This window comes from Filobacillus milosensis (assembly GCF_004402015.1).
GTDB classification, from domain to species: Bacteria; Bacillota; Bacilli; order Bacillales; family Alkalibacillaceae; genus Filobacillus; species Filobacillus milosensis.
Genome location: NZ_SOPW01000022.1, coordinates 1 through 44,873, shown reverse-complemented (window position 1 = coordinate 44,873; position 44,873 = coordinate 1). Strand labels below are relative to the sequence as shown.

At 36.6% G+C, this 44,873-nt stretch carries 44 protein-coding genes, 1 pseudogene, 3 riboswitches and 1 other annotated feature; of the genes and pseudogenes, 15 read left to right on the top strand and 30 right to left on the bottom strand.

The window, feature by feature from the left end; genetic code table 11:
* Nucleotides 1-479: 479 nt before the first annotated feature.
* Together E3U55_RS15470 and leuS are read right to left on the bottom strand one after the other, a co-directional pair.
* Nucleotides 480-788, bottom strand: a complete 309-nt coding sequence (locus E3U55_RS15470) for a rhodanese-like domain-containing protein (RefSeq protein ID WP_134341393.1) — start codon at nucleotides 786-788, stop codon at nucleotides 480-482.
* Between the two features lie 125 nt (nucleotides 789-913).
* Nucleotides 914-3,328: a leucine--tRNA ligase gene (leuS, locus tag E3U55_RS15465; protein ID WP_134341392.1), complete on the bottom strand. Its 2,415-nt coding sequence runs from the start codon at nucleotides 3,326-3,328 to the stop codon at nucleotides 914-916.
* A gap of 57 nt (nucleotides 3,329-3,385) precedes the next feature.
* Nucleotides 3,386-3,603, bottom strand: a binding site (T-box leader).
* Between the two features lie 150 nt (nucleotides 3,604-3,753).
* On the opposite strand from leuS, the gene E3U55_RS15460 reads away from it, so the two are divergent.
* Nucleotides 3,754-4,317, top strand: coding sequence for a tRNA (mnm(5)s(2)U34)-methyltransferase (locus tag E3U55_RS15460; protein ID WP_134341391.1), 564 nt, complete (start codon nucleotides 3,754-3,756; stop codon nucleotides 4,315-4,317).
* Nucleotides 4,318-4,339: 22 nt separating this feature from the next.
* On the opposite strand, the gene E3U55_RS15455 is transcribed toward E3U55_RS15460, so the two are convergent.
* Nucleotides 4,340-5,377, bottom strand: coding sequence for a tetraprenyl-beta-curcumene synthase family protein (locus tag E3U55_RS15455; protein WP_134341396.1), 1,038 nt, complete (start codon nucleotides 5,375-5,377; stop codon nucleotides 4,340-4,342).
* A 51-nt stretch (nucleotides 5,378-5,428) separates the two neighbouring features.
* Nucleotides 5,429-6,220 (bottom strand): alpha/beta hydrolase, encoded by a 792-nt coding sequence (locus tag E3U55_RS15450; RefSeq protein ID WP_134341390.1) that lies wholly within the window; start codon nucleotides 6,218-6,220, stop codon nucleotides 5,429-5,431.
* A gap of 74 nt (nucleotides 6,221-6,294) precedes the next feature.
* Here E3U55_RS15450 and E3U55_RS15445 point away from each other — a divergent pair, with 74 nt between their 5' ends.
* Complete coding sequence (locus E3U55_RS15445) at nucleotides 6,295-6,807, top strand: gamma carbonic anhydrase (RefSeq protein WP_134341389.1); 513 nt, start codon at nucleotides 6,295-6,297, stop codon at nucleotides 6,805-6,807.
* Between the two features lie 233 nt (nucleotides 6,808-7,040).
* On the opposite strand, the gene metK is transcribed toward E3U55_RS15445, so the two are convergent.
* On the bottom strand, nucleotides 7,041-8,240 hold the full coding sequence (gene metK / locus E3U55_RS15440) for a methionine adenosyltransferase (protein ID WP_134341388.1): 1,200 nt from the start codon (nucleotides 8,238-8,240) through the stop codon (nucleotides 7,041-7,043).
* Nucleotides 8,241-8,393: 153 nt separating this feature from the next.
* A riboswitch (SAM riboswitch) is annotated at nucleotides 8,394-8,500 on the bottom strand.
* A 246-nt stretch (nucleotides 8,501-8,746) separates the two neighbouring features.
* On the opposite strand from metK, the gene pckA reads away from it, so the two are divergent.
* Nucleotides 8,747-10,330 (top strand): phosphoenolpyruvate carboxykinase (ATP), encoded by a 1,584-nt coding sequence (gene pckA, locus E3U55_RS15435; RefSeq protein ID WP_134341395.1) that lies wholly within the window; start codon nucleotides 8,747-8,749, stop codon nucleotides 10,328-10,330.
* A 234-nt stretch (nucleotides 10,331-10,564) separates the two neighbouring features.
* On the opposite strand, the gene ytkD is transcribed toward pckA, so the two are convergent.
* Together ytkD and E3U55_RS15425 are read right to left on the bottom strand one after the other, a co-directional pair.
* On the bottom strand, nucleotides 10,565-11,041 hold the full coding sequence (gene ytkD, locus E3U55_RS15430; RefSeq protein ID WP_134341387.1) for an RNA deprotection pyrophosphohydrolase: 477 nt from the start codon (nucleotides 11,039-11,041) through the stop codon (nucleotides 10,565-10,567).
* A 27-nt stretch (nucleotides 11,042-11,068) separates the two neighbouring features.
* Nucleotides 11,069-11,626 carry a hypothetical protein gene (locus E3U55_RS15425; protein WP_134341386.1) on the bottom strand — a complete coding sequence of 186 codons (558 nt, stop codon included), beginning with the start codon at nucleotides 11,624-11,626 and terminating at the stop codon, nucleotides 11,069-11,071.
* Nucleotides 11,627-11,767: 141 nt separating this feature from the next.
* On the opposite strand from E3U55_RS15425, the gene E3U55_RS15420 reads away from it, so the two are divergent.
* The 3 genes from E3U55_RS15420 (at nucleotide 11,768) to E3U55_RS15410 (ending at nucleotide 14,933) form a co-directional block, all read left to right on the top strand.
* Complete coding sequence (locus E3U55_RS15420) at nucleotides 11,768-12,538, top strand: DUF6612 family protein (protein WP_134341385.1); 771 nt, start codon at nucleotides 11,768-11,770, stop codon at nucleotides 12,536-12,538.
* A 132-nt stretch (nucleotides 12,539-12,670) separates the two neighbouring features.
* Nucleotides 12,671-12,817, top strand: a riboswitch (cyclic di-AMP (ydaO/yuaA leader).
* Between the two features lie 64 nt (nucleotides 12,818-12,881).
* Nucleotides 12,882-13,535: a potassium channel family protein gene (locus tag E3U55_RS15415; protein WP_134341384.1), complete on the top strand. Its 654-nt coding sequence runs from the start codon at nucleotides 12,882-12,884 to the stop codon at nucleotides 13,533-13,535.
* 30 nt (nucleotides 13,536-13,565) lie between these two features.
* Nucleotides 13,566-14,933, top strand: a complete 1,368-nt coding sequence (locus E3U55_RS15410; protein ID WP_134341383.1) for a TrkH family potassium uptake protein — start codon at nucleotides 13,566-13,568, stop codon at nucleotides 14,931-14,933.
* A gap of 45 nt (nucleotides 14,934-14,978) precedes the next feature.
* Here the strand turns inward: E3U55_RS15410 and E3U55_RS15405 are convergent, their stop codons facing one another.
* The 8 genes from E3U55_RS15405 to E3U55_RS15370 all read right to left on the bottom strand — a co-directional run bounded on the left by E3U55_RS15405 (nucleotide 14,979) and on the right by E3U55_RS15370 (nucleotide 23,990).
* Nucleotides 14,979-15,305: a hydrolase gene (locus E3U55_RS15405; RefSeq protein WP_134341382.1), complete on the bottom strand. Its 327-nt coding sequence runs from the start codon at nucleotides 15,303-15,305 to the stop codon at nucleotides 14,979-14,981.
* An 89-nt stretch (nucleotides 15,306-15,394) separates the two neighbouring features.
* Nucleotides 15,395-16,276, bottom strand: a complete 882-nt coding sequence (locus tag E3U55_RS15400; protein WP_134341381.1) for an ABC transporter ATP-binding protein — start codon at nucleotides 16,274-16,276, stop codon at nucleotides 15,395-15,397.
* Nucleotides 16,277-16,372: 96 nt separating this feature from the next.
* Nucleotides 16,373-17,476 carry an o-succinylbenzoate synthase gene (gene menC / locus E3U55_RS15395; RefSeq protein ID WP_134341380.1) on the bottom strand — a complete coding sequence of 368 codons (1,104 nt, stop codon included), beginning with the start codon at nucleotides 17,474-17,476 and terminating at the stop codon, nucleotides 16,373-16,375.
* A complete protein-coding gene (locus E3U55_RS15390; RefSeq protein WP_134341379.1) occupies nucleotides 17,473-18,948 on the bottom strand; it encodes an o-succinylbenzoate--CoA ligase in 1,476 nt (491 codons plus the stop codon). Before E3U55_RS15390 ends, menC begins: the two co-directional genes overlap by 4 nt.
* A 299-nt stretch (nucleotides 18,949-19,247) precedes the next feature.
* Nucleotides 19,248-20,066 (bottom strand): 1,4-dihydroxy-2-naphthoyl-CoA synthase, encoded by an 819-nt coding sequence (menB, locus tag E3U55_RS15385; RefSeq protein WP_134341378.1) that lies wholly within the window; start codon nucleotides 20,064-20,066, stop codon nucleotides 19,248-19,250.
* 35 nt (nucleotides 20,067-20,101) lie between these two features.
* Complete coding sequence (menH, locus tag E3U55_RS15380; RefSeq protein WP_228547590.1) at nucleotides 20,102-20,887, bottom strand: 2-succinyl-6-hydroxy-2,4-cyclohexadiene-1-carboxylate synthase; 786 nt, start codon at nucleotides 20,885-20,887, stop codon at nucleotides 20,102-20,104.
* Nucleotides 20,884-22,608 (bottom strand): 2-succinyl-5-enolpyruvyl-6-hydroxy-3-cyclohexene-1-carboxylic-acid synthase, encoded by a 1,725-nt coding sequence (menD, locus tag E3U55_RS15375; RefSeq protein WP_134341377.1) that lies wholly within the window; start codon nucleotides 22,606-22,608, stop codon nucleotides 20,884-20,886. The genes menH and menD overlap by 4 nt, the downstream gene beginning before the upstream one ends.
* Nucleotides 22,605-23,990 (bottom strand): isochorismate synthase, encoded by a 1,386-nt coding sequence (locus E3U55_RS15370; protein ID WP_134341376.1) that lies wholly within the window; start codon nucleotides 23,988-23,990, stop codon nucleotides 22,605-22,607. Before E3U55_RS15370 ends, menD begins: the two co-directional genes overlap by 4 nt.
* A 180-nt stretch (nucleotides 23,991-24,170) precedes the next feature.
* On the opposite strand from E3U55_RS15370, the gene E3U55_RS15365 reads away from it, so the two are divergent.
* The 4 genes from E3U55_RS15365 (at nucleotide 24,171) to E3U55_RS15350 (ending at nucleotide 27,046) form a co-directional block, all read left to right on the top strand.
* Entirely contained in the window at nucleotides 24,171-25,148 is a 978-nt protein-coding gene (locus tag E3U55_RS15365) for a 1,4-dihydroxy-2-naphthoate polyprenyltransferase (RefSeq protein WP_194840948.1), read from the top strand.
* 48 nt (nucleotides 25,149-25,196) lie between these two features.
* The gene (locus tag E3U55_RS15360; RefSeq protein ID WP_134341374.1) at nucleotides 25,197-25,583 is read left to right on the top strand and encodes a hotdog fold thioesterase; all 387 of its coding nucleotides are present in this window, start codon (nucleotides 25,197-25,199) and stop codon (nucleotides 25,581-25,583) included.
* 9 nt (nucleotides 25,584-25,592) lie between these two features.
* Nucleotides 25,593-25,940, top strand: a complete 348-nt coding sequence (locus E3U55_RS15355; protein ID WP_134341373.1) for a TraR/DksA C4-type zinc finger protein — start codon at nucleotides 25,593-25,595, stop codon at nucleotides 25,938-25,940.
* Between the two features lie 65 nt (nucleotides 25,941-26,005).
* Nucleotides 26,006-27,046, top strand: coding sequence for a potassium channel family protein (locus E3U55_RS15350; protein ID WP_134341372.1), 1,041 nt, complete (start codon nucleotides 26,006-26,008; stop codon nucleotides 27,044-27,046).
* On the opposite strand, the gene E3U55_RS15345 is transcribed toward E3U55_RS15350, so the two are convergent.
* Nucleotides 27,038-27,445 (bottom strand): YugN family protein, encoded by a 408-nt coding sequence (locus E3U55_RS15345; protein ID WP_134341371.1) that lies wholly within the window; start codon nucleotides 27,443-27,445, stop codon nucleotides 27,038-27,040. The two genes, E3U55_RS15350 and E3U55_RS15345, sit on opposite strands and share 9 nt — an antisense overlap.
* A 140-nt stretch (nucleotides 27,446-27,585) precedes the next feature.
* Here E3U55_RS15345 and E3U55_RS15340 point away from each other — a divergent pair, with 140 nt between their 5' ends.
* Nucleotides 27,586-28,095: a hypothetical protein gene (locus E3U55_RS15340; RefSeq protein ID WP_134341370.1), complete on the top strand. Its 510-nt coding sequence runs from the start codon at nucleotides 27,586-27,588 to the stop codon at nucleotides 28,093-28,095.
* 272 nt (nucleotides 28,096-28,367) lie between these two features.
* On the opposite strand, the gene E3U55_RS15335 is transcribed toward E3U55_RS15340, so the two are convergent.
* From E3U55_RS15335 to E3U55_RS15320, 4 genes are all read right to left on the bottom strand, one after another.
* Nucleotides 28,368-29,531 carry an iron-containing alcohol dehydrogenase gene (locus E3U55_RS15335; RefSeq protein WP_134341369.1) on the bottom strand — a complete coding sequence of 388 codons (1,164 nt, stop codon included), beginning with the start codon at nucleotides 29,529-29,531 and terminating at the stop codon, nucleotides 28,368-28,370.
* A gap of 110 nt (nucleotides 29,532-29,641) precedes the next feature.
* Nucleotides 29,642-30,028 (bottom strand): S1 domain-containing post-transcriptional regulator GSP13, encoded by a 387-nt coding sequence (yugI, locus tag E3U55_RS15330; protein ID WP_134341368.1) that lies wholly within the window; start codon nucleotides 30,026-30,028, stop codon nucleotides 29,642-29,644.
* A gap of 76 nt (nucleotides 30,029-30,104) precedes the next feature.
* On the bottom strand, nucleotides 30,105-30,722 hold the full coding sequence (locus E3U55_RS15325) for an SCO7613 C-terminal domain-containing membrane protein (protein WP_134341367.1): 618 nt from the start codon (nucleotides 30,720-30,722) through the stop codon (nucleotides 30,105-30,107).
* A 35-nt stretch (nucleotides 30,723-30,757) separates the two neighbouring features.
* Nucleotides 30,758-33,526, bottom strand: coding sequence for a hypothetical protein (locus tag E3U55_RS15320; RefSeq protein WP_134341366.1), 2,769 nt, complete (start codon nucleotides 33,524-33,526; stop codon nucleotides 30,758-30,760).
* Nucleotides 33,527-33,826: 300 nt separating this feature from the next.
* Here E3U55_RS15320 and E3U55_RS15315 point away from each other — a divergent pair, with 300 nt between their 5' ends.
* Nucleotides 33,827-34,996, top strand: a complete 1,170-nt coding sequence (locus tag E3U55_RS15315) for a MalY/PatB family protein (RefSeq protein ID WP_228547589.1) — start codon at nucleotides 33,827-33,829, stop codon at nucleotides 34,994-34,996.
* 111 nt (nucleotides 34,997-35,107) lie between these two features.
* On the opposite strand, the gene E3U55_RS15310 is transcribed toward E3U55_RS15315, so the two are convergent.
* From E3U55_RS15310 to E3U55_RS15290, 5 genes and pseudogenes are all read right to left on the bottom strand, one after another.
* Nucleotides 35,108-35,407 carry a hypothetical protein gene (locus tag E3U55_RS15310; protein ID WP_134341364.1) on the bottom strand — a complete coding sequence of 100 codons (300 nt, stop codon included), beginning with the start codon at nucleotides 35,405-35,407 and terminating at the stop codon, nucleotides 35,108-35,110.
* A gap of 3 nt (nucleotides 35,408-35,410) precedes the next feature.
* Nucleotides 35,411-35,674 carry a hypothetical protein gene (locus E3U55_RS15305; protein ID WP_134341363.1) on the bottom strand — a complete coding sequence of 88 codons (264 nt, stop codon included), beginning with the start codon at nucleotides 35,672-35,674 and terminating at the stop codon, nucleotides 35,411-35,413.
* Between the two features lie 84 nt (nucleotides 35,675-35,758).
* Nucleotides 35,759-36,772 (bottom strand): S66 family peptidase, encoded by a 1,014-nt coding sequence (locus tag E3U55_RS15300; protein WP_134341362.1) that lies wholly within the window; start codon nucleotides 36,770-36,772, stop codon nucleotides 35,759-35,761.
* 50 nt (nucleotides 36,773-36,822) lie between these two features.
* Nucleotides 36,823-37,418 (bottom strand): annotated as a pseudogene (locus E3U55_RS15295) (YdcF family protein).
* Between the two features lie 148 nt (nucleotides 37,419-37,566).
* The gene (locus tag E3U55_RS15290) at nucleotides 37,567-38,148 is read right to left on the bottom strand and encodes a superoxide dismutase family protein (RefSeq protein ID WP_194840946.1); all 582 of its coding nucleotides are present in this window, start codon (nucleotides 38,146-38,148) and stop codon (nucleotides 37,567-37,569) included.
* 146 nt (nucleotides 38,149-38,294) lie between these two features.
* Here E3U55_RS15290 and E3U55_RS15285 point away from each other — a divergent pair, with 146 nt between their 5' ends.
* Complete coding sequence (locus tag E3U55_RS15285; protein ID WP_134341360.1) at nucleotides 38,295-38,597, top strand: hypothetical protein; 303 nt, start codon at nucleotides 38,295-38,297, stop codon at nucleotides 38,595-38,597.
* A gap of 58 nt (nucleotides 38,598-38,655) precedes the next feature.
* On the opposite strand, the gene E3U55_RS15280 is transcribed toward E3U55_RS15285, so the two are convergent.
* From E3U55_RS15280 to ribD, 5 genes are all read right to left on the bottom strand, one after another.
* Nucleotides 38,656-38,841: a hypothetical protein gene (locus E3U55_RS15280; protein WP_134341359.1), complete on the bottom strand. Its 186-nt coding sequence runs from the start codon at nucleotides 38,839-38,841 to the stop codon at nucleotides 38,656-38,658.
* 88 nt (nucleotides 38,842-38,929) lie between these two features.
* Complete coding sequence (gene ribH, locus E3U55_RS15275) at nucleotides 38,930-39,397, bottom strand: 6,7-dimethyl-8-ribityllumazine synthase (protein ID WP_134341358.1); 468 nt, start codon at nucleotides 39,395-39,397, stop codon at nucleotides 38,930-38,932.
* A gap of 16 nt (nucleotides 39,398-39,413) precedes the next feature.
* Nucleotides 39,414-40,601, bottom strand: a complete 1,188-nt coding sequence (locus tag E3U55_RS15270; protein ID WP_134341357.1) for a bifunctional 3,4-dihydroxy-2-butanone-4-phosphate synthase/GTP cyclohydrolase II — start codon at nucleotides 40,599-40,601, stop codon at nucleotides 39,414-39,416.
* Nucleotides 40,602-40,642: 41 nt separating this feature from the next.
* A complete protein-coding gene (gene ribE, locus E3U55_RS15265) occupies nucleotides 40,643-41,296 on the bottom strand; it encodes a riboflavin synthase (protein ID WP_134341356.1) in 654 nt (217 codons plus the stop codon).
* Nucleotides 41,297-41,298: 2 nt separating this feature from the next.
* Nucleotides 41,299-42,399, bottom strand: a complete 1,101-nt coding sequence (ribD, locus tag E3U55_RS15260; protein ID WP_134341355.1) for a bifunctional diaminohydroxyphosphoribosylaminopyrimidine deaminase/5-amino-6-(5-phosphoribosylamino)uracil reductase RibD — start codon at nucleotides 42,397-42,399, stop codon at nucleotides 41,299-41,301.
* Between the two features lie 36 nt (nucleotides 42,400-42,435).
* Nucleotides 42,436-42,583, bottom strand: a riboswitch (FMN riboswitch).
* Between the two features lie 135 nt (nucleotides 42,584-42,718).
* On the opposite strand from ribD, the gene E3U55_RS15255 reads away from it, so the two are divergent.
* Together E3U55_RS15255 and E3U55_RS15250 are read left to right on the top strand one after the other, a co-directional pair.
* Nucleotides 42,719-43,522, top strand: coding sequence for a VLRF1 family aeRF1-type release factor (locus E3U55_RS15255; RefSeq protein WP_134341354.1), 804 nt, complete (start codon nucleotides 42,719-42,721; stop codon nucleotides 43,520-43,522).
* A 226-nt stretch (nucleotides 43,523-43,748) separates the two neighbouring features.
* Nucleotides 43,749-44,684: an NADP-dependent oxidoreductase gene (locus E3U55_RS15250; RefSeq protein WP_134341353.1), complete on the top strand. Its 936-nt coding sequence runs from the start codon at nucleotides 43,749-43,751 to the stop codon at nucleotides 44,682-44,684.
* Nucleotides 44,685-44,873 lie beyond the last annotated feature (189 nt).

The following is a 44,873-nucleotide window of genomic DNA, read 5'->3' as shown; positions in this document are numbered from 1 at the left end:
CCATAAAAGTAGTTTGATTGGCTTGTTTGTTTCGTCTTAGTAACTTTCCACCAACCGTTGAAAGTTACCGAATTGACGACAGGCTATTTTGTTTAGTTTTCAAGGTTCGAATGTCGGTCGCCTCAAAAAAGCGACTCAATCATCATAACAACTTCTCTTTTGTGTGTCAACAACATATTAGTTGTTTTTTGAGAGATTGTTTTTGCCGCTCAAAAAAGCGACTTTAACAATATAACACATAACCAATTATCAAGTCAATAACTTTTTTAAGAAGTTTTGAGATGTTTTATAAGGTTATGTCATTCGGTAACAATAAATATATCATAATTTAACGAGAAAAGTCAATATTTTGTTGGCCGAATAAATTGTTCCGCTTCAAAAGCGACAAATAATATAATAATATGCATGCAATCATTCGTCAATAGTTTTTTGAAATTCTTTTTTGAATTATGCATGTCTTATTATTATAGTATAGAAGTTTAAAAAACAACTTCACCTTTCCAGTCTAACATGCCGCCTTTAATGTTGTTTACTTTATATCCTTGCTCAGCTAGATACAAGGATGCGTTATAACTTCTTCGACCTGAACGGCAAACCATCACATACTCTTTATCTTTCGGTAGTTCATCTATTCTTTCTGGAATCGTGTTAAGTGCAATGTGTTTTGCACCAGGGATCATGCCATTAGCTACTTCTTCATCTTCTCTTACATCAATTATTTCATATTTATTTGATTCTAACTTACTTGCTAATTCTTCTGGTGACATTTCGTTAATCTCTTGGCTCATTTCTATCCCCTCCTCAATTCATCATATTAAATAGGAATTATGACTGTCAATTAAACAAACACTTAGAAACGCCCCCAAACGTTTATCGTCTGAGGACGTTGAATAAGTTTCTATTAATTATATTATTAGTTAGCCACAATGTTGACTAATTTTCCTGGAACCACGATGACTTTTCTAATTGTTTTTCCTTCGATCCATTCTTGAACGCGTTCATCATTTAGTGCAAGTTCTTCGAGTTCATCTTTGGAAGCTTCTTTTGGAACCTTGGCACGGCCTCGAACTTTACCCATCACTTGAAGAACAACTTCAACTTGATCTTCTACAAGTTTACATTCATCAAATGTTGGCCATTCTTGATATGCTATTGTACCTTCGTACCCGAGTAGAGTCCAGATTTCTTCTGCGATATGTGGAGCAACTGGTGCTAAAAGTTTGATTAGTCCTTCAGCGTACTCTTTAGGTAGAGTGTCATTTTTATAACATTCATTGACGAAAACCATCATTTGAGAGATTCCCGTATTAAATCGGAGCTCTTCAAAATGTTCTGTTACTTTCTTGACCGTTTCATGATAAACCTTCTCTAGGTTTTCATTCGGACCTTCTGTAATTCGATTTGATAGGTCTCCGTTGTCATCCACATATAGTCGCCATACACGGTCTAGGAATCTGCGGGCACCATCTAAGCCGTTGGTGCTCCAGGCAACGGATGCTTCAAGTGGTCCCATGAACATTTCATATAGACGAAGGGTATCTGCCCCATGCGTATCAACGATATCATCTGGATTGACAACATTCCCTTTTGATTTACTCATCTTTTCGTTACCTTCACCTAGAATCATTCCTTGGTTAAATAGTTTTTGGAATGGTTCTTTTGTTGGTACGACACCTAGGTCATATAGAACTTTGTGCCAGAAACGAGCGTAAAGCAGGTGAAGAACTGCGTGCTCTGCTCCACCAATATAAAGATCAACAGGTAGCCATTTTTTAAGTTTTTCAGGGTCAGCCAGCATCTCATCATTATCTGGATCAATGTATCTTAGGTAGTACCAGCAGCTGCCTGCCCACTGTGGCATTGTGTTTGTTTCTAGGCGACCTTTTTTACCTGTTTTAGGATCTGTGTATTCCAGCCATTCCGGAATGTTAGCGAGTGGTGATTCACCTGTTCCTGATGGTTTGATTTGATCTGTTTCAGGCAGTTCTAATGGTAGTTCACTTTCATCAAGTGCTGACATTGTTCCGTCTTCCCAATGAACAACTGGAATCGGCTCGCCCCAGTAACGCTGACGACTAAATAGCCAATCACGTAGGCGGTAAGTTGTTTTTCTTACACCATTACCTTTTTCTTCAAACCAGGCTATAGCTTTTTCAATGGCTTCATCTTTGTTAAGTCCATTTAGGAAGTCTGAATTAACAAGTTTGCCGTCTTCTGTATAAGCTTCTTTATCGATATCTCCACCAGATACAACTTCAACGATTGGCAGGTCAAAAGTTTTTGCAAATTCATAATCACGTTCATCGTGTGCTGGAACGGCCATAATAGCACCAGTCCCGTATGACATTAGCACGTAGTCTGCAATCCAAATTGGCATTTTCTCACCGTTTGCTGGATTGATTGCAAAAGCGCCAGTGAATACGCCTGTTTTTTCTTTGGCTAGATCTGTACGTTCAAGGTCACTTTTCGTTTGTACGTCTTTAATATATTGTTCTACCGCTTCTTTTTGTTCTGGTGATGTAATACTTTCAACTAATGGATGCTCCGGTGAAAGTACCGCGTATGTTGCGCCAAAGATTGTATCTGGACGTGTAGTGAATGCTTCAAACGTTTCATTTGAACCATCGATTTCAAACGTAATTTGAGCACCTTCTGATTTTCCAATCCAGTTACGTTGCATATCTTTTAGACTTTCTGGCCAATCCAGTTCTTCAAGGTCATCAAGTAGACGATCAGCATATTCCGTGATTTTCAGCATCCATTGACGCATCGGTTTACGAACGACTGGATGGTCGCCTCGTTCACTCTTACCGTCGATAACTTCTTCGTTAGCTAGAACTGTACCAAGTGCCGGGCACCAGTTAACAGCGACTTCATCCATGTAAGCCAGCCCTTTTTCATACATTTTAACGAAGATCCACTGTGTCCATTTATAGTATTTAGGATCAGTTGTATTAATTTCACGGTCCCAATCGTATGAGAATCCAAGTGACTTAATCTGACGTTTAAACGTCGCGATGTTTTGTTCAGTAAACTCAGCAGGACTGTTTCCTGTGTCAATCGCGTACTGTTCAGCAGGTAAGCCGAATGCATCCCACCCCATTGGATGCAAAACTTCGTAACCTTGCATACGCTTCATTCTTGATACGATATCTGTTGCTGTATAACCTTCTGGGTGTCCAACGTGTAACCCTGCACCTGATGGATACGGAAACATGTCTAGTGCATAAAATTTTGGTTTGTCTGTATCCGAATTTGATTTAAATGTTTTGTTGTCTTCCCAATAAGCTTGCCATTTCTTTTCAATGGTTTGATGTTCAAACGCCATAGAAACTCCTCCAATATAAAGTTTTTTTGAAACTAAAAAACTCCCGCCCCAACGAAACGCTGGGACGAGAGTTAACCCGTGGTACCACCCAAATTAGTACACCTATGATGCACTCACTTGAAATCCTTAACGCGGAATATACGGTATGTACTACTTAAACGTTCATACATACGACTGGAAAGGCGAGTTCAAAAGTTTGTAAGGGTAACTTTCACCAACCGTTACCTCTCTGAGTCTTACTTGACTTTTTACTACTCCTTCATAAACGTCATTCAAATTAATTTAATACATATTCTATGCAAACTAATCCTAAATGTCAACTTATTTTTAACTAGGTTGTTTCATTATTTTCTCCGTTCTTTTTATCGTTTAAACTTTTAATGGTAAAATAACTACTTGAAACGTTATGAAATGAGGTCTGTAACTTGAAACAAATCATTCCATTCGCACATGACATTTTAAAAGAATCGATTTCAGAAGGCGATACCGTCGTCGATGCCACATTAGGTAATGGTCATGATAGTCTTTTTCTTAGCCAATTGGTCGGCGAGCGAGGTCGTGTTTTTTCCTTTGACATACAACAAGAAGCTTTAGATCAGTCAGCATTACTTTTTCAAGAACATAACGTGAATAATGTTGATATGGTCTTAAAAGGGCACGAATTCGCCAGTGATGTACTTAGAGAAAAAGACATCTCTTCCATTGAAGGTGTCATTTTCAACCTTGGCTATTTACCTGGCAGCGATAAGCAAATCGCTACATCAAGCAGTACAACAATCAAGGCGATCAATCAACTTTTCCCGTTACTCGAACCACAGCGGTATATCGTCATTGTCGTTTATCCAGGTCACTCTGAAGGGCAAGCAGAAAAAGAAGAACTCATGCAATTTTTAAGCGGAATCCCTGCTAAAGAAGCAGACATCGTTAAATACCAAATGGTTAATCGAAGTTCAGGTGCGCCTTTTGCCGTTGCATTATATAAAAAATAAGTAGGTCCAGTCGCCTGCTTATTTACGCTCCATATCCTTTTCGTTTTTTCCACTTTCGATACATGCGGCCGTTCCAATAAATCCATTTGGCTTTTTGGCCTGCATGTTTTAACAATTCCCGCTTCACCAATTTTCCTTTTGGCAGCTGATCCACTTTTAAATCTGACAAATATAATCCAACTAATCCAGTGACAATAAGTTCATGGAACGTTTGATCAGGTAGTTTTTGAGTAGACTCCTTACAACCATTTATAAAAAACTTCAATCGATCAACCGCTTCATTTTCTTCCTTATAATAATGACAGAAGTTCAGGTCCCCTTCATCTTCATCCTCTGTTTGGTCAATGAAGTAATCCAATAAAATATGTAAGCCTTGCATGTAAGGAAAATAGGATTCCATGACCTGACTGCTATGATCTTTTTCATCTAAGGCGTAGGAAATCATCGTGAAAATTCCAATAGTAGACCCTGTTACAGCCGAGAACTCGTTCCAATGAATAAAATCATGATTGTTTTCTTGGTCATACCAATTCGTAAGCCTCGGCACACGCTCATCCAAGCGTACATGTTTATGTACCTGTAGATCGACATATAAATCTGCCAGTCTTTTCACATGTGGATAAACGTGTTCGTAATTAGGAATGGATTGGACAACTGACTGGCACGTGTCCACCAGCGACCTTAAGTACCCAGCATCATCTTGATCTTCACGTAACTCATAGTAATTTTCCCGCCTGACCGTTCCGTCTTTACATAAAGCATCCAGCATTGAATCGTGTAAAGCTCGAAAATCATCTGGATTCATAGAGGTACTGCGATCACATAAATTATCTAAGTAATCACTGATCGTCTGGTATGCCACGATAAAACGAACCGCATCTTTTCGACGCTGATTAGCCAAACAAGCATAGATTGCTCCACCTTCACAGTGAAACGTCTTAGTATCAATGCTTGCCAGTGCCTGTTGCTTCAGTTCTTCATTTGGAATTTGATGTGCATAATTTTCCCAGTAATATAATTCCTCTCTAACAGAAGGGAAAATGTTTCGATAACAAGTCATTAACAATGTTGGAAGTGAATTTGGAACAGTGAGTGCCAAAATATGAGCCTCCTAAATTGTTTCAATTTGATGGTCAATAAAATGAATTAAATCTTTAACGACATCTTCACGCTCAGGTTCATTGAAGATTTCATGATAAAACTCTTCATAAATTTTTATCATTTTTTCAGATACATCAATTTTATTAAACCATTCCTTAACTGCATCAATATCAACTAAATGGTCATCTCCGCCTTGGAGCAGCAGTGTCGGAATATCAGGATAATCAGCTAATTCTTTAAAAGCAGCAGCAATTGCTTTTTCAAATTCATGATACCAGCGAACCGAAACTTTTCTTAAAAATAGCGGATCAGATACATCATGAGCATTGTATCCTTCATTACGAGTCGCGATTTCAGAACGTACACCAGTCTTAAAGCGCATGCCAGGTGTCGCTACATTTAAAACTTTTGATAAATAATAAACGGGGCGAGCCAGGCCATTTTTCATCCCAAGTGCCGGTGAAGAAAGAATGACTCCATCTATGTCTTTGTATACATCTGTTTTCTGCATCGTTCGAATAGCGATTAAACCGCCCATGCTATGCCCCAACAGAAATATGGGCAAGTCATATTCTTTAGCCTTTTCAAACCATGATAAAACAGTGTCTAAATATTGTTGGAAAGATTGAATATGGCCTCGACGCCCAGGCGTGGTTCCTTGACCTGGTAAATCACCTGCGACCACGTGGTAACCGTGAAAATTTATCCTCGAAAATAACCATTCATAACGGCCTGCATGTTCAAAGGCACCATGGATGGCGACCACTACGCCTTTTGGTTGTTCTGTTTCTTTAACAATCATCAATCTTCCCCCAATCTCGGAATAAAAATCTTTGTTATAATTATATTAGCATAATACATCAAAGGAGGAACAATATGATACTCCCATATGAAGGAAAATATCCAAAAATAGATGAAACAGCATACATTGCAGATGACGCTGTGATCACAGGTGATGTGGCAATCGGCTCTTATAGCAGCATCTGGTTTAAAACAGTGATTCGTGGCGATGTTTCTCCAACAATCATTGGAAAAAACGTAAACATCCAAGACCAAAGCATGCTCCACCAGAGTCCTAACACGCCTTTAATCATAGAAGATGGTGTAACTGCAGGGCATCAGGTCATGCTGCATTCATGTACTATACGAAAAAATGCGCTGATCGGAATGGGTTCAACAGTGTTAGATGGTGCGGAGATTGGTGAGAATGCATTTATTGGTGCAGGCAGCTTAGTCCCACCAGGCAAAACTATTCCACCAAATACATTAGCTTTCGGTCGGCCTGCTAAAGTCGTTCGAGAACTTAATGAGGACGACTACAAAGAATTGGACCGCGTGAGACAGACGTATATTGATAAAGGCCAAGCTTATAAAAAATTACAGGATTAATATCGGATCACTCACGATTTTTCGTGGGTGATTTTTTGTTAGTAACTGAGGTTTAGCGCTTAGAAATCAGGTTGATGGTATAAGTGTCCAATACTGAAAAATTAGTGGCCAATTTTTTCGAAATGTGCCCGATATTGATTAATTAGTGGCCGATAGCATTAGTTGCTGAACTTTTAAACTATCGAATTACCCAAAAAAGGACTGCCTACACCCATAGACAGCCCTCACAATCATTACTTATTCAATAATACTTTTAAATCTTCTACTTTATCAGTCTTCTCCCAAGTGAAATCTTTATCAAAACGACCGAAATGTCCGTAAGCAGCCGTCTTCTTATAAATTGGGCGACGTAAATCCAACATTTTTATAATGCCTGCTGGACGAAGGTCAAAGTTTTCTCGAATCGCTTCAACAAGTACAGCTTCTTTAACTTTACCTGTTCCAAAGGTGTTTACCGAAATGGATACTGGCTGGGCAACACCAATCGCATATGCCAGCTGCACCTCACATGTGTCAGCTAACCCTGCCGCTACAATATTTTTAGCAACATAACGTGCTGCATAAGCAGCTGAACGATCTACTTTCGTTGCATCTTTACCACTGAATGCACCGCCACCATGACGAGCGTAACCACCATACGTATCTACAATAATTTTACGTCCAGTTAATCCAGCATCCCCTTGAGGTCCACCAATCACGAAACGACCCGTTGGATTAATGAAATATTTTGTTTCATTAGTAATTAATTCTTCCGGTACGACCGGGCGGATGACTTTTTCAATTAAATCACGATTAATCTGATCAAGCGTAATCTCAGGATGATGTTGTGTCGAAATGACAATCGTATCCACACGTTCCGGTTTACCATTCTCATCATACTCAACCGTCACCTGAGTTTTACCATCCGGGCGTAAGTAGTCAATTTCCCCAGACTTACGAACGTCACTTAATCTTTTAGATATCTTGTGTGAAAGTGAAATTGGTAGAGGCATAAGCTCTTCAGTTTCATTAGTTGCATAACCAAACATTAACCCCTGGTCTCCTGCACCAATCGCTTCAATTTCTTCATCTGTCATTTGGCCTTCACGCTTTTCAAAAGCTTCATCCACACCTTGTGCGATATCGGCTGATTGTTCATCGATTGAAGTAAGTACAGCGCATGTCTCAGCATCAAAACCATATTTAGCTCGTGTATAACCAATATCTTTAATCGTTTCACGTACGATTAATGGAATGTCGACATAAGTCGATGTAGATATTTCCCCTGTTACAAGTACAAGTCCTGTTGTTACAGTTGTCTCACAAGCGACTCTGGCATTTGGATCATTTTTTAAAATTTCATCCAGAATTGCATCTGAGATTTGATCACAAATCTTATCTGGATGTCCTTCGGTAACTGACTCCGAAGTAAATAGACGGCGTTGCGTTTCCATGAATATATTTCCTCCTCGATTATTTGCTTAACGGTTCTCTTATATCGTGAAAAGCGATCACAGTGTCAATTAATATAATTATTTTTGCCTAAAATAAAGAAAAAAACCTTTCCAAGACTAAGCGAGGAAAGGTTAAAATCTAACTGCCTTTCACTCTTATCGTCCAAGGATCTAACCTTGCATCAGGATAGCACCTGTCACTCTCGTGATGGTTGCCGGGCTTCATAGGTCCTGTTGCCTCCGCCTACTCTGGATAAGAGAAATTCCGTTTCTGCATTATAATAACGCGAATGAGTATACGTGTCAATATTTCGTAATGTTTCAATAAAATGAAACAAATTAGGCGTTTATTTAATAAACTAATGGTAAAATAAAAAAGTTAAAGTTTATTTATAAAAAACACATAAATAGTATGCTTTAATGAATCTAATGTGTTATACTATTAAACAAATAAACTTATAAAATGATAAATTCTGTGATGTAAAGGATGGTCAATATTGAAAACGATGAATATCCAAACAATAGTTTCTCAATTAAATCAACATAAAAATAATCAAGATAATTTACCTATTGCAAGTTTAGTAGAAAGAGTTCTCTCAAGAGAAGAAGGAATTTTAACTTCAACTGGTGCGGTTCGTGCAACTACTGGAAAGTATACAGGACGTTCACCTAAAGATAAATTTATTGTTCAAGATGAAGAAACAAAAGATCAGGTTGAATGGGGCGAAGTCAATCAACCGATTAATGAAGATAAATTCTTGAACTTATTCAATAAAGTAACTGATTACTTATCTGAACAAGATGAATTGTTTACATTCAATGGTTTTGCCGGTGGTGACGAAAAGTATCGTCTACCGATTCAAGTAATCACTCAATTTGCTTGGCATAATTTATTTGCTAATCAGTTATTCATTCGACCAACTGAAGATGAACTAAAGAATCACAAACCAGAATTCACAGTTGTCTCAGCACCTCACTTCAAAGCTGACCCTGAAGTGGATGGGACGAATTCAGAGACGTTTATTATTGTATCTTTCAAACATAAAATTGTGTTAATCGGCGGAACAGAATATGCTGGGGAAATTAAAAAATCTATTTTCTCTGTGATGAATTACCTGTTACCGACGAAACAAGACATACTTCCAATGCACTGCTCAGCTAATGTTGGTTCAGAAGGTGATGTAGCGCTTTTCTTCGGATTATCCGGTACAGGAAAAACAACATTATCTGCTGACCCTAATCGTCGCTTAATTGGTGATGATGAACATGCGTGGTCACAAAATGGGATCTTCAATATAGAAGGCGGTTGCTACGCGAAAACGGTTAATTTATCAGAAGAAAAAGAACCTCAAATATATAACGCCATTCGCTTTGGTGCTGTACTTGAGAATGTAGTCGTTAATGAAGATTCTCGATTACCTGATTATGATGATACGTCATTAACTGAAAATACAAGAGCAGCATACGCAATTGACCATATTGACAATATTATTCAACCAAGCATTGCTGGTCACCCGAATACGATTGTATTTTTAACAGCAGATGCTTTTGGAGTATTACCTCCAATCAGTAAATTAACGAAAGAACAAGCGATGTACCACTTTCTAAGTGGATATACGAGTAAACTTGCTGGTACAGAACGTGGAATCACAGAACCAGAAGCAACATTCTCTGCTTGCTTCGGCTCACCTTTCTTGCCACTACCTGCAGCGACTTACGCTAAGATGTTAGGTGAGAAAATTGATGAGCATGATGCTCAAGTTTTCTTAGTCAACACAGGATGGACTGGTGGACCATACGGCGTTGGTTCACGTATGAAACTAGGTTATACAAGGTCTATGGTGCAAGCTGCACTTGAAGGTGAATTAAATAACGTGGACACGGTAAAAGATGAATTCTTTGGCCTTTCTATTCCACAGCAATGCCCTGGAGTTCCAAGCGATGTATTAAACCCTAAGAAAACTTGGGAAGATCCAGAAGCTTATGATTCAAAAGCTAAAGAACTTGCATCGAAGTTCCATAACAACTTTAAAAAGTTCAACCACATTACAACCGATATTCAGAACGCAGGCCCAACGTTTAAGGCTTAATTATAAAAATGGAGCATCAAATTGCATTTGCAGTTTGATGCTCTTTTAATTTTTCTTATAGAATTAGTAAAAGTTCTTATAGAAACGTTAAAAGTTCTCATAGAAACCACTTTTTTTCTTATAGCAATACTGTTATTTCTTATAGACAGCCTCATATTTCTCATAGAGAGACCAAAATTCCACATAGACTTATATTTATTAAAACCAAAAAACGCGAAGGGAAATCCTTCACGTTTAATCATTTAAAAATCGTTTTCTTATTTCATGCATGGCATGAGTCAACACATCATCTTTCATCATGAAGCTAAACTGAGTGTAATTCTTAGGATCAGATGGGAGCTCATCTAACAATACTGGCCCTTCTGTTTCAAAATAATGGTCTTCCTCTTCTAATACATCTATTTTAGCAAAATAAATGTTCTTTATTATGTCTCCACCTTTACCATCAACATAATATTGCCCGATAAAGTATAATTCTGAAACTAATCCACCTGTCTCTTCCTTTACTTCCCTTATAGCTGCTTCTTCAGCAATTTCACCCTCTTCAACCTTGCCACCAGGAAATTCTGTGCCACGATCGGTGTGCTTCGTCAGTAACCACTGGTTTTTATAACGAGCTATTACCCACACATGCTTGGGTTCTTTAGAGAATGCTTCTTTTCCTAGTACTAATTTAACCGTATTGTGATAATAATCTTTAAATACTTCCACTCGTAGATTACATTCCTTTATTGTCGTTTATTGGTATTGTACATTTATTATATACGGTTGGCCATTCTCATTCAATTTTATATCAAAAATGATTGTGTATTCTCCATACATTTCCATATCATTTGACTGTGTAATACGGTAAGTATTATTGTCTAAAGAAGTTTTTTCATACTCGTTACTAGGTGCAAACCAAGCTGGAGTTTCTGTTGGAATAATGTATAGTGCTTGTCCTTTTTCTTCGTATAAATAGTTAACATACTTATTAACTACTTTTTCTGAAGCAATGTTAGAAAAACTATTTTTATACTCTTTAAGAGATTGATAGTTTTTAACTTTATAGTTTTCGTCAGTTTCTTGCACTAAATGATTTAAAAATTGTTGTGTCACTGCAATGATTTGTGCCTCAGACAACTCGTGATTTTCTTCCATATTTAAATCATTATCAACTTGTTTTTGCGATACGTTATGATTTTTGTGATCTTTTACTGTGATTTGACTAGATTCAGCTTGTACATCTCCTAGTGAATATGGAATAATGACTAACATAAGTGCAACAATCATCGTGAGGTATAATATTTTTCTCATTTTCCTACCCACCCTTTTCTATTTCTATTAACTTTATTAATTTAACTCTCATAAATCCTATTCCTCATTCGAATAATATATAAACGACATTTTTAAAAAATAGTCAAAAATAGAACTTTATATCTATAGGGGGATTTTTCCATGAAGAAGTTTATTGTTTTATTGATTTTATTACCATTTATCCTATTAGTCGCTTGTAAAGATGAAGAGGTTACACAAGATGGAGAAAAATCAACTAGTAATCAAGAAATTCTAACTCAAACAATTGAACAGTCCAATGAAGTTGAAAATGTGATGGTGGATTATTCTATTAATCAGGAAATTGATTTACCTGAAATAGAGAAAAACTTAACCGTTGAACAAACTGATTCGACATATATTGAGTCTGATCCGTTTCGATTTTTAACTGAAATCCAAACACATTTTGGGAAATTAACAGTATTTAATCAAGAGGGTGAATTATATATTTATGATTCAGAACAAGAAACGTACGAATCTATAAACCTCAAACAGTTTGATAATTTTGAAGAAATGTTAAAGAAGCAACGACACATACCTGAAATTCTGAATAGATTAACCTCGCATGTTGAAGACATGGAGTTGAAAGAAGAGAATAACCAATATATTTTAACACTAAAGGGTGAAGGTGAAGCTTATCAATCATTCGTGTATAATCAGATTGTAACTGCTTCTATTGAAGGAGCTAACCTTCCGATTGAAGAAAACAATATCCAGGTTAATTCCGTATCAATGGAATTAGTCATTTCTAAAGATAATTACGAGGTTCAAGAAATTTTCACTGGTTTTGAAATGAGTCGTAAAGATGATCAAAACACCACGATTAATCAGACCATTAAACGTGTTTATTATGATTACAATGCGAGCACTAAAGAAATACCCACAGCTAAATAATGATTAACTTGCAGTTCAGTTTGGTTTAAGTGTTATTTTCCACTTCCAAGCTGAACTTTTTTATATTTATAAAAAAGTATTGACATTGTATGAAAAGAGGAGTAGATTTTCTATATCAAAACAAAAACTGAACACCTTTTATCGCTGAATCTTTTTTAGAGCGGGGGAACCAAATTTTGATAGCAATGTCTATCTTGGGGTGAATCTTACGCAGTAAGAAGGGGTACTCTCTACTCCTAATCCGACAGCTAACCTCGTAAGCGTTATTTGAGAGAAGGGTCTATATACTTTCAGAGACCACTCTTTTTGTAGTGGTCTTTTTTAATGGAAATGAGGGAATGTCATGAAAAAGCATTTTGTTGTTATCGGGCTAGGAAGATTTGGAGGATCTATTTGTCGCGAGTTGCACTCTTTAGGTCATCAAGTTTTAGCGATTGATATCATACCGGAAAAAGTCAATACTATGACAGATTATTCAACATCATCTACTGTAACCGATGCTACTGATAAAGAAGCACTATTGGCTTTAGGAATCAAAAATTTTGATGTGGCAATCGTAGCGATTGGAGAAAATGAACACGCAAGTATACAAAGTACGTTAGTTTTAAAAGAAATTGGCATCAAAGTTTGGGTTAAAGCACAGAACACGAACCATCAAAAAATTCTAGAGAAGATTGGTGCGGACCGCGTGATTCACCCTGAGCTGGATATGGGAATCCGAATCGCTCATCAACTCGACTCAGATAATATTATTGATTTTATTAACCTTTCAAAGAACTACAGTATTGTTGAATTAAAAGCGACTGGAAAACTCAGTAACCGTTCACTCATCGACTTAAATGTTAGGGCCAAATACGGGTGCACGATTCTCGCGATTAAGCGAGGTGAAGACGTTAATGTCTCTCCATCACCTAATGACATCGTACATGAAGAGGATATTTTGGTTGTTATGGGAAGCAATTCTGAATTAAAACATTTTGAGGAAAAAGGGATGTAATGCTCCTTTAAGAAAGAAGGTGAATCGAGTATGAATTTCTTTTCTAAAATGTTTAAAGTGACACAATTATCTACGATTCGAATGATCGTATTATTCTATTTTTGTGCTGTTATTGTCTCAATGGCTCTATTAAGCCTTCCTATTTTTCATAATGAAGGAGTCCAATTAAGCTTTATTGATCTTTTATTTACATCCGTAAGTGCTATTAGTGTAACAGGGTTAACCGTGGTTTCTACCAGCGAAACCTTCAATGCGGCAGGAAGTATAGCTCTTGCTGCTGTATTACAATTTGGCGGAATTGGTATTATGACTCTGGGTACTTTAATATGGTTAATTCTTGGGAGAAGAATAGGTCTGCGTGGTAGAGAGCTAATTAAAATCGATCAAAACCGAACCAGTTTTGGTGGAATAGTAAAATTACTTATTAATATTTTCAAGATTGTATTATTAATAGAATTAATAGGAACCATTATTTTAAGTACTTATTTTTTAAATTATTTTGATACATGGCAGGAAGCGTTATTGCAAGGTTTCTTCGGAGCAGTCAGTGCAACGACTAATGCTGGCTTTGACATTACAGGCTCCTCATTGCAACCTTTTGCTCAGGATTATTTTGTACAATTCGTTAATATGATTCTACTAATATTAGGGGCAATAGGTTTTCCGGTACTAATAGAATTAGAAGAATTAATCAGAAAAAAATCAATTGGCATCAATCCTAAATACAATTTTTCCTTATTCACTAAACTTACGACGATCACCTTCTTTCTCTTAATTTTGGCCGGGACGATTTTAATATTATTTTTAGAGAGAAACGGTTTATTCTTTGCGGATAAATCCTGGCACGAGAAGTTATTCTACAGTTTATTTCAATCTGTCACGACCAGGAATGGTGGTTTATCAACGATGGATATGAATGAATTCAGTTCTCCCACATTGGTTATGATGTGTATTCTAATGTTTATCGGTGCCTCCCCTAGTAGTGTTGGTGGAGGAATTAGAACAACAACTTTTGCGATCATGGTTTTGACCATTTATAATTTCGCAAAAGGTAAAACGAGTGTAAAAGTGTTCGGAAGAGAAATTGAGCAAGAAGATATCATTGGGTCATTTATCGTTATTACAACAGCAGGTATGTTGTGCGTTGTTGGAATAATTACTTTGAACTCCATAGAAACATTTTCTTTGCTTTCAATTACTTTTGAAGTGTTTTCAGCGTTTGGTACAACAGGGCTTTCAATGGGCATTACACCATATTTGAGTACACCTGCAAAATGCGTGATCATTGTTTTAATGTTTGTAGGTCGAATAGGAATATTTTCATTCTTGTTTTTGTTAAGGTCAATAGGAACACGAGAATCTTATCATTATCCTAAAGAAAAGGTTATTATTGGATAACGAAAAAATGAGCTTGGTCAATTCCAGGCTCATTTTTAATTAATTTTATTGAATTTTATTGAATTCTTCATAAAAAGGTAATTGTTCGATATGTTGCTTAGCGTTTTCATCTCCTAATTCATATAACATCTTATACGCTTTTAGGAAGCACTGATCAAAGGCATCATTATCTTCATCGCGATGGTATTCTTTAAAAGGCATATGTGATCGCCAAAATGTTCCCATATCCGCATGCTCCATATCCTCAAAACATTCTCTTAACTCTATAATGTCATTAGGTGTTCCATATATAACAAATTCATCGTTATTGCCTGCTTTTAATTCCGATATTTCACGCGACTCTATATTCACATAAAATTTCCGTTTGTCCATTATATCCACCTCAATATTAATGTGAGCAAAATTTTAATGGATATACATAAGAAAATTCAGCTAACTTTTAATAAAAAAACTCTTAAGGCTTAGTTAGCCTTAAGAGCTGTTGGTGCTGTTGGTGTTGCTGGAGTGGCGCAATTATTTTTTACACCTGTTTTCTCAGCGTGAGCTTCTGCCAAGATACAACGTCCTCTACCGTGAGGAATCGTCATTGGTGTACCAAATAACGGATCGAAAGTCACATCACAATTCATTCCGAATACATTATATACAAGGTCACACGTCACAATATCTTCTGGTTGACCTGACTGGTATACTTTTTTATCTTTAATCGCTACAATATGATCGGCATATCGACAAGCTAGGTTAAGATCGTGTAAAACCATAACAATCGTACGATTATCTTTTTCATTTAATTCAAATAATAAGTCCAACACATCAATTTGGTGTGTCATATCTAAGTAAGTTGTTGGTTCATCAAGTAAGATCAGTTCAGTGTCTTGAGCCAGTGTCATGGCAATCCATGCACGCTGACGCTGTCCACCTGACAACTCATCAACAGACTGATATTTTAAATCCATTAAATTCGTATCTTCTAAGGCTTTATTTACAGCATCTTCGTCTTCTTGTGACCACTTTTTAAATAAGCCTTGGTATGGATAACGACCGAGCTTAACCAGTTGATAAACTGATAAGCCTTCTGGCGTTGCAGGTCCTTGAGGAAGAATCGCCATTTCTTTGGCAACTTCTTTCGTATTCATTTTAGCAATTTCAGTACCGTCTAAAACGACTTGACCTGACTTAGGTTGTAACAGGCGTGCCATAGACCTTAGTAATGTAGACTTCCCACAACCATTACTACCAATCAATACGGTAATTTTACCTTTAGGAACTTCTATATCTAATTCATCTATGATAATTTTTTCGCCGTAACCAAGCGTTAAGCTATCCGCCGTTAGGGTTTCCATAAGACAACGCTCCCTTAAAAACATTCGCGAATCATTTTTTTCACTACTTTAACTGTAAATGAAAATCATTATCATTGCAAGATGTTTATTTGATTATTACTTGAACAAATGTTCAAATTGACGAATGGTTCGTTTGTTCAAAAGCTTCTCATTCACAGTCACACCAATCCCTGGTCCTTCAGGTACATCCACCATACCGTCGTTGACCGTAAAAGGTAGATCGATTAAATCTTCTTCCCAGTAACGAGATGATTCGGATAGATCACCAGGCAAGCTGAAACCTTCGAGTGATGCTAAAGCCACATTATGCGCCCGGCCAATACCTGTTTCTAGCATCCCACCACACCAAAGTGGCATTCCGGCTACTTTTGCAAATCGATGAATATTAAGCGCTTGTTGATAACCACCTACTCGACCAAGCTTCACATTGATATTGTCACACGCTTCTAATTCTATTGCTTGAAAAGCATCATGTTCAGATTTTATCGTTTCATCTAAACAGATGGATGTATTCATTTGTTTCTTCAACTGATTGTGATAATAATAATCGTCCGTTCTAAAAGGCTGTTCAATCATGAGTAAGTTTAAATCATCTAATTGAGTTAGATGGAGCATATCTTCAGGCGAATACATCCCATTCCCATCAAACATAATTGGTTGATCGATTAGTTTACTCACTCGTTCGATCGTTTCTCGTTCCTTATGTTTTTGAACCTTTAGTTTATACCTTTTATAACCTTTTTTATTATATTCTTCGACTTGCTTTTCTATGTCATCCGTTAAAGAAAGGACAACACCGCTCTCCACCTGATTTCTTGTACCACCAATAGTCTTTTTAAGTGATTGGTTCTCTTGCTTGGCATATAAATCCCACATAGCCATTTCAACACTTGCTTTAGCCATTTGATGACCTTGAATAGAACTAAAGATATCGTTAATTTCACTTGGGTGAGATAGTTTCTTTTTATTAAGCATAGGAAGTAAAAAGTTTTTCAATTGATCCCACGCAGTTGTCGTTGTTTCTGGACTATAAAAAGGATCAGAAAAAGCTACACATTCTCCATAACCAACTTGACCGTCAGTATTATATACTTCAATAATTAATGTATCCCGAACGACGACTAATCCGTTGACGGTTTGAAATGGTTTCTTTAATTTCATGGATACATGTCTTACATTTGCGCGATCAAGTTGTATCATTTTTCTTCCTCCCCTATTACTTCAAGCAATTTATGTCTCTGTAATTTCTTTGACGCGTTTCTTGGTAGTTGCTCGATAAAATAAATGTCTTTTGGAACTTTATATTTGGCTAAATTCGCTTCTGCATAATCTGATATTTCTTCTTTTGATAAAGTGGTGTTCTTTCGCACGATGAAAGCTACTGGAACCTGACCCCACTTAACGTCTTCTTTTCCAACGACACCTACTTCTTTGATACCGTCTAAACCGCTTAAAATCGATTCTATTTCAGCAGGATAAATATTTTCACCACCAGAAATGATTAAATCTTTACGTCGGTCGACAACATATAGGAAACCGTCTTGGTCTAAATATCCCATATCCCCAGTTTTAAGCCAGGCATTTTGAAACTTCTCTTTGTTAGCCTCAGGTCTTTTCCAGTAACCTTTAGTGACTGAAGGGCCTGTGACGATAATTTCTCCCACGTCATTAGGACCACATTCCTTCCCATTTTCGACAATTTTTAATTGCCCAGGAAATAAAACCTTACCTGAAGACCCAATTTTCGACATCATACTTTCTTTATCTAATGTACTAAATTGTGAAGCTGTCTCAGTCATGCCATAACTTTGGTAAACAGGCACGTGTTTCGTTTGACATTTTTTAACTAGTGTTTGGGGAGCTGGTCCTCCTCCAAGTAACATACATCTAAATGTATCAGGGTATTGCTGCTTACCTAGTCGTTCCATAAGTTGTTCTAACATAACAGTCACAACTGATACAATCGTTACACTTCGTTCCATAATATCACGGTGAACCGCTTCAACATGAAATTTTTCATGCAGGTGCACAGGCATTCCGTATATGACACTTCGATAGAGTATGGACAATCCACCAACATGAAACATCGGTAAATTTAAAAGCCATCGATCATCCTTATGTAATCCCAGGTTTAAAGCTGATGCAGTCGCACTCCAATAATGGTTTCCGTAAGTTAGTTGAACACCCTTTGGATTGCCTGTCGTACCAGAGGTATATAAAATATGTGAAGTCTGATCTAGGTCAAATTCTTGGTTAAGGTCATAAGAAACTTCGCTGGATGTCTGATTCATGGAAACAAGTTGGATATGTTGATTTTGTTCTAATTTGTCTGCAACTTCTTTATAGTTTTCATGGTGTATAAGGCCTGTAACCTCCCCGTCTTCTATCTGAAACGCCAGCTCATTCACTGTTAGTCGAGTATTTAACAAAAATGCTACTGCCCCTATGTAATGTAAAGCATGAATAACCACAGCAAACTCATAGCAATTACTTGAAAGCAGCGCAATATGGTCACCTTGTTTAAAGCCTTGATTTTTTAAATGAGTAGCATACAGTTTTGCATCGTGCTGAAGCTCTTTAAATGTATAGGACTGGCCATCAGCTAAAACGATGGCTTCTTTATCCGGAGTCAGAAAGGCTCTTTGATCTAACCAGTTTGGAGTTATAGTCATATTTGAAACCTCCATTTTCTTATAGCGGGGCGACTTTTTCTCGTAACGAAATATTTTTTTGCATATGACCTATTATTTTTCTCATAGACCATTACTTTTTTGTCGTAAAATGAATCGATTTTCTTATAGAAACGCGCTTTCTTCTTATAGAAGAGTATTTATTTCTTATAGAAATATTAACTTTTACTCATAAAAGTAGAAATATAACAGAAGCTTTTGCGTAATTCGCAAAAGCAACCTATTCTTACCTTAAACTTAAATAAAGACCGCGCAAGCCTGCGCGATCTTTATGATTAAACTTATGGGAAACGTGGGAACTGTTTGAAGTCTGGTTTACGTTTTTCTTTAAACGCATCGCGACCTTCTTTTGCTTCTTCTGTAGTATAGTAAAGAAGTGTTGCGTCTCCACCCATTTGTTGTAGACCAGCTAGTCCATCTGTATCTGCGTTGAATGAAGCTTTTAAGAAACGTAGAGCTGTTGGTGATTTTTCTAGCATTTCTTCACACCATTGAATTGTTTCTTCTTCTAGCTTTTCAACAGGAACTACTGTATTTACTAAGCCCATTTCTCTAGCTTCTTCTGCACCGTACTGACGACATAAATACCAGATTTCGCGAGCTTTCTTATGACCTACGATACGTGCTAATAATCCAGCGCCATATCCAGCATCAAAGCTACCTACTTTTGGTCCAGTTTGTCCGAAAATAGCGTTGTCTGCTGCAATAGTTAAGTCACAAACAACATGAAGGACGTGACCGCCACCAATAGCATAACCTGAAACCATCGCTACAACTGGTTTTGGAATTGTTCGAATTAGACGTTGTAGATCTAATACGTTAAGACGCGGAATTTCGTCTGTTCCTACATAACCACCATGTCCACGAACCGATTGGTCTCCTCCTGCACAGAATGCTTCGTCACCTTCACCTGCTAACACAATAACACCAATACTAGAGTCATCACGAGCATCAGCGAACGCACTAATCATTTCTTGAACCGTTAAAGGCGTAAATGCGTTACGCTTATGCGGACGATTAATTGTTACTTTCGCAATACCGTTATATTTTTCATAAATAATTTCTTCGTAATCACGAACTTTTTCCCATTGTACTGTCACAATGTATGCCTCCCTTAATATGTATTCTATTTGAATTATAAATTATTCATTATTATTTTACCAAAGATTTCGGGATTTTCTAAATGTACTGCATGACCCACATTCGAAATTACATGATGCTCAGCCTCTGGTAACTTTTTTTTCATGCTTTCATTTAATGACGTAAACTTATTATCTTTCTCACCAGTTATTAATAAAGCTGGAACATTTAACTCTTTCAAGCGGTTCCACATCGACGGTTGTTCGCCTGTTCCCATTGTTCTTAATGATAAGGCTAAACCATTCGGGTCCTGTGATAAGCGTTCTTCACGAATATTATTCTTTGACTGATCAGATAAATTTTCTTGAGTTTTAAATAAAGGCACAATTTCCCAGTAATCTACAAAGGCTTCGATTCCATTATCAACTATAAACTCAGCCAATTTTCGGTCGCGATTTATACGTTCGTCCTTTTCTTGTCCTTCAAGTCCTGGTGATGCACCTTCTAAAATTAATTTTCTGACCATATCAGGAAACATTGATGCAAAAACTAACGCAGTTCGGCCTCCCATCGAATAACCGAGTAAATTAATTTGATCTAACTCCAGCTTTAAGAACACTTGATAGATGTCTTCACAAAACTCTTCCATACTTTGAACGGGTGCTTCAGTTTTCCCGTGCCCTGGTAAATCAACCATGATACAACGAAAATCCTTTGAAAGAATACGTACAACATCTTTCCATGTATTTGTTGAACCCGTGAAGCCATGAAACATCACAAGCGGTTTACCCTCACCTACTGACTCAACGTTATACTGATGATTTCCTACCTGAATGTTCACGATAACCCCTCACGATTCAACGATTCATAAACTTGTTGCCACTTTGAACGATGCCACTGCAAATTTTCATCTCTATTAGTAACGACTTCAATTACTTCAGGCTTATTAAAGTCTCCTCGCAAGAGCTCCCTCAATTCACTCAACGTTTGTGGCTGGTTATATTCAAAATCCAGTGAATCCACTAATGCTTTGATCGGTGGATTAAACGGTGTGCCGAATAATGTTTCGAAATGCTTTTTCTCTTGATACTGTGGTAAAAATGAGAAGATTCCGCCACCGTTATTGTTCAGTACAATCACTCGTATTGGAAGGTCGTACTGCCTTGCAATGAAGAGCCCTGTATAATCATGTAAAAATGACACGTCCCCTATAACTAATGTGACAGGCGTTCCTGTTGCTGCAACACCAATAGCACTGGAAATAACCCCGTCTATACCGTTAACGCCACGATTAGCCATCACGTCGACTTCTTGATTAGAAGTTAGGAAAAATGTATCCATATCACGGATTGGCATACTATTGCCAACGAAGACAACCTGCTCTTGCTTTATTTCTTCAGATAGCGTCAAAACAGCTGTACCTTCCGTCAATTTCTCTTCGTGATGTTTTAAAAGTTCTTGAGCGACCTGATCGTTTGTTAACCAAAAATCTACCCAATCTCGTGATAGATTCGGCATCGATTTACATTCTAGCAGTTGTTTAATTAACACACCTGGCTGACTATAAACCATGGTTGATTCTATACTCGTCGGTTCACGATAGCCTTGATTTTCATCCACTACAATATGCATAGGTTGTTTAGCTGTAATCCATTGCATATAAGGTTTCGACACTGGCATCGAACCCAACCTTATGACGAAATCGACATCTAAAGAGTCTCGAATTCCCTGTTGTTTCAAGATTGCATCATAAGTAGAAATAATATATTGATTAGAGTGAATTGTTTTCCTTAAATTAGACAGTACATCTGCCAGCACTGGGATGTCCCACTTCTCAGCCAGCTTCAATACTAAATCACGTTCTTCATGCGACTGTAGTTCACCACAAACGATTAACCCGCGATTATAGCCTTTAACCATGTCGAAAATTTCTTCTGCTTGCTGCAAATTCACCTGTTCACAACCTGTGATGTGATTCACATAAGTAGACGAGCGTTCTCCCCATAAATTTGGAAGAGATAAGTCAGGCACCAAAGGATCCCTAAACGGGAAATTTAGTTGTACAGGCCCTTTATTTTGATGGTTTGCTATCGCATAAGCCCGACTTGCTTGTCTCCGAGAATAACGTGTCATCGATGGTGCATTTTCAGGTAGGGCCATTTCATGAAAATACTTCACATAATCCCCAAACATTTTAATTTGATCAATGGCTTGTGGTGCGCCATTATCTCTTAATTCATGTGGGCGGTCCGCCGTCAATATGAGCAATGGTACACGACTATAATAGGCTTCAATAATGGCAGGGTAGTAATTCGCTGCTGCCGTACCAGACGTACATACTAAAGCAACTGGTTTCCCTGTCCGTTTCGCCATCCCCAAAGCAAAGAAAGCTGCTGACCTCTCATCGAAATGAATCCACTCTTTAATCGAGGGATGCTCTGAAAATGTCATCGCTAAAGGAGTGGAGCGGGAACCAGGTGAGATAACGACATTCTCTAAACCATTTTGAAATAATTCATCTATAAAATAACTAACATAATACGTGTTTTCTCCCATATTCATCGAGATACGCCTCCTAATGCTTCTAACATTGGCGTAAATTTCAATTTTGTTTCTTCATATTCTGCTTCAGGGTCTGATTCTTCCACAATTCCACACCCCGCAAATAATGTTGCTTCATTTTTACTAATTAAAGCTGATCGAATCGCTACTGCAAATTCACCATTACCTTGATAGTCAACCCAGCCTATTGGGGCTGCGTACCAACCACGTTCAAATGGCTCATGACTTGAAATAAACTCCATGGCCAGTTCTCTTGGTTCTCCACCCAAAGCTGGTGTAGGGTGAAGTTTTTCTATTAAGTCGAAAATAGATATAGTCTCTTTCATCGTCGCTTTAACAGGCGTGTATAAATGCTGTAATGAACGCAATGGATAAATCACTGGTTTGTCAGGTATACTTATTGATTTTGTCAAAGGTTCAATAGCTTCTTTAATCATGTTTACAACATACTGGTGTTCACTTAAGTTTTTCTCATCGTTTAGTAATGACCATGCCAGTACGTCATCCTCTTCTTCGGTTTCACCACGCGAAATAGTCCCTGCAAGACAAGTCGATAAAAGCTCATTTTCTCTTACGCTAACTAAACGTTCAGGAGTAACACTAATAAAGCTGTCTTGGCCTAAGTCAAATATATAGATATAACTATCTGTCTCGTCTTCATCAAGACGCTTTAAGACTTCCTTCAAGTTAATGTCCTGATTAAATTCCGCTTCTAATTCACGCGCTAATACAACTTTCCCTAACTTTCCACTTTTGATCGTTTCAACTGCATCAAGAATTAACTGATTCCAATTACGATAGTCCAGGCTCTTAGTGGATTTAACCGTTTGAGAATCTTGATTATCATTCAAACCACTTATTTGATGCTTCCAACGTTTTAACTCACGAACAGTACGAGATACGTTAGTGGATGAGGTGATGGATAAGTTATAAGTCATATAACATCCTTCCTCATTTACCGTTAACATCATTTCAGGTAAAACCATCATCCCTGGACGGAACTTTTTCCATTTTTCACTCGAGATATTTTGATTAAATGAAAAGCCGCCCAGTAAGATTGGTCCTGTACCTTTTACTGCATCAATGGCAACTTGGACATTTTGGACATACTTGTCCCATTGTTCTTTCATCGATTGAAATCTGTCTTGTGTATTGGTTTGGAATTTTTCATGAGCTCCAATCCCTACAAAGTAAATGTTTTCTGTTACGTCTTTCCAGAATACACGGTGCATGTCAGTCGCTTCAAATGCCGCGAAAAAATCAACTGGATTAATTTCATTAATTTCTTCTATAACAGATACATTCTTTTGTTCCCCATCACTCAACTGATCCTTAACTTTATTTAGTTGTTCATTTATCGTAAGCTGCTTAGTCTTCAGCATGACTGAGTCCTCCGTAAAAAAACAATTGCTTTAATCTATATTCATATCGCATCAATAACTTTATTTCCTAAAAACACTCTTTCATTATTGTATGACTTTTTTCCTTATACGACAAGATAAATGCCAAGTGCCACTTATTGACATGCATAAACCGTTTATCTAAACTATATTTAGATTAGTATGTTTTTAGAGATAGAAAGGGTGACCAAAGTGTCAAACAACCAGTCAACCAAAGATGCCCTTGGGGAAAAATCAGGCTTTCAAATATGGTGGCGTATGCTCAGGCCACATACATTAACTGCCTCTTTTATACCCGTATTTGTCGGAACTGTTATTGCCAGCATCAACACTTCCGTTCATTACGGTTTATTTTTTGCCATGTTAATTGCATCAATATTAATACAAGCAGCAACCAATATGTTCAATGAGTATTATGATTTTGTAAAAGGTTTAGATACCGAAGATTCAGTAGGGATTGGCGGGACCATCGTAAGAGATGGGATTTCCCCTCAGACTGTACGGAATTTAGCATTTATTTTCTATGGTATTGCAATCATACTTGGATTTTATATTTGTCTTGAAACGACGTTCTGGATTGCGGTGATTGGATTAGTGTCCATGTTATTCGGGTATTTATATACTGGTGGTCCTTATCCAATTGCATATTCTCCGTTTGGTGAATTATTTGCTGGATTCTTCATGGGTACAGTAATTATTGGCATCAGTTTTTACATTCAAACAAATGCCATTACGTTAGATTCAATATTATTATCCATTCCAATTGCAATATTAATTGGAGCAATCTTATTAGCAAACAATATTCGCGATTTAGAAGGCGATCAAATCAATGGTAGAAAAACATTAGCCATACTAGTCGGACGTAATAATGCGATACGCGTTTTAGCAGGATTTTTCATTGCAGCGTATGCCTTAACCGTACTATTTATCATTATGGGCATTATGCCAATTTGGGGTTTATTAACATTTTTAAGCATCAAGAAGGCTTACAATGCCGTTCGTGTGTTTAAAGCCAACCATACCCCATTAGAGATGATGCCGGCTATGAAGTACACAGCTCAAACCAATACAATGTTTGGCTTTTTATTCGGCATTGCGTTTTTATTAAATCACCTGTATGCCATACAATCCGTGTTGTAATCGAGTATAAAATTTTCATCCATATACATGATAAAAGGAGAGAAGGAAATGCAGTTGGAAAACACGCTTTTTGAAACACTTAGTATTGAAACAGTAAAAGCTGAAAAGGATCAAGTTATATTAAAAATGCCAGTGACGCCTACTGTTCACCAGCCATTAGGATACTTACATGGTGGCGCGTCAGTTGCTTTAGCAGAGTCTGCCGCCAGCTTAGCAGGATTTTTAAATATTGACCCAGAGCACTACAGTGTGTTTGGTGTCGAGATTAATGCTAATCATGTAAAAAGTAAACGTGAAGGCTACGTCCAAGCTATAGCAAATCCGATTCATATAGGGCGTACGACAATGGTTTGGGAAATCAAAATTGTTGATGAAAGTGAACAGCTCATTTCCATTTCAAGGTGCACATTAGGTGTCGTTGAACGAAAAAAATGAGGTGAAATCATGGATGAAAAGTTACAACAACAATTAAAAGAACAACTTCTCGAAGAACGAAACCGTGCTCAAGAACAGATTGAATCATTTGATAATAAAAGTTCATTCTTAGAAGGTAGTATTGGAGAACTCAACTCTGAAGACCAACAACATCCAGGCGATACCGGCACGGAAATGTATGAACGTGAAAAAGATTTAACTTTCCACCGACGAGCTGAAGAACAAATCAGCGAGATTGACCATGCGTTAGAAAAAATGGAAAAAGGGACATTCGGTATTTGCGAAAAAACCGGTAAGCCTATTCCTGATGAACGTCTTAAAGCCATGCCAACAGCAAGGTATAGAATCGACGCGTAATGTATATCTAAGTCAACTCATTCAAATGAGTTGGCTTTTTTATTTGAGTTTAGGAAATTTTAACTATGGGTAAAATAAACAACGTAGCGTCTGGAGGGAATCACATGTTATATCGAGTCAAGAGATTATATTTTCAAATCCCCCAATTTGTACGACTATTATTTACTGTCATTTTATTCATGTCCTTATTCGGTGCGATCATGCGTTTCATTGAACCAGATGAATTTAAAACGGTATTTGATGGGATTTGGTGGGCATTTATAACTGGCTCAACAATTGGTTATGGGGATTATGTACCTCAAACAACATTAGGGAGATTTGTAGCAATCTTATTAATTTTATTAGGTGGAGGAGTGTTAACTTTTTATATGGTTGCTTTTTCAAGAAGTACCGTTTCACGGGAAAAGTCATATGAACTAGGCAAAGTTCCTTTCAAGGGGAAAGATCATTTCATTATAGTAGGATGGAACGAACGTTCTAGGCAATTAATACAATTACTTCATAAACAGTTTAGTGAAGATGCAGCAATTGTTCTTATTGATGAGAGTATTGAAAAAGATCCAATAAATTTATCATATGTTCATTTTATAAATGGAGACCCAACCTTAGATGAAACATGGGAAAAAGGAAATATTGAACATGCTAGAAAAATAATTATCACTTCTGATCAACATAAGTATGAACGAGACTCGGATACTTATTCGATATTAATTACCATAACTGCCAGAGGTTTAAATCATCAAATTCCAATTTTAGTTGAAATATTAACGAGCTCTCAAAAGCTAAATGCTGAAAGAGCTGGTGCTACGGAAGCGATTTGTACTAACCAATCAACCAGCACACTGTTTTTCCATGAGCTAACAAGTCACCAGCAAATTCAGACATTTGAGTATGTGATGGCATTATTATCCGACCAAGAATTTATTGTCCATAATGTAGCAGAGCAATGGAAAGGACATACTGTTATTGAGCTGACCTATAAAATGAAAAAAGAAGGTCTACTTCTTCTCGGGCTAATTAGAGAAGAAGATATAATCATGAACCCCGAACCGAATAAAGAATTAGTGGAAGGGGATCGCATCATCTTTTCTGAAAAATTAGTGTAACAAAGCGCGCTCAACTTTTTGTAAGACTTGTTCAGCTTCTGTTACAAATTCCGAGTCCACTTCTGCATCGGGTTCTTCAGGGGACTGAAATTGGTTAAAACTTCCTGAAAGATTTCCAATAGATGATTGATGGTCTATTCCCGATTCATAACGATGAGCTAAAACAAAGGGCTTACCAATTTTCACCTGGGCATCAGGCTCATCCAAGTTACCGATTTCGGTATTGACTGGAATACGCAAGAACACATATTGTTCATCATCTTTTTCAATTTGATAATCGAAAAAGGCATGATCATACTCCCAGTTACCACCTATAACAAAGTCTAATCGTTTTAATATATTTTCTAAATCATTGTAGTTGAAAATCTGGTTATCAATTCCTGATTCTAGTTGTTTCATGTTATCACCTCACTTCTAGTATGTACGGTGATAAACATAAAAATGTATTTAGACTTATATTGAAACGATCAAATGAAAAATTTAACATTTTTTGAAACCTCCTTACATATTATTCGTCTAAATAGTTAAGGAGGCGTCTTATGAGTGAATCCATTTATTTCAACGATAATTTTTTTTCAGCAGGCCAAACAGATATTTTTAATGAAGAGCAAGAAAAGATCGGTTATCTTGATTTGAAAAGTGCCTTTTCATCTGGTGTAGAAATCGGTGATGTCGATGGAACCCGTAAACTAAAAGGTTACTTTCCTTTCATTTCAGGAAAGTGGAATATTGATGATGCTGAAGAATCCAATATAGGAATACTTCGTTCACGTTTTTCATTTTTTACTAAAGTGTATGAATATACTTCTAAAGACGGTGAGGTCTACAAAATTGAGTCAGAAGCCTTTTCAAAAGAATATACAATCATGAATCAAAATGGAGATCTTGTATGTGATTTTAAAAAAGTTAATAACTTTTTTGAATCCGCAGCCTTTCAACTAACCGACTACACTGACAAAATATCTACATATGAGTGGGTTGCAGTCGTTATGGGGGTAAATGCGATTCAGAAGCGACGCAGGAATTCTTCGGCAGGCGGCGCTACATAAATTTTAAAAATTCAGGCTGTCCCTATGCTAAAGGGACAGCCATTTTATTTATGTCGTCGTAATCTCAGGGTCTAGGGGAGTTTTCCAGGCCCTAATAAGAACTTTTTTATGAGCTACAAGAACTCCCCCCGTCCCTATGAGAACTTTGTCGTCCCCTACAAGAAATTTCTTCGTAACTACGAGAATTTTTTCCGTATTCTATAAGAAATACGCTCATCCCAATAAAAAAACCAGTCATGAATTAATCATAACTGGTTAAAATCTTACATCATTTAAAGCGACATCGTTAGAATCTGCTTAACATCGTTATCTTGTAATTTGTTAAAGTTACCAAATGGTCCATTCTTCATTGCGCGATCGACCATTAGATCAAGTTTTGAATCATCAATATCGTAATCAGCTAATCGCGATGGCGCACCAAGAGCTGTCCAGAATTGACTTAAACGTTCAATCCCTTCTAACCCTACTTCACGATCTGTTTTACCTTCTGGATTAACACCAAATACTCGAGTAGCCATTTGTTTGAAACGCTCAGGCTGAACATCAAGGTTATGCTTCATCCAGTTCGGGAAGATAATAGCTAATCCTCCTGCGTGCGGAATATCATAGACCGCAGAGACAGCATGCTCAATATTATGTGACGCCCAGTCACCTCTGTATCCCATTTGTAACATACCGTTTAAGGCTATGGTTCCAGCGTACATAATTGTTTCACGGTACTCGTAAGAATCTAAATTATTGATTAGCTTAGGAGCTGTTTCAATAATCGTCCTTAATACACCTTCACACATACGATCCTGTACAGGTGAATTCGTTGGCTGATGGAAATATTGTTCAAAAATATGACTCATCATATCAACAATACCATAGACTGTTTGGTCCATTGGAACAGAATAAGTATGAACAGGATTTAAAATTGAAAACTGTGGATATAAATGTGGCGAACCCCATCCATATTTTTCATTCGTTTCCCAATTTGTAATAACTGCTCCTGCGTTCATTTCAGATCCAGTTGCAGCTAACGTTAACACTGTACCTAATGGAAGTGCATCTTCAGGTTGAACTTTCTTTGTGACTAGATCCCAAGCATCACCATCATACTTAGAAGCAGCGGCAATAGTTTTGGTACAATCAATTACGCTTCCGCCCCCAACAGCTAATAGGAAGTCAATTTCATTATCCTTACAGAACTGAGCCCCTTTATTAACCGTTGAAAGTCTTGGATTCGGTTCAATTCCCCCAAATTCTAATACTTCGTAACCTAAGTCGTTTAATTTCTTTTGAACATTAGCGAAGATTCCGTTACGTTTAACGCTGCCTCCACCGTATGTGATTAATACTCGTTTAACACCCTCAGGCATTAGATTATCAAGATTTTCTAGTTGTCCACGTCCAAATACTAATTTAGTTGGATTGTAATAAATGAAGTTTTCCATATATCCTGCCCCTTTCTTTCATTCATCTACGTTTTATTATGAAGAAAAAAATTTTTTTAATCAAAAAAAATGTCTTGAAGGAAAATTAATTCCCACAAGACATTTTAATTTTAGTTACGATAAGTTTGTTCACGATCTTTTGATTGCTCGATCCATTCTTCAAGCTTATCCTTTAAGACATTAAATCCACCGCTATCATTTTGGCTTGAAGCAGCAACTGGTTGTTTTTGTTGTTTCTTTTTCGTGTTTGGTTTATCTTCAGTAGCACGAATAGATAACGAGTATTTTCCATTATCTTCTTCAACATTTAAAACCTTTACTTTAACTTCATCCCCCACGTTAAGGTGTTCATTAATATCTTTCACATAACCGTGAGTAACTTCTGAAATGTGAACAAGTCCTTGAACATCTTCATCAATAGCAACAAACGCGCCATAAGGCTGGATGCCTGTTACTTTCCCTTCAACAACTTGTCCTTCTTCGATGATTTTCGACATAATATACAACTCCCGACACTATTTCTCTCGCACAATTTCGTATTGTATCATATATTCTATATCTTATCAAAAAGCATTAATTCCAATTCTTCCATATTTTTATCCATTTTGTCTTTTGTTTTTGAAGGAATGTATCTCCATCACGATCAACTTTTTGCTTCTGCCACTCATAAAAGCTTGCGACAGCAATCAGTGTAGAACCGGCAATAAGCAAGTACGCCCACCATGGCAGATTACCCCAAAATGGTCTTGATTGAATCATGACATTTAAGAGAAGCACACTGACACCTACTAAGAAGAATGATTTTATTTTTTGAATAAAACCAATCAGGATCGCTATTAATGACAATCCACCGACAATCAGTGCATCATAAATGGTATTGCTCATCAACGCATCAAAAACAATTGCTGCAGCAACTATAACTAATATAGCTGATTGAATAAGATTCATCACGTTTTGGTTTGTTCTCCAAGTCTTCTGTCCTAAGTAATAACTTAATAACACCCAAGGGATTAACTCCAGTTCAACTTGAATATACTTGGTGAAATTAGTATTTGGAAAAGCATCTAATAAGATGTAATAAGGATATAAAAAGCTTAATACGAAAATGGTTTGTACAATCTTTTGTGGCAGTTCATCAGGGATGCGTTTCACTTGGACAAATAACACCACAACAATTAGCAAGGCAGGCAATTCTTTTAACCATAAAGGCGAATCATAAGAAATACCTAAACTAAAATAAACACAAGAGCAACCATCGAATACCAGTCTACCTTATAAGTGATGGTGACCTTCTTATCTGGGTCGTAAAGTTTTTCATATAAGAAATAACCCACTAGAGCTGATAAAACACCGATACCACTTAATACGAATACTAACGTTTGCCCGTCTAATTGTAGTTTTTCTACAACATCAAATAATGCTAATAATGGCAAGAATGATAACATGTGCCAATGTGATCGATACATAACAAACAGTGATAAAACAATTAATGAAGTCGCCCCAACAAAAATATGTTGAACCGACATTTCCCATGATTGGGTAATTGCAAAAACACTCAGTAATGATAATGGAATAAAGAACCACTTAATTCGTGCCTTCCAATTATGGTAGGTAATGAACCAAAGACCAAACACAATGAGCGATGTCAGCCATAGAGCGTATGGGCCAGCTTCCAGATTAAAATAAAATTCTCTTATCAGGGAATAAACGATGAAAAATACTGAAATAAAACTTGCATATAGGTAATAGTATTTTTCTATGATTTGGTTTCTCGTCCAAATGCTATACACATAAACGACTAAGGCAATAACATACAATTCAAAATTAAAACTAAAGTGATCTAAAACGATAATCGATAATGGTAAATAAACGTGAGCTAAATAAAAATAACTCTCTTGTAAGACGTGTAACTTTTTAGGTATTAATCTGGAAATAACGATTAACAAAGCCGCGCCTGACACCAGTAAAATATGGAACCATTCATTAGATGGTTGAACCAGCATATCAACCGTCGAAATATATGTTGCTAACGTTAATAGACTCACAATAACCCAAGTACTCTTATCCTTAAGGCGCTGAACTGCAACATAGGCTATGCCTATAGCTACTAATAAAATCAAAGTCCTAATACCATCATGAACAGGCTGAATGATAAGGAGTAATGCAGCGATTGCATAAGAGCCTACACCATACCAAAAAGTAAAATTCCCTAATTGACTTTGCTTTAATTTGCTTAACATCACAGAAACTCCAATTAAAACAAGTCCAACAATAGATAAATGGAATGGTCGACCAAACTGTGATTCATAACCCTCGAACATTTGTACAAGTTCAGGATATAGAGCGGCTCCAGCTAAAAACCATAAAATTGGAGCTGCTAAAACTAATAAATCCCGATTACCTTTAGCTTTCATAACGCGTTTGGACAATAATAAAATGATACTTGTCAGTAACAATAATATAGACAGCTCAATCCAATGGTTGATTAGGTAGAAAACAAGTAAAGAAATAGTAATTAAACCATACCCAAACACCAAGGATGTGTTTTTAATTTTTTTCGTAAACTTCCATTCATTAAAATAAAAACCACCAAAGAATAGTAAGGTTCCTAATATAAACACATGAAACCCTATCGTATTAAACGATAAATCATCATACATCCAAGTCATAGGTTGCATGCCAGCTACTACAATAAAAAATGTAGCTAATACTCTAAAGAATTTATATGTTGAGATATGAGTTAAGGCTAAATAGTTTATAGCAATTAATAGATAAGCAACAAATAAAATCCAGGAATCAGAATCAAACATTAATTGTGTTCCTTTAAAACTTATAAAAATAAAAGCACAAAAAGTGACAAACGCATTCGTTAACTGGAATGCTTTCTTCAAATACGTATCCTGTTGAAACTCTTGTAAAGTAAAGAATACAAAACCAACTAATGCGTATACGATTAAACCAGCCGGACCTAAGTCTGTGTGTTCAATCAATTGATAAATTCCGTAAACGAAAAGAAGTGTGAATACAAAGTTGTACTCTTTGCGATTTAATACAAATAACATCGCAAAATAAACACCAGCTGTTAATAGAACATTGAATCCATTTAAGGCAGGGCTGTCAAAAATAAATAGCAATAATATTGTGGATAAAATTAAATTACCTTGCGCAAATATTGGCATCTCATTTAAGAACAGTGGCCACTGCTTTTGTTGTTTTAAATAATAATAAACAGCAATTAAGCAAGCATTATATAAAACGACACCAAAATAAAAGACATCAATAGGCGGATGAAAACTAGCAATTAAAAAACCGATGCCAAGACTCAACGTTAAATAAGAGAACCACACAAATAATCTTGAGTGTTGTCTACGAGCATGGAATATGTATAAAGGTAAACAAATAATTGAGCCTATAAGCCCCAGTAAATATTGACCTTCTCCATATAATGAGAGCCATTCCCCTAATAGTCCAAAGAAACCAGCTGCTAATACCACAATCGGTAAAAATAAACTACCAAGAACTAAGAAGGCAAAAGCCGTTTGCTTAATTTGTAACTTGTGTCCACTAAGCCAGCTAATTAAAAAGAATAAGCCTGAAACACCAGCTACTAATGATGTTTTCATCATCGCGGACATAGTTGACCAGTTACTTGTAGCTAATACCATTCCACCAGTAAGTAAAAGAAGTACCCCAATAATCAAGACCCATGTTACATTTCGATCTCTTACTTGTTGAGGTGATAACTTTTTCTTCTTTTTTACTTTCTTAACAGGCTGAGGCGTCTCAGTTTTTTCTTTAGGCTCATTTGGCTCTTCTGGAGTTTGAACAATTTTTTGTTCTTGTTCATCATTCATTCGTTTTTCCGCTTCTTCATCTGCGCACATTTGTAGGTAACGACTTTTTATGCTTTCGTAACTCTCGTAATTTATGTAATCTTTCGCGCGTAACTTGTTTAACTCTTCACTAAAAATCTTCTTTCTATTCTCTTGTTCCACCCTTGTACTCCCTCCCTTAGTACGTAAATTTTAACATAATATGCCTTTGTAATTTTTGTTATTTTTAACTAAGTTAAAAAGAGACCATTTATGCCAACAAAAATTTTCTCGATTTTTGCAAAAAATTTTATAATTTATGTTTAATTAAATTAAAATCAGGTTATTACTATTAATGTAATACTTTCTCGTATTCCCCCTTTGGCAAAGTGTAAAAAGCACTTTGCTTTTTTTTTTGGGATAAAATCAATTATTAGCCTTATTGATTTCAATTAGATAAACTAATTTTTAGAGGTGATGATTTTGAGAAATGATTTTAAGGAAGTTATTAATCGAGAAAATACAAGATCGGCTAAATTCGAGTACAGAGAAAAACTTTTTGGACGTTCAGATGTTTTACCATTATGGGTAGCAGATATGGATTTTGCATCAGTACCTGAACTGCAAGATGCTTTAATTGAACGTGCCAAACATAATGTTTACGGCTACACCACATATGATGATGATATTCTAAATGCCGTTAAAAACTGGCTTAAAAAACGTCATGATTACGACGTCAATACAGACTTAATCACATTTAGTCCCGGTGTGATTCCAAGCTTACACGCTCTAGTACAAATTTTCACTGAAGAAAATGATCAAATTGTGATTCAACCACCTGTATATCCACCATTCTTCTCAGTTGTTAAAGCACACAATCGACAACTGGTTGAAAATCCGTTAATCAATAATGATGGACACTATGAGATTAATTTTGATCACTTAGAACAATTGTTCAAGCAAGGAGCAAAAGCCTTTATCCTTTGCAGTCCTCATAATCCTGTTGGTCGTGTATGGACTAAAGAGGAGCTCGAGCAATTAGCTAAATTATGCGTTCAATACGATGTCTATTTATTCAGCGATGAAATTCATGCTGATGTGATTTTCAGCTCTTATAAACATTATCCAATAGCTCATTTAAATAAAGACATCCACCAACTCACGTTTACCTTAATGGCACCTTCAAAAACTTTTAATATCGCTGGTTTACAGGCTTCGTACGTAATTTCTCCAAACAGAGATTTTAAGAAAAAAGTTGACGAACAATTAATGCGTCAAGGAGCGATGACCTTAAACACATTTGCCTTTACGGCACTTGAGGTTGTATATAATCACGGTGAAGAGTGGTTAGATGAATTAATTGAACAACTTGAAGAAAATAAACAATTAGTTAATGATAAACTTGAACAAAGTCAAAGCAATATTTCATCAGTTGATACAGAGGGAACTTATTTAGTTTGGTTAGATTTTTCTAAAACTGGATTAAAACATGAAGAAATCAAAAGAAAATTAAACGATGAAGCTAAAGTCGGTTTAAATGATGGTAAATCATTTGGGGACCAAGGTGAACAGTTTATGCGAATTAACATTGCATCACCACCGTCCATTATCGAAGAGGGTATTGACCGGATTATAAAGGCTTTTGAATCTTAAATCATATAATTTATGCAAAAATTAACACGTGAATTCAGAATTCACGTGTTTTTTATGATCAATTCATTATTTGTGTAAAAGAGGTTTAATCACACCATAGCATACTTAGGTTTACTCATCTGTTTCATCATTTTTTGAACCATTACCTTTGGACTGCTCCTCCAAATACTTGCGCATCGCTTCTTTCTCAAATTTAGTGATTTTCTCCCAATCACGGATGATTTGCCACCCATCATCATTGGTAATCGTCAGCTCTCCAGCTTTTTCAATAATTTCTTCGGATTCTTCATCATAATAATTGATTTCCAACATGTAGTCATAATCGATGGAGCCATCTTCATTTTCTTCTACCTTTTCCAACGTCACGTCTTTCAACTTCACCTTTTTATCAACAGCTTGAGCTACCTCCACTTTTTACATCAACCAGCGATTTGAAACAAAATCGTCAATGACTTCTTTTGAAACATACGGCTTGATTCTATCTGCGAGTGAATTAATTTCTTCAACTGCTTCAATCGCAGTTTTACCTTCTAATAAGTGAGGGTCTTCAACTTTATATTGTTTTGTTTTATATTCTTTTACGAATTCTTTAATTTCTTCTTCTTGAGGCGTACCCCCACAGGCAGCAGTTATAAAAAAAATGAGCCCTAACATTAGAAAAGAAATAACCTTTTTCATTAGAAAAACCCCTTAAAAAATATCATCTAAATATTACCATAATTGAGAAATAGACCGAAAATAAATAAAGGAAAACATAAAAATTTACTTAAACGTTTGTCGAACTGTTCCCTTTCCATTTGTTAATTCAATGTCAGCGTATGCTCCGTTAATAAAAGTGATTTGTGGTGGGACATGCCCGCAATCAATATCATAAATAATAGGTATTTGAAGCTCTTCAGAAAGCTCTTTATACACATCTTCAACCATATAATTTCCAACAGGTGTATTAGCTGGGCTTCGACCAAACATTATGCCAGCACAATTCTCAAACCAACCAGCCAACTTCATTTGTATAAGAGACCTGCGCAAGTCAGTCGTTGATAACTCACAGTTTTCAAGAAACCATACAACTGATTCGCCGTTAATGTGTTTCTCTTTGAAATTGTTCACTTCTCCATATGGTGTGCCGATTAGATGTCTTATCACATCAATACACCCTCCTAGTAAACGACCATGAATCTTAACATTATTCCCATCAATTGATTTCCAGTAGGTTTGTTCTGTCAAATTGAAGATATGAGGTGTCGGATTGTCATGGTCCCACTCCTTTTGGTATTTCTCAGAAGAGTGTTGAACAATTGATTCACCATGCTTGGCTGATAGTACATTTTCCCACTTTGCTGTCGTCTGATCAGAATACTCGCCTCTCAAATCTACTAAGTTGGTACCGTGTGCTGTGGCTATACCTGTTTTCAATGTTATAGCTAACAATAGCAAACTAACATCGGAATAACCTAATACCCACTTACTATTTAAATTGTCAAAATCAATGTGTTCAATGGCTTCAATAAGTAGCTCTCCACCCCATGGCGGAATAATCAGATCAATGTTCTCATCCAACATCATTTGGTTAAATTCCTCTGCACGTTTTTTAGCAGAAGCAGATTTTGCTTTATTTTGAGACCAAACTGTATCGCCAAAGGTGATATTATATCCCTTCTCTTTCAGACTATCTGAGGCAGTATGTAACAACTTATGCAATTCACCAGGCACTCCAGAGGAAGGAGCAGTTACACCTATTGTTGAATTTTTTTCTAAGCTCGGATATTTGATCATGTATATCTTCCCCTTAATTAATAGATTTGTGTAGATTTCCTCTTTTTGTACTATCTAAATGGCAAAGTGAAAATATAACCAATATAGAAAAACAACTCTCTCAGGAAAAATGGGACTTTACTATTCAATGTTTTATAAGCAGAACTTGTTGTAGGTGAAGAATAGGCCTCCATCCCTAAGTTTTCTGCCATTAACATTGCTCTTTTCATATGTAATGGGTCACTTACAATTGTGAATGTGTTGAAATTATTCTTAACTGCCATTTCATAAGCGTATGTTAGGTTTTCCTCTGTTACTTTTGAATTAGTTTCAATTAATATATCTTCTGCATTAACATTGTTTTTAATAGCATAATCCCTTGCAACGTCAGACTCAGCAAACCTATCTCCATTGGCTTTACCACCCGTAAAAATAATTTTTTCTACATAATCATTCTCATAAAGCCAGATTGAGTGATTAATTCTCTCGCGAAAAACAGGAGATGGTTCATCATCCCAAAAGCAGCACCAAGTACTATAGCCACATCAGTTTTAACTAATTGATTCTTGTCACTAAAAGACCAAATGCTATAAGCTGAATAGGTTATTAAAATAAGGAGAATAACGATGATTGCAATGACTAATCTGATTGCCAATCTTTTGGTCAATTTAAATCAACCCTTTATAGCTGGTAAGTATCATTATTTATCTATTTGAATTTTAACATAATTTTCTATTCAACTTTTATGAAATTTATCCTTAAACATATAAAAAACGTGAACTCGATTATGAATTCACGTTTATCACCTTAACACATTACTCTTTCTCTTCTGCTTCTTTTTCTACCTGATCCCCTGGATTTTGACCATCCGAGCGTTGTTTACCTTTAATGATTTCTGCACATGCAATACGTTCTCCCGAGTTGCCCGCAGGTTGACTAACTCCATCGTCTTGTCCTGAATGTATGATTAATGCTTTTCCTTCGTCTTTAAAAATAGATCCTTTTCCATCTTGTAATGTTGCATCTTCAATCACATATTCAAAGGTAGCAGTGCCATCACCATCGACTTTTAAATTTGTCATATCTCCAATATGATGCCCATCAGGATTCATCAAACCGTGTTTCTTATCCCCTTGATTACTCCAATGGTTACCTGCCGATTCAAAGGTAGGTGGTTCGCATTTTGGAAACTCATGTAGGTGAATACCATGAAAGCCTGGAGACAGCCCTTCCAAATTGACGGTTAGTTTAACGCCGCCTGGATCTGTTTGGAATTTAGCTTTTCCAATAATATCTAAATCCTTATTTTTTATATCCGCTTCATAAATAGTCTCTGTATCCGCAGAACATGCGGTTAATATAAGTAAAAGACCTAATAATACTCCGATATAACGCAACATCATCACCTCATTCACTAGTTTGGTAAAATATATTAAGAAATAAACATATAGGTAGTAAAAAATATTTGCATGGTATGTTATATCCAAAATTTTTTGAAACATTTGATGAGGTTTTTTCGTATTACATTTTAGGGGGAGATATTATGAAGAAATACTTAATAGGCATAGTTGTTAGAATTGCTATTTTATATGCCATCATTTATGCAATACATTATTTCTCTGAAGTTCCAATTTCTTATTTAGCGTTTGGAATTGGGTGTGTAGTCGCTTTTATATCTTTTAGTGGAGATGGCCTATCCAATTTTAATCAAAAACAGAGCACCATTATTTATGGGGATGCAAAGGTATCTCCAGTAGAAAAAGTAATCACTTCAATCAAACCTATGTTCGTTGCAAGCCTTTTAGTGTTTTTATCTAGCTTTGTCATCATGATGATTACACTATAATACTTAAAGCAAAAATAAACGTCCTAATTCATCAAAAATCAGGACGTTTTAATATGGGTTAATTAGATTTATTATATTCTCGTTTTCCCTCAGGATACTTTGCTTCAAACTGCTCTTGTTCACGCTTAGATTTCCTTAGAATTAAGCGCATCGACAATACAGCAATTGTCATAAATAGAACCAGCGTAATGATGGCTGGTAAATATTCTGTTTTATCTTCTGGAAAATATAAAAATTCCATCATAGCTAATCACCTATTTCTATCATGCTGGTTTTATTATAACAAAGGTGTAAAGACAATAGCTTAAAAGAATGTTTCAGCTTTTTGAAAATTATTGTTCCATGTCTTTAAGAAGGTTTGCCATTTCAATCGCACCAACAGCCGCTTCATAACCTTTGTTACCTGCTTTTGTTCCTGCTCGTTCAATCGCTTGCTCAATAGTGTTAGTTGTTAGCACGCCAAAAATAACCGGTACCCCTGTATCAAGTCCTACTGATGAAACGCCCTTAGCCGCTTCACCACACACATAATCAAAGTGTGGCGTCGAGCCTCTAATGACTGCACCTAATGTCACAATCGCATCATATTCATCTGTCATTGCCATTTTTTTAGCCGCTAATGGAATTTCATAGGCACCAGGTACCCATGCTATATCAATTTCATCTACGTCAACACCGTGACGTCTAAATCCGTCTGTTGCACCTTCAACTAGCTTTTCTGTAATGAATGCGTTAAAACGTCCTGCTACGATCCCTACTTTAAGTCCCGAACCAACTAAATTTCCTTCAAATGTTTTCATTATGTTCCCCTCCAACTTAGAATAAGTGTCCTAATTTATCACGTTTTGTATTTAAATATTTTTCATTATCTTTATTTGGGTCCATTTTTAATGGCACACGATCGACTAACTCAAGGTCATAACCATGCAAACCTTTGATTTTACGAGGATTGTTCGTCAATAATTTCATTTTACGAACTCCCAAATCTTCAAGGATCTGAGCTCCAATACCATAATCTCGTAAATCAGCTGCGTACCCTAACTTTTCATTAGCTTCAACTGTATCGTAACCTTCTTCTTGAAGCTTATAAGCTTTGAGTTTATTTAATAGGCCAATTCCCCTACCTTCTTGACGCATATAGAGAAGTACACCTTTTCCTGCTTCTTCAATTTGTTGTAAAGCAGATTCTAATTGTGGCCCACAGTCACAACGGTGTGACCCAAATACATCTCCAGTTAAGCATTCACTGTGTACTCTTACAAGTGTCGGTTCTTCTGGTGAAATTGTACCTTTTACTAATGCAATATGTTCTCTACCGTCAATTTGGTTAGTGTAAGCAATTGTTCGGAAATCACCATAAGATGTTGGTAGATTAATTTCAACTTCTCTATTAACTAATTTTTCATGTTTACGGCGATATTTAATCAATTCTTCAATAGTAATTAATTTTAATCCGTGTTCGTCAGCTAGTTTACGAAGCTCTGGAACTCGAGCCATTGTTCCGTCTTCATTCATGATTTCACAAATCGCTCCGGCTGGTTTACCGCCAGCTAATCGAGCTAAGTCAACTGCTGCTTCAGTATGGCCGGCACGACGTAACACGCCACCTTCTTTTGCGATTAAAGGAAAAATATGTCCAGGTCGCTTAAATTCAGTTGGAATCACATCATCTTCAGCTAAACGCATAATAGATCTAGAGCGTTCCCCTGCGCTAATCCCAGTAGTCGTCTCAACATGATCAATACTTACGGTAAATGCTGTTCCATGACTATCGGTATTCACATCTGCCATTAAGTTTAGTTGTAATTGCTCGGCTTTTTCATGTGTAATCGGCGCGCATAATAAGCCGCGTCCTTCACTAACCATGAAATTCACAACTTCAGGTGTCGTTTTCTCAGCTAAAGCAACAAAATCTCCTTCATTTTCACGGTTCTCATCGTCGACCACAATGACAACCTTCCCCTGTTTTAAATCTTCTATTGCTTCATGTACAGAATCAAACATATCTGTTTCCTCCCTATCAAACGTATAAACGTTCTCCTCTATTATTGCCCCATAAATCCTGCGCGTCTAATTTGATCGAGTGATAGGCCGTCGCCTTCCCCATCTGAATCAGACTTGATTAATTGATGGACATATTTTAATAACATATCACACTCAATATTGACTTCATCCCCAGCATACTTACTTGTTAGAATCGTCGCATCTTGTGTATGCGGTATTAACGAAATCGTAAATTGGTTGTTTTCTAAACCAAATATCGTTAAGGAAGTACCATCCACACTAACCGAGCCTTTCATCATCATATATTTTGAAAGTTCTTCAGATACTTCAATATGAAAATACTCGGCATTATCCACCGTTTCACGCTTTACAATATTACCTAGTCCATCCACGTGACCAGAAACAAAGTGACCACCAAATCGGCCATTGGCATGCATGGCACGCTCTAAATTCACTTTAGAACCTTTAGATAAAGTTTTTAACGCTGTATGATGAAACGTTTCAGGCATAATATCTGTATCAAAGGTCGTATCTGTAAAATCTGTAACGGTAAGGCATACACCGTTAACTGAGATGCTGTCCCCTAATTGCATATCATCTGTAATTTTTTTTACTTCAATCGTTAACTCTAATGATTCAGCACCTTGCTTCATTTGTTTAATGGTGCCAACTTCTTCAATAATCCCTGTAAACAAACCTAACCCTCCTCTACTTGAGGCTTTGCGATAATTTTTATATCTTTTCCAATTTGTTCAATCGAATCAAACTCTACGTGAATAGAATCCTTCACTTCTTCAAAACCAAACTGATTATAAAAAGCTTTGCTCATCGCACCTCCAATTAATTTTGGTGCCATGTAAAGGTGAATTTCATTGAATAGTTGATGTTGAATGAAGGCTGAATGAATTGTTGATCCTCCTTCAACATATAAGCTCATGAGTTGTTCCTCTGCCATTCTTTCTAAAAGTGCAGCTAATTCAACTCGTTCACTCTCTAAACGCCATACTTGAACATGATTAATCTGATTAATAGCTTCTTCTTTTGTAGTATCTGCATGTTTACCGCAAACTACTATTGTTTTAGCATCAGGATTCGATAAAAGTTTTGCTTCTAATGGAATAGATAAATGTGTATCGAGGACGATACGTGTAGGGTTTATACCTCCGTGGGGCAAACGGGTGGTTAATAGAGGATCATCTCGTAAAACCGTCTCACTTCCTACTAAAATTGCATCATGACGATGACGATTCAGATGAACATCTAAACGTGATTGATCGCTCGTAATCCATTTACTATCTCCGCTGTTAGCCGTCATTTTCCCATCCAGAGAAACAGCGGTTTTAAGTGTGATATAAGGTTTACGAGTTTTCATATAATAAAAAAACATTTTGTTAATTTCTTGTGCTTCTTCTTCTAAAACACCAACTTCTACATCAATGCCTTCACTTCGAATCCACTCGACACCTTTTCCAGCTACCTTAGGATTGGGGTCAAGTGTTGCAACATAGACCTTTTTGATTCCATAGTCAATAATCGCTTTAGAACAAGGCGGTGTTTTTCCATAATGGGCACACGGCTCTAAGGTTACATAGATTTCTGCACCTCTAGCCTGCTCACCTGCCTGTTGCAAAGCAAATACTTCTGCATGTGGTTCTCCGGCTGTCATATGTGTACCAGTTCCAACTACCCTGCCATCTTTAACGACAACAGCACCCACTGATGGATTAGGCCTAGTTTGCCCTATCGTTAAGCGGGCTAATTCTAAGGCATGATGCATATAAAATTGTTTGTCTCTCAATCGTTAACCTCCTCATTCAGGTATTCGGCTAGCGATCTGATCCTTCTCCCATCCAGACTTTAACTGTCGGCTCCAGAGTCACACTGGATCCACCGCTCGGCAATTGCCTCACGGGTCACGGACTAAGAATAGATTCCTATTCATCACCGCCGGTCGGGATTTTCACCCTGCCCCGAAGGATTTTCCTCTACAATCTTATTAAATTATCTATCTTTATACGTCAATCTGTCAAGGTTTCTGCACGAATTAGAGAAGCTTGTTTAAGATGATTTTGTTGTGGGAATGAAAATAGTAAATCCACATAAAGGAGAGGATTTCATTGGATTTAAAACCATTATTAAATAAACTTGAACATTATCGTGTAGAAAAACCAAACCGAGTATTTACAATGTATTTAAATACAGACCCTGCTGATCCTGATCAACAAGGTGGTAAATGGAGACTTCAACTAAAAAACGGTTTAAATAACTTCGAGTCATACTTACAAGAAGATGGCGATTCAGATGAAAAACGAAATTATTGGGCTGTAAAAGAAAAAGTTGAAAGTTTTATAGATGAAAACGAAACAAGCCTGAAGAAAAGTGTCATCATTTTCGCGACAGCAGATGAAGATGTTTGGTATGCGGACATCTTGCAAATGCCTGTCAAAACAGAATTTTATTGGGAAGAAGAACCTGTACTAGGTCAACTAAAAGAACTTCAGGAAAGCTTCCCTAAGACTGGCATTATTCTAACTCAGAAAAACCAAATTAAGTATATTGATGCTGAGCTAGGCACTGTGAATGATACGAATGTTTACGAGTTAGATTTAGATACAGAAGATTGGAGAATGCACCAAGGTACACATAAAGCCGACTCTAACTTAGGTACTGGTGGTGGCAAAACGTCTAAAAAGGATGAATTTAATGAACGTTTTGAGGCTAATCGTTATCGTTGGTACAAAAGCATTGCTCCGAAACTAGATAAAGTAGCCAAAGATAATGATTGGGAACGTATCTATCTTGTCGGTGAATCAGATGAAGTAAACGATTTAGATGAGCATATGAATAAAGATGTTGATGAAAAAATTAACAAGAACCTGTTAGCTGAAGAAGAAATGAAAGTATTAGATAAAGTCGTTTAAATAGCTAGAGAATGGGACATAACCAGTAAAGGCAATTAAAATGGCACCGATCTTTAATAATAATGATTGGTGTCATTTTGGGTTGTCTTAATAATTTTATTTTCCAAATTAATATTAATAAGCATTATATTTTATCTTTTGAACTGTATCTAATACAATCTATTTCGAATATTCTTTTCCTCAAAAATTAATACTAAAATGCAAACTTTGAAAAGTAGGTGACAACATGAAAGCAATTGTTATAGATCAATATGGTGGTCAAGATGTCTTAACAGAAAAAGAAGTGGAAAAACCAACTCCCGATAAGGGACAAGTCATTGTTAAATTACATGCGACCTCTATCAACCCAATTGACTGGAAACTACGTGAAGGCTATCTAAAAGAAATGGTGCCTTTTGATTTCCCAATCATCCTCGGTTGGGATGCAGCAGGCGTTATTGATGAAGTCGGAGAAAATGTGAAGGATTACAAAGTTGGGGATAAAGTTTTTGCTCGTCCGGAACTAACGAATCGTGGAACTTATGCTGAATTTACAGCTGTTGATTCGCATCTATTAGCAAAAATCCCTGAAAACATCAGCTTTGAGGAAGCCGCTTCAGTTCCACTAACTGCATTAACCGCATGGCAATGTATGTTTGAACATGGAAGCGTTAAAGAAGGACACAAAGTTCTCATCCACGCAGGATCTGGTGGAGTCGGATCATTTGCGATCCAATTAGCGAAAAACGCTGGTGCTTATGTGGCAACAACTTGTAGCACAAAAAACGTAGACTTGGTTAAGAGTCTTGGAGCAGATGAAGTTATTGATTATACAAAACAAAATTTTGAAGAAGAGATTTCAAACTATGATTTTGTACTAGATACACTTGGTGGGGAAATTCAAGAGAAAAGCTATCAAGTATTAAAGTCAGGTGGAGAACTCGCATCAGTTGCAGCACCACCTGAAGAAGAAAAAGCTAAAGAACATGCCGTCAACGCGTTTTTTGTTTGGTTAGAACCAAAAGGTGAGCAGCTTCAACAAATCGCTAAACAAATGGAAGTCGGTAAACTTAAAGTTATTATTGGGCACCGCTTCCCGTTAAGTGAACAAGGGATTAGAGAAGCACATGCCTTAAGTGAAACCCATCATGCTAAAGGAAAAATTGTTATAAATATAGAATAAATAAATTCTTTAAATGAGCGAAACGCTAATCGTGATTATAAAAAATCACGGTCGGTGTTTCGTTTTTTGGCTCTAAAATATATGTTGGGGTACAGATAATTTTCTGACAAATAAAAAACACGCAATCTCCTAATTTTGTTAAACTTTGTTTAGACCAATAAACAAGTACAAAAAAGGAGATGCGTGTAT

Excerpts from the sequence above, each read along its gene's own strand:
- E3U55_RS15420 (WP_134341385.1), top strand. The coding sequence starts at position 11,768 with ATGAAGAAGTTTATTGTTTTATTGATTTTATTACCATTTATCCTATTA.
- E3U55_RS15445 (WP_134341389.1), top strand. The coding sequence starts at position 6,295 with ATGATACTCCCATATGAAGGAAAATATCCAAAAATAGATGAAACAGCA.
- E3U55_RS15305 (WP_134341363.1), bottom strand. The coding sequence starts at position 35,674 with ATGAAAAAGGTTATTTCTTTTCTAATGTTAGGGCTCATTTTTTTTATA.
- E3U55_RS15390 (WP_134341379.1), bottom strand. The coding sequence starts at position 18,948 with ATGACTATAACTCCAAACTGGTTAGATCAAAGAGCCTTTCTGACTCCG.
- pckA (WP_134341395.1), top strand. The coding sequence starts at position 8,747 with ATGAATATCCAAACAATAGTTTCTCAATTAAATCAACATAAAAATAAT.
- metK (WP_134341388.1), bottom strand. The coding sequence starts at position 8,240 with ATGGAAACGCAACGCCGTCTATTTACTTCGGAGTCAGTTACCGAAGGA.
- E3U55_RS15285 (WP_134341360.1), top strand. The coding sequence starts at position 38,295 with ATGAAGAAATACTTAATAGGCATAGTTGTTAGAATTGCTATTTTATAT.
- E3U55_RS15400 (WP_134341381.1), bottom strand. The coding sequence starts at position 16,276 with ATGGAAACCCTAACGGCGGATAGCTTAACGCTTGGTTACGGCGAAAAA.
- E3U55_RS15250 (WP_134341353.1), top strand. The coding sequence starts at position 43,749 with ATGAAAGCAATTGTTATAGATCAATATGGTGGTCAAGATGTCTTAACA.
- E3U55_RS15405 (WP_134341382.1), bottom strand. The coding sequence starts at position 15,305 with ATGGACAAACGGAAATTTTATGTGAATATAGAGTCGCGTGAAATATCG.
- E3U55_RS15360 (WP_134341374.1), top strand. The coding sequence starts at position 25,197 with ATGCAGTTGGAAAACACGCTTTTTGAAACACTTAGTATTGAAACAGTA.
- E3U55_RS15450 (WP_134341390.1), bottom strand. The coding sequence starts at position 6,220 with ATGATTGTTAAAGAAACAGAACAACCAAAAGGCGTAGTGGTCGCCATC.
- E3U55_RS15455 (WP_134341396.1), bottom strand. The coding sequence starts at position 5,377 with ATGACTTGTTATCGAAACATTTTCCCTTCTGTTAGAGAGGAATTATAT.
- yugI (WP_134341368.1), bottom strand. The coding sequence starts at position 30,028 with ATGTCGAAAATCATCGAAGAAGGACAAGTTGTTGAAGGGAAAGTAACA.
- E3U55_RS15300 (WP_134341362.1), bottom strand. The coding sequence starts at position 36,772 with ATGATCAAATATCCGAGCTTAGAAAAAAATTCAACAATAGGTGTAACT.
- E3U55_RS15370 (WP_134341376.1), bottom strand. The coding sequence starts at position 23,990 with ATGCTGAAGACTAAGCAGCTTACGATAAATGAACAACTAAATAAAGTT.
- E3U55_RS15270 (WP_134341357.1), bottom strand. The coding sequence starts at position 40,601 with ATGTTTGATTCTGTACATGAAGCAATAGAAGATTTAAAACAGGGGAAG.
- E3U55_RS15425 (WP_134341386.1), bottom strand. The coding sequence starts at position 11,626 with ATGAGAAAAATATTATACCTCACGATGATTGTTGCACTTATGTTAGTC.
- E3U55_RS15350 (WP_134341372.1), top strand. The coding sequence starts at position 26,006 with ATGGGTAAAATAAACAACGTAGCGTCTGGAGGGAATCACATGTTATAT.
- E3U55_RS15410 (WP_134341383.1), top strand. The coding sequence starts at position 13,566 with ATGAATTTCTTTTCTAAAATGTTTAAAGTGACACAATTATCTACGATT.
- E3U55_RS15335 (WP_134341369.1), bottom strand. The coding sequence starts at position 29,531 with ATGGAAAACTTCATTTATTACAATCCAACTAAATTAGTATTTGGACGT.
- E3U55_RS15470 (WP_134341393.1), bottom strand. The coding sequence starts at position 788 with ATGAGCCAAGAGATTAACGAAATGTCACCAGAAGAATTAGCAAGTAAG.
- E3U55_RS15355 (WP_134341373.1), top strand. The coding sequence starts at position 25,593 with ATGGATGAAAAGTTACAACAACAATTAAAAGAACAACTTCTCGAAGAA.
- E3U55_RS15280 (WP_134341359.1), bottom strand. The coding sequence starts at position 38,841 with ATGATGGAATTTTTATATTTTCCAGAAGATAAAACAGAATATTTACCA.
- E3U55_RS15345 (WP_134341371.1), bottom strand. The coding sequence starts at position 27,445 with ATGAAACAACTAGAATCAGGAATTGATAACCAGATTTTCAACTACAAT.
- E3U55_RS15340 (WP_134341370.1), top strand. The coding sequence starts at position 27,586 with ATGAGTGAATCCATTTATTTCAACGATAATTTTTTTTCAGCAGGCCAA.
- menD (WP_134341377.1), bottom strand. The coding sequence starts at position 22,608 with ATGAATATGGGAGAAAACACGTATTATGTTAGTTATTTTATAGATGAA.
- ribH (WP_134341358.1), bottom strand. The coding sequence starts at position 39,397 with ATGAAAACATTTGAAGGAAATTTAGTTGGTTCGGGACTTAAAGTAGGG.
- menC (WP_134341380.1), bottom strand. The coding sequence starts at position 17,476 with ATGATACAACTTGATCGCGCAAATGTAAGACATGTATCCATGAAATTA.
- E3U55_RS15415 (WP_134341384.1), top strand. The coding sequence starts at position 12,882 with ATGAAAAAGCATTTTGTTGTTATCGGGCTAGGAAGATTTGGAGGATCT.
- E3U55_RS15365 (WP_194840948.1), top strand. The coding sequence starts at position 24,171 with ATGTTTTTAGAGATAGAAAGGGTGACCAAAGTGTCAAACAACCAGTCA.
- leuS (WP_134341392.1), bottom strand. The coding sequence starts at position 3,328 with ATGGCGTTTGAACATCAAACCATTGAAAAGAAATGGCAAGCTTATTGG.